General features: G+C 36.6%; 48 protein-coding genes (2 of these 48 running past the window's edge). 24 read left to right on the top strand and 24 right to left on the bottom strand.

Translation table 11 applies throughout. The annotated features are described in order from the left end of the window. The 6 genes from I586_RS01430 to I586_RS01455 all read left to right on the top strand — a co-directional run. On the top strand, positions 1-27 hold the final stretch of the coding sequence (locus I586_RS01430; protein ID WP_010764960.1) for a hypothetical protein. 456 nt of this gene lie to the left of the window's left edge; only the last 27 of its 483 coding nucleotides appear in the window; the start codon falls outside the window, past its left edge; the stop codon is at positions 25-27. Positions 28-196: 169 nt separating this feature from the next. Next, positions 197-475 carry a hypothetical protein gene (locus I586_RS01435; protein WP_010764959.1) on the top strand — a complete coding sequence of 93 codons (279 nt, stop codon included), beginning with the start codon at positions 197-199 and terminating at the stop codon, positions 473-475. 19 nt (positions 476-494) lie between these two features. Next, complete coding sequence (locus I586_RS01440; RefSeq protein ID WP_010764958.1) at positions 495-2558, top strand: cation:proton antiporter; 2064 nt, start codon at positions 495-497, stop codon at positions 2556-2558. A gap of 56 nt (positions 2559-2614) precedes the next feature. After that, positions 2615-4501 (top strand): ABC-F family ATP-binding cassette domain-containing protein, encoded by a 1887-nt coding sequence (locus I586_RS01445; protein WP_010764957.1) that lies wholly within the window; start codon positions 2615-2617, stop codon positions 4499-4501. A gap of 12 nt (positions 4502-4513) precedes the next feature. Then, positions 4514-5461, top strand: a complete 948-nt coding sequence (locus I586_RS01450; RefSeq protein ID WP_010764956.1) for a thymidylate synthase — start codon at positions 4514-4516, stop codon at positions 5459-5461. Positions 5462-5478: 17 nt separating this feature from the next. Continuing rightward, positions 5479-5979: a dihydrofolate reductase gene (locus tag I586_RS01455; RefSeq protein WP_010764955.1), complete on the top strand. Its 501-nt coding sequence runs from the start codon at positions 5479-5481 to the stop codon at positions 5977-5979. 63 nt (positions 5980-6042) lie between these two features. Here I586_RS01455 and lexA read toward each other — a convergent pair whose 3' ends face one another. Further along, entirely contained in the window at positions 6043-6663 is a 621-nt protein-coding gene (gene lexA / locus I586_RS01460; RefSeq protein ID WP_034701359.1) for a transcriptional repressor LexA, read from the bottom strand. A gap of 236 nt (positions 6664-6899) precedes the next feature. Between lexA and I586_RS01465 the strand changes: the two genes are divergently transcribed. The 3 genes from I586_RS01465 (at position 6900) to I586_RS01475 (ending at position 10447) form a co-directional block, all read left to right on the top strand. After that, complete coding sequence (locus I586_RS01465; protein ID WP_010764953.1) at positions 6900-7142, top strand: DUF896 family protein; 243 nt, start codon at positions 6900-6902, stop codon at positions 7140-7142. Between the two features lie 98 nt (positions 7143-7240). Beyond that, complete coding sequence (tkt, locus tag I586_RS01470; protein WP_010764952.1) at positions 7241-9235, top strand: transketolase; 1995 nt, start codon at positions 7241-7243, stop codon at positions 9233-9235. Between the two features lie 354 nt (positions 9236-9589). Next, positions 9590-10447 (top strand): glucosaminidase domain-containing protein, encoded by an 858-nt coding sequence (locus I586_RS01475; RefSeq protein ID WP_010764951.1) that lies wholly within the window; start codon positions 9590-9592, stop codon positions 10445-10447. A gap of 45 nt (positions 10448-10492) precedes the next feature. On the opposite strand, the gene I586_RS01480 is transcribed toward I586_RS01475, so the two are convergent. Beyond that, positions 10493-11488, bottom strand: a complete 996-nt coding sequence (locus I586_RS01480; RefSeq protein WP_010764950.1) for a 4-hydroxy-3-methylbut-2-enyl diphosphate reductase — start codon at positions 11486-11488, stop codon at positions 10493-10495. A gap of 201 nt (positions 11489-11689) precedes the next feature. On the opposite strand from I586_RS01480, the gene cysK reads away from it, so the two are divergent. The 13 genes from cysK (at position 11690) to I586_RS01540 (ending at position 29774) form a co-directional block, all read left to right on the top strand. Then, on the top strand, positions 11690-12619 hold the full coding sequence (gene cysK, locus I586_RS01485) for a cysteine synthase A (protein WP_010764949.1): 930 nt from the start codon (positions 11690-11692) through the stop codon (positions 12617-12619). 199 nt (positions 12620-12818) lie between these two features. Then, positions 12819-13256: a peroxide-responsive transcriptional repressor PerR gene (gene perR, locus I586_RS01490; RefSeq protein WP_010764948.1), complete on the top strand. Its 438-nt coding sequence runs from the start codon at positions 12819-12821 to the stop codon at positions 13254-13256. 13 nt (positions 13257-13269) lie between these two features. Beyond that, positions 13270-13650: a RidA family protein gene (locus I586_RS01495; RefSeq protein ID WP_034701661.1), complete on the top strand. Its 381-nt coding sequence runs from the start codon at positions 13270-13272 to the stop codon at positions 13648-13650. A gap of 254 nt (positions 13651-13904) precedes the next feature. Beyond that, positions 13905-15254 (top strand): NADH oxidase, encoded by a 1350-nt coding sequence (locus tag I586_RS01500; protein ID WP_010764946.1) that lies wholly within the window; start codon positions 13905-13907, stop codon positions 15252-15254. A gap of 298 nt (positions 15255-15552) precedes the next feature. Continuing rightward, positions 15553-15696 (top strand): hypothetical protein, encoded by a 144-nt coding sequence (locus I586_RS17235; protein WP_010764945.1) that lies wholly within the window; start codon positions 15553-15555, stop codon positions 15694-15696. Next, the gene (locus tag I586_RS01505; RefSeq protein ID WP_341830609.1) at positions 15693-16541 is read left to right on the top strand and encodes an adhesive domain-containing protein; all 849 of its coding nucleotides are present in this window, start codon (positions 15693-15695) and stop codon (positions 16539-16541) included. The genes I586_RS17235 and I586_RS01505 overlap by 4 nt, the downstream gene beginning before the upstream one ends. Before the next feature lie 409 nt (positions 16542-16950). Next, positions 16951-23088: an Ig-like domain-containing protein gene (locus I586_RS01510; RefSeq protein WP_010764943.1), complete on the top strand. Its 6138-nt coding sequence runs from the start codon at positions 16951-16953 to the stop codon at positions 23086-23088. A 163-nt stretch (positions 23089-23251) separates the two neighbouring features. Then, positions 23252-24175, top strand: a complete 924-nt coding sequence (gene metA / locus I586_RS01515) for a homoserine O-acetyltransferase MetA (protein WP_010764942.1) — start codon at positions 23252-23254, stop codon at positions 24173-24175. Between the two features lie 299 nt (positions 24176-24474). Next, positions 24475-25830 carry a hypothetical protein gene (locus I586_RS01520; protein ID WP_010764941.1) on the top strand — a complete coding sequence of 452 codons (1356 nt, stop codon included), beginning with the start codon at positions 24475-24477 and terminating at the stop codon, positions 25828-25830. 23 nt (positions 25831-25853) lie between these two features. Then, entirely contained in the window at positions 25854-27077 is a 1224-nt protein-coding gene (locus tag I586_RS01525) for an amidohydrolase family protein (protein WP_010764940.1), read from the top strand. Between the two features lie 293 nt (positions 27078-27370). Continuing rightward, positions 27371-28714, top strand: a complete 1344-nt coding sequence (locus I586_RS01530; protein ID WP_010764939.1) for an FAD-dependent oxidoreductase — start codon at positions 27371-27373, stop codon at positions 28712-28714. A 102-nt stretch (positions 28715-28816) separates the two neighbouring features. Beyond that, complete coding sequence (locus tag I586_RS01535) at positions 28817-29293, top strand: GNAT family N-acetyltransferase (protein ID WP_010764938.1); 477 nt, start codon at positions 28817-28819, stop codon at positions 29291-29293. 55 nt (positions 29294-29348) lie between these two features. Further along, the gene (locus I586_RS01540) at positions 29349-29774 is read left to right on the top strand and encodes a nucleoside deaminase (protein WP_010764937.1); all 426 of its coding nucleotides are present in this window, start codon (positions 29349-29351) and stop codon (positions 29772-29774) included. 502 nt (positions 29775-30276) lie between these two features. Here I586_RS01540 and cls read toward each other — a convergent pair. Continuing rightward, the gene (gene cls, locus I586_RS01545) at positions 30277-31737 is read right to left on the bottom strand and encodes a cardiolipin synthase (RefSeq protein ID WP_010764936.1); all 1461 of its coding nucleotides are present in this window, start codon (positions 31735-31737) and stop codon (positions 30277-30279) included. Between the two features lie 209 nt (positions 31738-31946). Here cls and I586_RS01550 point away from each other — a divergent pair, with 209 nt between their 5' ends. Then, positions 31947-32480 (top strand): DUF2179 domain-containing protein, encoded by a 534-nt coding sequence (locus I586_RS01550; protein WP_010764935.1) that lies wholly within the window; start codon positions 31947-31949, stop codon positions 32478-32480. Between the two features lie 88 nt (positions 32481-32568). Here the strand turns inward: I586_RS01550 and I586_RS01555 are convergent, their stop codons facing one another. The 7 genes from I586_RS01555 to I586_RS01585 all read right to left on the bottom strand — a co-directional run bounded on the left by I586_RS01555 (position 32569) and on the right by I586_RS01585 (position 43110). Next, a complete protein-coding gene (locus I586_RS01555) occupies positions 32569-33495 on the bottom strand; it encodes a DUF1803 domain-containing protein (RefSeq protein ID WP_010764934.1) in 927 nt (308 codons plus the stop codon). A gap of 118 nt (positions 33496-33613) precedes the next feature. Beyond that, positions 33614-34540 (bottom strand): manganese-dependent inorganic pyrophosphatase, encoded by a 927-nt coding sequence (locus tag I586_RS01560; RefSeq protein WP_010764933.1) that lies wholly within the window; start codon positions 34538-34540, stop codon positions 33614-33616. A 96-nt stretch (positions 34541-34636) separates the two neighbouring features. Then, on the bottom strand, positions 34637-35401 hold the full coding sequence (gene pflA / locus I586_RS01565; RefSeq protein WP_010764932.1) for a pyruvate formate-lyase-activating protein: 765 nt from the start codon (positions 35399-35401) through the stop codon (positions 34637-34639). Between the two features lie 74 nt (positions 35402-35475). Continuing rightward, positions 35476-37722 carry a formate C-acetyltransferase gene (pflB, locus tag I586_RS01570; RefSeq protein ID WP_010764931.1) on the bottom strand — a complete coding sequence of 749 codons (2247 nt, stop codon included), beginning with the start codon at positions 37720-37722 and terminating at the stop codon, positions 35476-35478. A gap of 289 nt (positions 37723-38011) precedes the next feature. Next, complete coding sequence (gene parC / locus I586_RS01575; RefSeq protein WP_010764930.1) at positions 38012-40480, bottom strand: DNA topoisomerase IV subunit A; 2469 nt, start codon at positions 40478-40480, stop codon at positions 38012-38014. A 12-nt stretch (positions 40481-40492) separates the two neighbouring features. Beyond that, positions 40493-42562, bottom strand: a complete 2070-nt coding sequence (gene parE, locus I586_RS01580) for a DNA topoisomerase IV subunit B (RefSeq protein WP_010764929.1) — start codon at positions 42560-42562, stop codon at positions 40493-40495. Positions 42563-42684: 122 nt separating this feature from the next. Continuing rightward, complete coding sequence (locus I586_RS01585) at positions 42685-43110, bottom strand: CoA-binding protein (protein ID WP_010764928.1); 426 nt, start codon at positions 43108-43110, stop codon at positions 42685-42687. 116 nt (positions 43111-43226) lie between these two features. Between I586_RS01585 and plsY the strand changes: the two genes are divergently transcribed. Next, on the top strand, positions 43227-43859 hold the full coding sequence (plsY, locus tag I586_RS01590) for a glycerol-3-phosphate 1-O-acyltransferase PlsY (protein ID WP_010764927.1): 633 nt from the start codon (positions 43227-43229) through the stop codon (positions 43857-43859). A gap of 46 nt (positions 43860-43905) precedes the next feature. Here plsY and I586_RS01595 read toward each other — a convergent pair whose 3' ends face one another. The 14 genes from I586_RS01595 to msrA all read right to left on the bottom strand — a co-directional run. Continuing rightward, positions 43906-44781, bottom strand: coding sequence for an aldose 1-epimerase family protein (locus tag I586_RS01595; RefSeq protein ID WP_010764926.1), 876 nt, complete (start codon positions 44779-44781; stop codon positions 43906-43908). A 14-nt stretch (positions 44782-44795) separates the two neighbouring features. Further along, the gene (gene codY, locus I586_RS01600; protein ID WP_010764925.1) at positions 44796-45587 is read right to left on the bottom strand and encodes a GTP-sensing pleiotropic transcriptional regulator CodY; all 792 of its coding nucleotides are present in this window, start codon (positions 45585-45587) and stop codon (positions 44796-44798) included. 34 nt (positions 45588-45621) lie between these two features. Further along, complete coding sequence (gene hslU / locus I586_RS01605) at positions 45622-47025, bottom strand: ATP-dependent protease ATPase subunit HslU (RefSeq protein ID WP_010764924.1); 1404 nt, start codon at positions 47023-47025, stop codon at positions 45622-45624. Positions 47026-47041: 16 nt separating this feature from the next. Continuing rightward, a complete protein-coding gene (hslV, locus tag I586_RS01610; RefSeq protein WP_010764923.1) occupies positions 47042-47590 on the bottom strand; it encodes an HslVU peptidase proteolytic subunit in 549 nt (182 codons plus the stop codon). Positions 47591-47755: 165 nt separating this feature from the next. After that, entirely contained in the window at positions 47756-48655 is a 900-nt protein-coding gene (gene xerC, locus I586_RS01615) for a tyrosine recombinase XerC (protein ID WP_010764922.1), read from the bottom strand. A 217-nt stretch (positions 48656-48872) separates the two neighbouring features. Next, a complete protein-coding gene (trmFO, locus tag I586_RS01620) occupies positions 48873-50198 on the bottom strand; it encodes an FADH(2)-oxidizing methylenetetrahydrofolate--tRNA-(uracil(54)-C(5))-methyltransferase TrmFO (protein WP_010764921.1) in 1326 nt (441 codons plus the stop codon). Between the two features lie 56 nt (positions 50199-50254). Next, the gene (gene topA, locus I586_RS01625) at positions 50255-52333 is read right to left on the bottom strand and encodes a type I DNA topoisomerase (protein ID WP_010764920.1); all 2079 of its coding nucleotides are present in this window, start codon (positions 52331-52333) and stop codon (positions 50255-50257) included. A 126-nt stretch (positions 52334-52459) separates the two neighbouring features. Further along, on the bottom strand, positions 52460-53335 hold the full coding sequence (gene dprA / locus I586_RS01630; protein ID WP_010764919.1) for a DNA-processing protein DprA: 876 nt from the start codon (positions 53333-53335) through the stop codon (positions 52460-52462). Between the two features lie 67 nt (positions 53336-53402). Then, complete coding sequence (locus I586_RS01635) at positions 53403-54170, bottom strand: ribonuclease HII (RefSeq protein WP_010764918.1); 768 nt, start codon at positions 54168-54170, stop codon at positions 53403-53405. Then, positions 54160-55023, bottom strand: a complete 864-nt coding sequence (ylqF, locus tag I586_RS01640; protein ID WP_010764917.1) for a ribosome biogenesis GTPase YlqF — start codon at positions 55021-55023, stop codon at positions 54160-54162. Before ylqF ends, I586_RS01635 begins: the two co-directional genes overlap by 11 nt. Positions 55024-55031: 8 nt before the next feature. Next, positions 55032-55586, bottom strand: coding sequence for a signal peptidase I (lepB, locus tag I586_RS01645; protein WP_010764916.1), 555 nt, complete (start codon positions 55584-55586; stop codon positions 55032-55034). A 160-nt stretch (positions 55587-55746) separates the two neighbouring features. After that, positions 55747-57186 carry a S41 family peptidase gene (locus I586_RS01650; RefSeq protein WP_010764915.1) on the bottom strand — a complete coding sequence of 480 codons (1440 nt, stop codon included), beginning with the start codon at positions 57184-57186 and terminating at the stop codon, positions 55747-55749. Positions 57187-57281: 95 nt separating this feature from the next. Further along, positions 57282-57500 carry a YozE family protein gene (locus I586_RS01655; RefSeq protein ID WP_010764914.1) on the bottom strand — a complete coding sequence of 73 codons (219 nt, stop codon included), beginning with the start codon at positions 57498-57500 and terminating at the stop codon, positions 57282-57284. A gap of 4 nt (positions 57501-57504) precedes the next feature. Beyond that, positions 57505-57671, bottom strand: partial view of a peptide-methionine (S)-S-oxide reductase MsrA gene (msrA, locus tag I586_RS01660; protein WP_010764913.1) — the 3' end only. 343 nt of this gene lie beyond the right edge of the window; 167 of the gene's 510 nt are visible here — the last part of the coding sequence; the start codon falls outside the window, past its right edge; its stop codon occupies positions 57505-57507.

The following is a 57671-nucleotide window of genomic DNA, read 5'->3' on the forward strand; positions in this document are numbered from 1 at the left end:
AGTATTTTAGTCGATGAAGACATGTAATTAAATAGAGGGAAAACGCTGAAGATAGCGTTCATTTTCACTTTTTTTACACGTTCATCATTTACGAAAACTCTTTCAAAAAGAATTTGAAAAAAAAAGTAAATTTTAGTAGGTATTTCTTTAACTGTTTGCTATAATGTGCAGAGAAATTCTGAAAGGAAGTATTGTTGTGAATAAAGAAATTGAACAACGAATTGCTGAACTACGTGAAAAATATAAAGAGTTGCCGCCAGAGAAAAAAGCAGAGTGGGAACACCATATAAAAAAGAGAAATTTTTTGAACTATAAAAAGATTGAATTGATTAAGTCCGAATTGTTGCGTCTAGAAGCTCGTCGAGCACAACTGGAACTTTGTGATCGAGAAAAAGAACTAGGGCTGATAGAGAAGAAAATTACCTGTAAGAAAGAAAAATTATTACGGTACTTAGGGAAACAACTCAATCAATAATTAATAAGGGGGACACAAGATGGAGTTTGTTTATTTAATTATTGTATTTGCTTTTGCGATAACATTTTCAAATGTCTTTAACCGAATCGTACCGATCATCCCTTTACCGATTGTCCAAATAATCGTGGGTGTGTTGATCGGTGTAACAGATATCGGTCGTGAAATAGTATTTGAACCTGAAATATTTCTTGTGATGATCATCGCGCCGTTGCTTTTTCGTGAAGGCGAACGAAACGATATTTCAGCTACTATGAAAAATTTTAGTGTGATTCTGTTTTTAGCTTTTATTGGTGTTTTGATAACACTCGTAAGTGTTGGTTGGGCTTTACATATGGTTATTCCTGCTTTGCCGATTGCAGCTTGTTTTGCATTAGGTGCAGCACTTGGGCCTACAGATGCAGTTGCTGTAGGTTCTTTATCTGGTAAAATTCAGATTCCGCCCAAAGCAATGCATATTTTAGAAGGCGAAGGCTTGATCAATGATGCGTCCGGCGTTACAGCTTTTCAATTTGCACTGGCAGCGCTGTTAACAGGTAGCTTTTCAGCAGCGGATGCTGGTATCACTTTAATTGTTTCTAGTATCGGAGGCGCTGTTGTAGGTGCCGTACTTGTTATGATCAAACGTCAAGTTGTCATGATTTTAGAAAAAGCATCTGCAAGAGACGTAACTGGGTATTTATTACTAGAGTTATTATTACCATTTTTGGCTTATATGGTCGCTGAACTTTTCCATGTATCTGGAATCATTGCTGCAGTTGTAGCAGGAGTAATGCAAGCCGCAAGTTTTAAGAAAGTTTCATTATTTGAAGCTGAACTTTCAAGCGTTTCAGAGAGTACTTGGGGAACGATTACGTTTACTTTGAACGCCTTAGTATTCCTTTTCTTAGGAATCGAATTATCTCAAGTTTTTTCACCCATTTGGAATAGTGAAACGTATTCCAATAGTTTTTTGATGGTCGTTATTTTAATTTTAAGTGTGACACTATTTGTTGCTAGATTTTTCTCAATCGTGTTGATTTACAGCGTGAAAAATGGCTTAAAAAATGTTTGGCAATCTATGAATGAAATGCTCATCCTGACATTTGGTGGAGTTAAAGGAACTGTCAGTTTGGCTACGATTTTTATTTTACCACTAACACTAAATGGACAAGATTTTCCAGAGCGCTCACTCCTTTTATTTATAACCGCTTGTGTGATTTTGGTCACTTTAGTCGGCGGCATCCTAGTATTACCCTTTTTAACTGAATCCGATGAAGTAGAAAACACTAATTTCCAAGGGATTGTTTTACTACAAGATGTGATTGAACGTCTGAAAAAAATAAACCAAAATGATCCGCAAGTCGAAATGAACGTGGTTATTGAAAATTACCAAGATCGCGTGAAAGAATTGTACACAGAACAATTACCTTCAGAACAAAGACAAGAAGTGCAAGAATTAAGAGCGTTGATTGTTTCGATCGAACGTGATGGATTAGAAGAAAGTTTCCGTCAAAAAGAGATCGGTATCGAAGGCTACAGACTTTACGAACGGTTGATTTCTAGAATGGAACGCTCCATCGCTAGACAATTGTTATCTATTATTGGTTTTTGGTTATTATTTGTGCGTCAAATCATCGCATTCTTTGTTCATCCTAAGATGTTGTTTGCTAAAAAGGACGAAGATAATCGACGTGAATACCAAAAAGAAGAACTAGAAAATGTTCGACAAGTGTTTTTACAAAACACAGAAGTCATTTTGAAAAGTTTAGATAATTTAAAAGGTGTCTATGACGACGAAATTATTCAGTTCTTTATTCAAGGACGCCTTCAACTTGCACATAGACTAGAAGATGGGACATTTATTGATTCATTTATTGTTCGTTCTCAGTCAAATTATGTAAAAGAGCTGTTGATTGGTTATCAAGAAGAGCGAAAAGTCATTGATGAATATGAGCTTTCCGAAAAAATCTCATCGTTTGATGCCAATGAATACAGAAAAAACGTTAATTTATTAGAATCATATTCTATCAATGATATTTCAAGTACTATTCCACTAGGTAAATTGACAAGAGAATTAAAAAAAGAAGCAGAGGAAGAAAACTAGCTTCTTTTTTTTACATTTTTTTGTTACAATAGGCAGGATGAAAAGGGTGTGAGCAGATGAATGAATTAAAAGTAAACGAATTAACTAAAACTTATGGAGAGAAAACGTTATTTGACCATATTTCTTTCCATATCCATGATAAAGAACGAATTGGATTGATCGGCACAAACGGAACTGGAAAAACTAGCTTACTTAATATCCTAGCAGGAAAAGACAGTGGTGATGGTGACATCGGTGCAATCCAGCAGCCCAATGATTATCAAATTGGCTACCTTTCTCAAGATCAAGAATTTGATCCTGAATTGACTGTTGTAGAAGCTGTTTTTCAAGGAGAAACACCAATTATCCAGGCAGTAAGAAACTATGAACTTGCCCTTTTAGCTTTGGCCGAGGACGGACTAAGTGAAACTGCCCAAAAGCAGTACGCACAAGCCGAAGAAAGAATGAATAAAGAAGATGCTTGGACTGCTGACACAGATGCCAAAATTATTTTGCAAAAACTTGGTATTGAAACATTGCATAAAAAAATAGGAGAACTCTCAGGTGGACAAAAGAAGCGTGTCAGTTTGGCGCAAGTATTGATAGAATCACCTGATTTACTACTGTTAGATGAACCGACTAACCATTTAGATTATGAAGCAATCAGCTGGCTTGAAAGTTTTCTAAATGGATACCGTGGCGCAATTTTGATGGTAACCCACGATCGTTACTTTTTAGACCGAGTAACCAATCGGATCTTTGAATTGTCTTTTGGAAAATTATACGAATATAAAGGAAATTACGAAGCGTATATCATTGCCAAAGCAGAACGTGAGCGTGTTGGAGTTGAGCAAGAGGAAAAAAGAAAACAATTATATAAGCAAGAACTAGAATGGATGCGAGCAGGGGTTAAAGCGCGGGGAACAAAACAACAAGCTCGCCAAGATCGTTTTCATGACCTCAAAGAAAACCTTCATCAAGTAAATCAAAAAGGGCAATTAGAAATTGATGTCGCAACACAAAGATTAGGTAAAAAGGTTTTAGAAGTCAAAGATGGACGATACGAGATTGAACACAAGTCTATTTTGAAAGACTTTGATTTACTTATTCAAGCGAAAGATAGAATCGGTATAACGGGAAAAAATGGAGCGGGTAAATCAACTTTATTAAATATACTAGCTGGTCGTTTGCCGCTAGATAGTGGTATATATTCTATTGGAGAAACAGTAAATTTAGCTTATTATACGCAACAAAACGAAGCAATGGATCCAAATCAACGGATGATTTCATACTTACAAGAAGCAGCAGAACAAGTTCAACGTACGGATGGAACGGCTATCGGTGTTGCTGAATTATTAGAAAGATTCCTATTTCCACGTTTTATGCATGGAACTATTATCGGAAAACTTTCTGGTGGTGAAAAACGTCGTTTATATTTGTTAAAACTATTAATTGGTCAACCAAATGTGTTATTATTGGACGAACCAACCAATGATTTGGATATTGATACGTTAACGATTTTAGAAGACTATATCCAAACGTTTAAAGGGGCCGTGATTGCTGTTTCCCATGACCGTTATTTCCTTGATAAAACGATGGAGAAATTACTTGTATTTCAAGGTGACGGACAAATTATGACCTATTATGGTTCAATGAGTGATTATTTGATTGCAAACAAAGAGCAAGCAAAAAAAGCAAGTAAAACGGAACCTAAAACAACGAAAGAACCTGAGAAAAAAGAAAAAACAAAACTGACGTATATGGAACAAAAAGAGTGGGATACAATCGAAACTGACATCTCACAACTTGAAGAACGTGTAGCGCAACTTACTGAAGAAATGAATCATCAAGGTGATGATTTTACAAAATTACAACAACTCCAAACTGACCTCTCAACAGTTGAGCAAGAACTTGAAGAAAAGATGGAACGTTGGGAATACTTGAGTGAATTTGCAGAAAATTAGGGGGCAAAAACTATGGAAGAAGCATATTTAGCATTAGGCCGTAAAATTTTAGAAGATGGGCACTTAAAAGAGGACCGTACAGGAACAGGCACACGAAGTATTTTTGGATATCAAATGCGCTTTGATTTGTCTGAAGGGTTTCCATTATTAACCACTAAGAGAGTCCCATTTGGCTTGATCAAAAGCGAACTTTTATGGTTTTTAAAAGGGGATACGAATATTCGTTTTCTCTTACAACATAATAATCATATTTGGGATGAGTGGGCTTTTGAGCGTTATATCAAAAGTGACGATTACCAAGGACCAGATATGACCGATTTTGGTCATCGTGTTTTGACAGATGAAACGTTTAAAGAGAGTTATGAAAATGAACATAAAAAATTCTGTGACTTGATTTTATCTGATGAAAAATTTGCCGCAAAACACGGAGAATTAGGCAATATCTATGGTGCTCAGTGGCGCCACTGGGAAACAAAAGATAACGGTTTTATTGATCAACTTAAAAATGTTATTGATATGATCAAAAAAACACCTGATTCAAGACGGCTTATCGTATCCGCTTGGAATCCAGAAGATGTTCCTTCTATGGCTTTACCTCCTTGTCATACCATGTTTCAATTCTATGTAAATGATGGGAAATTAAGTTGTCAGTTATACCAACGTAGCGGAGATGTTTTCCTAGGTGTTCCTTTTAATATTGCGAGTTATGCTTTATTGACACATTTAATTGCACAAGAAACAGGCTTAGAAGTAGGTGATTTCGTTCATACAATAGGCGATGCTCATCTTTATACGAATCATATCGATCAAATGAACGAACAACTTACTAGAGAAATTCGCTCGTTCCCTACAATAAAATTGAACCAGGAAAAGAATTCTGTATTTGATTTTGAAATGGAAGACATTGTTATCGAGGGATATGATCCACATCCTACAATCAAGGCACCAATTGCCGTTTAATTTGAAAGGAGTTCTCAATGCTAGCAGCCATATGGGCACAAGATGAAGAGGGAACGATTGGCAAAGAAAATCGTTTGCCTTGGCATTTGCCAAATGATTTAAAGTTTTTTAAACAAATGACTGAAGACAATACTATAGTAATGGGTAGAAAAACTTTTGAAGGAATGGGAAGCCGTCCTTTACCGAATCGTCAAACGATTGTTCTAACTAGAGATAGAGAGTATCAAGCAAAAGGGGTTATTGTACTTCATACCATTGAAGAAGTACTCGATTACGCAAAATCATTTTCAGGTATCACTTTTATTTCAGGTGGTTCAGCAGTTTATGAGGATTTTTTACCCTATTGTGACGTATTATATCGTACAGTTATTCACCATTCATTTGAAGGAGATACAAAATTTCCTTTTGTTGACTGGGATGACTGGGCATTGATCAATTTAAGTATGGGTGCACAAGATGAAGCGAATCATTATGCGTATCAATTTGAAACGTATCAACGAAAAGTTAATACGGACTAAAGAAATGTTTAAACATTTAGAGACAAAAAAACATACTACGTTTGCTAGTATGTTTTTTTGTCTCTAAATATGATTGCGGTATAATCCAACAACACGACCTAAAATACTTACGTTACTTAAAATGATCGGATCGAGTGCGTCATTTTCAGGTTGTAAACGAATATGGTCTGTTTCTTTGAAGAAACGTTTGCATGTGGCTTCGTCTTCATCTGTCATAGCAATAACGATATCGCCATTGGATGCAGCATTTTGTTTACGAACAATAACTTGATCGCCATCTAAAATCCCTGCATTGATCATACTTTCTCCTCTGATTGTTAACATGAATAAAGCATTTTCTTCAGTTTTTAAATCAGGAGGTAAGGGGAAAAAATCAGAAGCTTCTTCTACAGCTAAAATAGGTTCCCCAGCAGTAACAACACCTAACATTGGAATAACGGATGGTTTTACACCGATTTTATCTAATCCTTCTGCCGTTAATTCAATTGCTCTTGGTTTTGTAGGATCACGCAAAATCAATCCCTTTTTTTCTAAACGTGCTAAATGTCCATGAACAGTAGAAGTTGAAGAGAGATCCACTGCTTTACCGATTTCTCTTACGGTCGGTGGATAACCTTTAAGTTCAACTTGTTCATATATATATTTTAATACTTCTATTTGTCTGGTATCTGTACGTTTCACCACAGTCCGCACCTTCTTTCAATTTATATTTTTAGTGTACCATAGTTTAATACAGGAATCAAACAAGCGTTCGTGTTTTTTAAAAAAGTAGGTGTACAGCCGTTATTCTCAAGAAATACTTTCAGTTTATTATTGAATACTTAACAAAGACCTAGTTGTTTCCTAATTTCTCAAGAATATAGTTGTTTTTTTGATGCTATTCTTATAAGATAGACATGGAAAGTAAAGGAGGTAAAAAAATGTTATCATCAGAAAAAATGAATCGAATCAACGAACTAGCTAAAATGGCTAAAGAAAATGGGTTAACGGACAAAGAAAAAGAAGAACAAAAAGTGCTTCGTCAAGAATATCTGGCTGCTTTCCGAGGTGGAATGCGTCATCATATCGAAGGAATGAAAGTAGTAGATCCTAAGGGGAATGATGTAACACCAGAGAAACTAAAAGAAATTCAAAAAGCTAAAGGCTTGCACAATAGAAAATAATTTTAGTTTTTTTTACTAAAAGTAATTGCTTTCATAAACAAAATACGATAAAATATAGTTAATAAAGGTAAAAAAAACCTAAATAGGAGATGATTTTTTTGTTCGACAACACTGATCAGTTAGGCGTTAACACGATTCGTACATTAAGTATCGAAGCAGTACAAAAAGCAAATTCAGGCCATCCTGGATTACCAATGGGTGCTGCACCAATGGCTTATGCACTATGGACAAAACACTTGAAAGTAAATCCAACAACATCAACAAATTGGGTAGATAGAGACCGTTTTATTCTTTCAGCTGGTCACGGTTCGGCAATGCTTTACAGCTTACTTCATTTGGCTGGTTATGGTGTAACAATGGATGATTTAAAAAACTTCCGTCAATGGAACAGTAAGACACCTGGACATCCGGAAGTGCACCATACAGATGGTGTTGAAGCGACTACTGGGCCTTTAGGTCAAGGTATTGCAATGGCTGTTGGAATGGCGATGGCTGAAGCACACACTGCTGCAACATATAATCGTGATAGCTTCCCAGTGATCGATCACTATACGTACGCATTATGTGGTGATGGCGACTTAATGGAAGGTGTGTCACAAGAAGCGAGTTCTATGGCTGGACACATGAAATTAGGTAAGCTGATCGTGTTATACGATTCAAATGATATCTCATTAGATGGACCAACTTCAAAAGCATTTACAGAAAATGTTGGTGCACGTTATGAAGCCTACGGTTGGCAACATATCTTAGTGAAAGACGGCAATGATCTAGAAGAAATTTCTAAGGCAATCGAAGCAGCAAAAGCTGAATCAGATAAACCGACTTTAATTGAAGTTAAAACAGTTATTGGTTATGGCGCTCCAAAAGAAGGAACATCTTCTGTTCATGGTGCACCAATCGGAGCAGATGGCATTACTGCAGCGAAAGCTGTTTACGGTTGGGAATATCCTGACTTTACTGTACCAGAAGAAGTTGCAGCACGCTTTAAAGAAACAATGGTAGAACAAGGAGAAAAAGCAGAAGATAACTGGAACAATATGTTCGCAAATTATACAAAAGAGCATCCAGAATTAGCGAAGCAATTTAAACAAGCTTTTGCTGATGAACTTCCAGAAAACTGGGATAAAGAATTACCAACTTACGAAGTCGGCTCAAGTGCAGCTAGCCGTGTTACAAGTAAAGAAACGATTCAAGCAATTTCTAAAACTGTACCTGGTTTTTGGGGTGGTTCTGCCGATTTATCTGCCTCAAATAATACAATGGTTGCAGCAGAGAAAGATTTCGAACCTGGACAATATGAAGGACGCAATATTTGGTTTGGTGTTCGTGAATTCGCTATGGCTGCGGCTATGAATGGAATTCAATTACATGGAGGAAGCCGAGTTTACGGTGGAACATTCTTCGTATTTACCGACTATTTACGTCCAGCTGTTCGTTTAGCGGCACTTCAGAACACTCCTGTTACGTATGTGTTAACACATGATTCAGTAGCTGTAGGGGAAGATGGACCAACTCACGAACCAGTTGAACAATTAGCAAGCTTACGCTGTATGCCAGGCGTTCAAGTAATTCGTCCAGCTGATGGAAATGAAACTGTTGCAGCATGGAAAATTGCTATGACAACAAAAGACGCTCCAACAGTCTTAGTTTTAAGCCGTCAAAATTTACCTGTTATTGAAGGTACTAAAGAAAATGCAGGCGAACTTGTACAAAATGGCGCGTATGTAATTTCAAAACAAAAAGGTGAGAAGCCAGAAGGTATTTTGATTGCAACAGGTTCAGAAGTGAACTTAGCGATTGAAGCACAAAAATCTTTAGCAGAACAAGGTAAGGATGTCGCAGTTGTTTCAATGCCAAGTTTTGATTTATTTGAAAAACAAACAGCAGAATATAAAGAGTCTGTTTTGCCGAAAGATGTAACGAAGAGAGTGGCAATCGAAGCAGCTTCACCATTTGGTTGGGAGCGTTATGTTGGTTCTGCTGGCTCAACGGTAACTATCAATCACTTTGGCGCTTCTGCTCCAGGCGATTTAGTTCTAAAAGAATTTGGTTTTACAGTTGAAAACGTTGTTTCAACATTCAACAATTTATAAGATTTTATTGAAAAACAGAGATCACTGATTGTGAATCTCTGTTTTTTTGTTACAAATCAACGCTGTAATTATTTTGTAATAAAAAAAATATAATTTAAATAGGTCGTAATGTTGATTTTATTATTAAAATCTATTTCATAACTAGGGAATAAGCGGATTTATACAAAATCTGAGAATTGGATCACGTACACGATGTAAAGTGTGCAAAACAAATGTGTAGCAAAAAAATAAAACAAAAATTTCAAGCGGATTACACCCACTTTAAAACTTTAGATTTCAGGAGTAAATAATTGTTTATAAAAATTTCTCCGAGTAGAATGATGATATGATGTTCTATTGAGGAGGAACAAATGAATGGACGAGATCAGAACAAGAAGTAGTAGACACCAACTAAAAGCACAAAGAAATAGTCATAAAAGAATAGCATCTGTGATTGGAACGTCATTAGTATTTCTTCCTGTCGCAGGAAATTTAGTCCCTCTAAGTGTTCAAGCAACAGAATATGAAACACAAGGAGAAGTATCTCAACAAGCATTTATTGATTCGATTGGCTATTCGGCATCTTCAGTGGCTGACGCAAATGATTTATACGCATCTGTTATGATTGCTCAAGCATTATTGGAAAGTAGTTATGGTACTTCAGGATTAGCAGCAGCGCCAAATTACAATTTATTTGGCGTAAAAGGCAGTTATGCTGGACAAACAGTTTATATGCCAACTGCTGAATATTTGAATGGGGAATGGGTCACTGTAACCGAACCTTTTAGAAGTTACCCCTCTTATACGGAGTCCTTTCAAGACCATGCCAATGTCATTAAAACAACCTTAGCTTCTAGTGGAAACTATCATTACTCTGGTGTATGGAAAAGCAACACAACAAGTTATATGGATGCCACAGCAGCTCTAGCTGGACGATATGCTACTGATCCGAATTATGCAAGTAAATTGAATTGGTTGATTTCTGCATACGGTTTAACAGCATACGATAGTGGAAATAGCGGATTCGTTGCAACTAGCGACAATCAAGTAGCCGATCAAACAGTAGTTGGCCAAAGCAGTGCTACAACAACGGCACAAACATACACAGTATCTTCTGGTGATACGCTTTGGGGAATTGCAGAGCGATTCGGTATCTCAGTTGATCAGCTTATGGCTTCTAACGGAATTACAGCTGAATTGATAACAGTCGGGCAAGTATTACAAGTTGCATAATAAAAAGCTATCAACAAGATAACCACTTGTTGATAGCTTTATTTTTTAGCGTTTTCCTAATCGTAATTCTTCTAACCGATGTTGGCGATTTTTAGTTAAATCTTTGATTCTCGGTTTAGGTAAAATTGCCTCTGATGATATTGTTGATTTCATCTTATGAGTCAACGGATCTGCAGGATCAAATTGCGTCAAATAACGGATGACTTCACGAACAATTTGAGTTGGAGTAGATGCACCAGCAGTTACAGCTACTTGTTTGACATCCATCAACCACTCAGGATCGATTTGTGAAACGTCAGAGATTCTATAAGCTAAAACACCTGCCTGTTCAATAGAGACTTGAGCCAAGCGATTACTATTATTACTTTTAGGATCCCCTACAACAATCGTTAATTCACAATCTTTAGCTTGATTTACAACCGCTTCTTGACGGACTTGGGTCGCTTTGCAAATATCTTTGTGGATTAGCACATTGGGGTATTTTTGTTGAATTAACGTCATCAAATCACTTACATCCCATTTGCTCATCGTTGTCTGGTTCGTGACAAAAATCTTGACTCCATTTAACTGTAGTTTTGCTATATCTTGATGATTAGAAACTAAATGAACATGATTGGGGGCAATTCCTAATGCACTTTCGGGTTCAGGATGATTTTTTTTACCTATGTAGATAATGTCATATCCTAGAGATACTTTTTCTTCAATCAATTCATGAGTAATCATCACATCCGGACATGTCGCATCAATCACTGTCAGCCCTTTTTCTAGTGCTAATTGTTTCACTTTCGGTGAAGTTCCATGTGCTGTAAAAATAACAGTGCCTCGATCTACTTGATCTAGGATAGCTTCACGATTTTCTCCTTCTAATGTGTGAATACCGATACTTTCAAACGCATCTGTCACATGTTTATTGTGTACGATCATTCCTAATATATAGATTGGTCGCGGTAAATCCTCATCTAAAGAAGCATTTCGAGCAATGACCATTGCATCTACAACACCATAACAATAACCTCGAGGACTAATATTTATAATTTTCATACAGGTCGTAACTCCTATTTCACAAATTTTATCACCAACTCTACTATACAACATTACATCATTTTTGTTAAATTTGTTTAAGGAGCAAATAGGAATTGAGAAACGCTAGCAAAATAATAGCCAGCTGAGAGGATATGAGCTATTATAAAAACAAGAAAAAGTTTTTTTGCTTATACTAATACTAAACTGGGGGAATGAATCATGACTCAAATTTTTAATTCAGTTACCGAATTGATAGGTAAAACACCAATCGTAAAATTAGGACCTATTGTCCCTGATGGAGCGGCTGATGTTTTTGTGAAACTCGAATTTTTCAATCCAGGCGGAAGTGTAAAGGATCGTATTGCTTTAAGTATGATCGAAACGGCTGAAAAAAGTGGACTGCTTAAAGCGGGAGATACGATTATAGAGCCCACAAGTGGAAATACTGGCATTGGTTTGGCAATGGTTGGCGCTACAAAAGGGTATCGGGTTATGATTGTTATGCCAGACACAATGAGTATTGAGCGCAGAAAATTAATGCAAGCGTACGGGGCTGAGCTCTTATTGACTCCTGGTGCTGAGGGCATGAAAGGGGCAATTGCTAAAGCAACAGAACTGTCCGAAAAATCAGGCTATTTTATGCCCTTACAATTTGATAACCCAGCCAATCCATTAGCACATGAAAAAACAACTGGAAAAGAAATTCAAGATATTTTCGGTCCAACTGGTTTAGATGCGTTTGTTGCCGGTGTTGGAACAGGTGGTACAATAACTGGGGTTGGGAAAGAATTGAAACGAGTTTATCCTACTATTTCAATTGTTGCCGTTGAGCCAGCAGAATCACAAGTTTTAGAAGGTGGTGCTTCAGGACCACATAAGATTCAAGGAATTGGTGCCGGGTTCATTCCAAAAGTTTTAGATACAGATATTTACAATAAAGTTATCGCAGTTCCTAGTAAAAAAGCGATGGAAACGGCCCGTGATTTAGCGACTAAAGAAGGGTTGCTCGTTGGAATTTCAGCTGGTGCGGCAGTCGATGCTGCAATTCAAATAGCCAAAGAATTAGGAGCTGGGAAAAAAGTTTTAACAATTATACCTGACAACGGTGAACGTTATCTTTCAACTGCTTTATACGATTTTCCTGAATAATTTAGCACAATAAAAAAAGCTTGGAACCAAGCTTTTTTTATTGTGAGGATATATAGTTGCACAAAAAGTATACAATAGATTTATAAAGTACAAAAATCAAGGGTAAATTGCTTATTTCCTGTACTATTTGCGTAATTATTCTTGTCAAGATAGTTTAGAAATAGTATCATTTAAGAAATAAGACTAGGAGGGGAACCAAATGGATAACGTATTGGTAAAAAATGCACTTGAAGAATTAAAAGTAGCCAATATTCGTATTACTCCTCAAAGATATGCAATTTTAGAATATCTAATTGAGAATCATAGCCATCCGACCGCAGATGAAATTTATCGTTCACTAGAAGATCGGTTTCCAAACATGAGTGTAGCAACGGTTTATAATAATTTACGTTTATTTACAGATATCGGTTTTGTCCAAGAAATGAACTATGGAGATGCGTCTAGCCGTTTTGACTTTAGCTCTAAAAAGCATTACCATGCGATCTGTCAAAACTGTGGTAAGATTGTCGATTTCCACTATCCTGGATTGGAAGATGTTGAAATGGCAGCAAGTAAATTAACAGGTTTTGAAATTAATGAACATAGATTAGAATTATACGGTCTATGTCCAGATTGTCAAAAAGCTAAAAAAGAATGAAATGGGTGAAAAGATGAAATCAATACACACAGATCAAGCACCTAAAGCAATCGGTCCATATGTACAAGGGAATATTGTAAATGGTTTGTTATTTGCTTCAGGTCAAGTTCCATTAAGTCCTGAAACAGGAGAAGTTGTAGGCACTACGATACAAGAACAAACAGAACAAGTTTTAAAAAATATTACAGCGATTCTAGCAGAAGTTGGAAGTGACTTTGATCATATCGTTAAAACAACATGCTTTTTAAAGGATATGAATGATTTCGCATCGTTCAACGAAATATACGCAGGAGCTTTTTCGAATCAATTACCGGCTCGTTCAGCTGTAGAAGTAGCTCGTTTACCTAAAGATGTTCTTATTGAAATAGAAATTATTGCAATGGTAAATGAATAGAGTTTTATTTTCACAAGATGAGAAACAACAGTTTCTCATCTTTTTTTACTTTAAAATCAGTGTTTATAGATGAGAATATTGATATTTTAATGTATTTACGGTTAAAATACATGAAGTTTGTGAAAAAATAACTTTGCTATTCACAAGCAAAGAACTCGAATCTGAGGTCTCACTTTGTTATATTTTTAGTATACCAATAGAGTTTTATCAAATTCATTGGTGAAAAATTTAACTTGAAAGAAGGGATTTACAAAATGAAAGTCGTAGTCGTAGGATGTACGCATGCAGGAACAGCTGCAGTCAAAAGTATTTTAACAAATCACCCAAACGCGGAGGTAATCGTTTATGAACGAAATGATAATGTATCATTTTTATCATGCGGTATCGCTCTATATGTTGGAGGAGTAGTGAAGGAGGCTGACAGTTTATTCTATTCAAGTCCTGAAGAACTAGCGTCACTAGGTGCTACAGTTAAAATGGAACATGAAGTCGAAACTATTGATGTTGATCATAAAACAGTCACTGCTAAAAATTTGAATACTGGTAAAGTTGAAACAACTGATTATGATAAATTAGTAATGACAACTGGTTCATGGCCAATCGTTCCACCAATCAAAGGAATAGATGCCGATAATATTTTATTATGTAAAAACTTCAACCAAGCGAACGTGATTATTGAACGTGCTAAAGACGCAAAAAAAGTCGTCGTAGTTGGTGGTGGTTATATTGGTATCGAACTTGTTGAGGCGTTTGTAGAGTCTGGAAAAGAAGTTACCTTGATTGATGGTTTAGATCGTATTTTAAATAAATATTTAGATAAACCATTTACAGATGTTCTAGAAAAAGAACTTGTAGATCGTGGTGTTACTCTAGCTTTGGGTGAGAACGTTCAAGAATTTCAAGCTGACGCATCTGGTCATGTGAATAAAGTAATTACACCTAGCCAAGAATTTGACGCTGACATGGTTATTATGTGTGTTGGTTTTAGCCCGAATACTACATTACTTAAAGACAAGGTTGATATGCTACCAAATGGCGCTATTGTAGTCGATAAGTACATGAGAGCAAGCAATCCTGACATTTTAGCTGCTGGTGATAGTGCAGTAGTACACTATAATCCAAGCAATACAACTAATTATATTCCATTGGCAACAAATGCTGTTCGTCAAGGTATGTTAGTTGGATACAACTTGACAGAAGAAAAATTGGCGTATCGTGGCACACAAGGAACTTCTGGCCTATATTTATTTGGTTGGAAAATTGGTTCAACAGGCGTTACATTGGAAAGTGCAAAAATGAACAACTTAGAAGTTGAAGCAACTCAATTTGAAGATAACTATCGTCCAGAGTTTATGCCGACAACAGAAAATGTTATGATGGAACTAGTTTATGAAAAAGGTACCAACCGTATCGTTGGTGGTCAATTGATGTCTAAATATGATATCACTCAATCAGCAAATACATTATCATTGGCTGTTCAAAATAAAATGACAGTTGAAGACCTTGCCATTTCTGATTTCTTCTTCCAACCACATTTCGATCGTCCATGGAACTATTTGAACTTGTTAGCTCAAGCAGCTTTGAAAGATATAGCAAATAAATAAAACAAAAAAAGAGGAGAATAAGTCTCCTCTTTTTTTGTTTTTTTAATGTTTTCCTAGGAGTCGATTTCCCCTGTTGGTCATTTAACAATCAACATTTATTGTTTATTTTAAAAAAACAAGCGAAAACAAATTGTTATGTTTATCTTTTTTGTGCTAAATATTTATTTTTTATGAATAGATAATTTATTATGGAGATACATTCATTATTTGTTGACGTTTTCATAAACTGGAAAGAAGGAGGGATTTTTGTTAGAAAACAAATAATGAAAAAATCAATTAATATGAGGAGTGTACGAAGATGAAACAGAGTCGTATTGTTAGAAAAACAAAAAAACGCTGCATTGATGGGAATGGTTGGCATACTAAGATTAGCGGAGGCAACTGTAAATATCGATATATTATTAGAAATGTCTTAGTAGTAATTCCAGTGGTACCTCACTGAAGAATCCTTGGCTAGCGGATGGGCAAACTAGAGTAGTAAATTTCACGATTACAGGCAGCAAATTGCTTAATGTTAGTACAGATAGAACAGGATCAAAACAAGTATATCTGGGTGTTCCTAGTGAAATGCTTGGCAATGTGACGTCAGATGGACAAACTGAAGTAGATTCAAATGTCACTCTTGATTTAGATAATATTTCGTTTTTAAATACTGTTTTTACCACTGCACAAGCTTTAAATGGTCAAGTTCTAAATATTTTAAGTGGGACTTTAGGGAATCTGACAGGTGTATATTTCAATGTTCAGGATTTTAATGAAAAATTAGAAGTTTTGGAGAATGTGGAGCATATTGGAAATGTCAACATAGATGCTGATTCTGAACTAGCTAGTTCGGGTAAATACATTTCGTCTGACATAGAGGATAGCTTAGGGATAACACTTGCTGCAAATGTTCGAAAAATACTCATCGATTTAAAGACAGCAACAACCAATTTGAAAGCAACAGGTAGCGGAATAACTTCAAACTATGTTGCAGGTCTTATAAACACAACGTTAATCCCTGTAAAAGCTGCTTTAGTAAATGCCATAGACCTTGCACTTCCTTTATTAGATAACGGGGGACAAGCAGTAGATGAACTTGTTGATGCTTCTATTTCGGGAGATACAAACGTGGTAGTTCCAGTAAAAATCACTACCCCATTAGCTTCGCCAACTTTAAATAATCTTCTTGATAGTGATACAACGGACTTGAAGTTTCCGGGAGTAGTAATTCAAACTGATACCAATCTTGATAAACTTGTCACGTTCAGAGAAGACTATTATTCTCACATTTACTATAAAAAATAAGAAAAAGTTGAAAATAATCTTATAGTCTAAAGCTGTTTTTTTCTAACGAAGAAAGAAACAGCTTTTTATAACCCGATAAATATTATGTTATTAATAAATATTTTTTAAGTAAAATTATTTTAATTAAAAAACGATTAGTATATACAAGCTTTTAAACGGCTTTTTATAAGGCTTTTAATCATTGATAGCATTCTTTTGAGAATTTTATTTTTTTAATAATTAAAAAAAATTAAGATTTCCGATACATATCATTTCCAAAAATATTATAAAGGTTATAAAATCCGAAGGTAGAAGCTTAAATAAATTTTAAGGTTGCTCAGATTCATGAAAGGAGAGTGTTAAAAATAATTTAGCAAGCTTCTAGTTGTGTGTTAATTGGTATTACTTTAAACGAATGAGGAGGATAATCATGAAAAATGATCAGCAAAAAAAGAAGAACACTAATAAATCAAAAAAACAAGCTAAGTATCGTGCGTTATCATTAGTGTTAACAAGTAGTTTGGTCATCGCACCTTTAACTGTTCCGCTGTCATTTTACTTACCGGGAGGGATTACAGCATCTGCAGCAGTTTTAGATGCGGAAATTTTATCAAATATCAGTAGCTCAAATAGTAGCGGAACAACAACAGGAGCTCGATGGGCAGCCGACGGTGCAACTAAAAATGTCGATTTCTCAATAACTGGTGGTGAATTAGCTGGTGCTTCTGCTATAACAAGCGGGAAAAAACAAGCAGTTCTTGCAATTCCAAATCAATTGAATGGTCGAGTAGCAGTAAATGGCCCTGCGCAAATTGACACAAACATTACTTTGACACTTGCTGACGTTCCTTTCTTATCTGGAACTTTGACGGCCGTTGATAACTTGTCTAACGCTTTAACAGACATAGTCCAAAATACAATTGGAAATGCCACAGGGGTTAATTTGAACCTGACAAATGTTAATCAAAAGATAGCCGCTTTAAAAAATATAGAAAACTTCGGTAGTGCATCGTTTACTTCAACACCAACTCTTGCAGGAAACGGTTCCTACATCAGTGCGAATATTGATGATGGGTTAGGTCTTGTATTAGCACAAGATGTTCGAACAATTCTGCAAGATTTAAAAACCGCTATCGATCAATTGAATGCAACGGGTTCCAATATTATTCTCGTACCCGTAGTTAATACAGCCTTAGCTGCAGCAAAAGTGCCAATCGATGCAGCACTTAATTTAGCAATTCCACTTGTGGGAGTTGGCGGAGCGGGAATCAATCAATTAGCTGATGCATCATTGTTAGGATCTACCACAGTAAATATCCCAACAACAGTTGTTAGTCCGACTAGTCTATCGCAAAATTTAGATGCAAGATTTGTTGGTACCGTTGTAAAAACGGATGTGATCGATGTCAGCTTGATTAGTACTGCAAACGGAGTATCAGATATTTATTATGCTGGAACAGCGGCTGTAGTCGCACCTCCTGTAGTGACAAATACAACAGGGACTTCAGCAACAGGCTATACAGTTACAGGGACTGCGACTGCTGGCGATACCGTCACAATTAAAAATGCTGGTGGTACAACAATTGCATCCGGTCCTGCAACGGGTGGGAATTTCACAATCACGATTCCTCAAGGCGCAGCTGTTGAGAATGAGCAATTACAGGCCATTGCATCAAATAATGGCGTAGATAGTACGCCAACATCCTTCGCAACGCCTGCTGATCCAGCAAGTGCAGTCACACCTCCAGTTGTTACAAATACAACAGGAACTTCAGCAACAGGCTATACAGTTACAGGAACTGCGACTGCAGGGGATACTGTCACGATTAAAAATGCTGGCGGTACAACGATTGCATCCGGTCCTGCAACAGGCGGAAATTTTTCAATCACGATTCCTCAAGGAGCAGCAACTGCTAGCGAAGCATTGACAGCAATCGCTTCTAAAAATGGCGTAGATAGTACGCCAACGTCCTTTACAACGCCTGCAGATCCAGTAAATGTAGTCGCACCTCCTGTAGTGACAAACACAACAGGGACTTCAGCAACAGGCTATACAGTTACAGGAACTGCGACTGCTGGTGATACTGTCACGATTAAAAATGCTGGTGGTACAACAATTGCATCTGGTCCTGCAACGGGTGGAAACTTTACAATCACGATTCCTCAAGGCGCAGCGGTTGGAGATGAGGAATTACAAGCTATTGCATCAAACGGATCAGACACTAGTCTTCCAACTACATTTACAACGCCAGCTGATCCTGTCGTTATCACTTCACCAACTATTTCTGGTGTAACAGGTGATTCGGCAACTGGTTACACCGTAACAGGGACAGCAACTCCAGGGGATAGTATCATAATTAAAAATGCTGGTGGTGCTGTAATCGGGTCAGGAGTAGCAAATGGCTCTGGTGATTTCACTGTAATACTTTTACCAGGTATAGCGACGCCAAATGAAACATTAAACGCAATTGCCTCAGACGGTAACGGAAACGAAAGTGATCCAACTTCTTTTACAACGCCAGCTGATGCAGTAATTGTTCCAGCTCCAACAGTTTCTAATGTAACAGGAAACTCTGCAACTGGTTACGCTGTAACAGGGACAGCAACTCCAGGAGATAATGTAGTAGTTAAAAACGCAAGCGGAATCATCATCGCTGCCGGAATCGCTGACCCACTTGGTAATTTTACTGCGGTTATCCCAATAGGCTTAGCCTCTCCAAGTGAAGAGTTGAATGCAATTGCCGTGAGTGGTCTTAACCAAAGTAGTGCAACACCATTCGAAACACCTGCTGATGCAGTGGTCGTTCCAGCTCCAGTCGTAACAGGGGTTACGGGTAATTCTTCGGCTGGCTATACAGTAACAGGGACTGCTACACCAGGAGATACTGTGACAGTCAAAAATTCAGGAGGGACAGTACTTGCTTCTGGAACTGCAGATCCGCTGGGACAATTCTCCATCAATTTACCTATCGGGTCAGCAACACCACTTGAATCTCTAAACGCTATCGCATTTGATGGCCTTGGGAACCAAAGTAGTGCAACACCATTTATTACACCACCTGATTTGGTAATCGTTGCACCTCCGACTGTAGAGGGTGTGACTGGTAGTTCAGCTAGCGGATACACAGTTACAGGTAAAGCTACTCCAGGAAATCTGATTTCTATCAAAAACACTGGAGGAACTGTCATCGCTACTGCTCAAGCGGATTTACTAGGGAATTATACAGCTGTCATTCCAACCGGACAAGCGACACCAAATGAACAATTAAAAGCAATTGCTTCTGACATTTTAGGAAACCAAAGTATCGCGACTAATTTTAATACACCAGCTGATCCTGTTTTAGTTGGTTCACCGGTCATCACAAATGTGACAGGTACTTCCACAACAGGGTACTCTGTAACGGGAACCGCAACACCCGGGGATACTGTGTTAGTCAAAAATACTGGTGGAACAATTATCGGCACTGGAACAACTGATTCTAGCGGTAATTTTACCGTTGTTATTCCAGTTGGCTCAGCGATGCCTAGCCAACAATTATCAGCTATCGCCGATGATGGAAATGGACATCAAAGTTTAGCAACGCCGTTTATGACACCAAGTGATCCAGTCGTCGTTGGATCACCTATTGTAACTGGAGTAACTGGGTCATCCAGCACAGGTTATACTGTGACAGGCACCGCAACACCTGGAGATACAATCACGATTACAAACACAGGTGGAACAATTATCGGTACTGGAGTAGCTGATTCTAACGGTGACTTCACAGTAACTGTTCCAGCAGGTTCAGCAGCACCTAATCAACAATTGACTGCTACAGCTCAAGATGCAAATGGGAATACAAGCCCTGGGACAAACTTTACGACACCCGCTGATCCAGTAATAGTACCAGCGCCTGTTGTAACAGAAGTAACAGGTAGTTCTGCAACTGGATACACAGTGAAAGGTTCAGCAGTTGCTGGAAATACAGTTTTAATCAAAAATACTGGAGGAACAATTATTGCCTCTGGAATTGCTGATTCAAACGGAAACTTCACAGCTACAATTCCAGTAGGTTTAGCAACTCCTAGCCAACAACTGACTGCTACAGCACAAGATCCAGATGGTAACACAAGTCCTGGAACAAGTTTTATCACACCAGCTGATCCAGTTATTGTAACTGCACCAACTGTAACAGGAGTAACTGGAAGTTCAGCTTCTGGTTATGTAGTGACTGGTAGCGCTACTGCTGGCGATTCTATTTTGATCAAGAATACTGGCGGAACAGTTATTGGCACTGCAACAGCTGATCCGAATGGAAGCTTTACAGTTACTATCCCAATAGGTTTAGCTTCTCCTAATGAACAATTGAACGCAATCGCCGATGATGGAGATGGACATCAAAGTAGTGCAACACCATTTACAACGCCAGCTGATTCAGTTGTTGTTAACGCACCTGTTGTGACAGGCGTAACTGGCTCTTCAAACACTGGTTATACAGTAACAGGGACTGCTACGCCTGGTGACACTGTTTCAATCAAAAATACTGGTGGAACAGTTGTTGGTTCAGCAGTTGCAGATCAAAATGGAGATTTCACTGTGATTATTCCTGTTGGTTCAGCAACACCTAACCAACAATTAACTGCAACAGCACAAGATCCAAATGGGAATACAAGTCCAGGAACAAGCTTTGTTACACCAGCTGACCCAGTTGTTGTAACTGCGCCAACCGTATCAAGTGTAACAGGAACAGCAGCTACAGGTTATACCGTAAACGGAACAGCTGATGCTGGAAATACTGTAATAATCAAAAACACTGGTGGAACAATCATTGGCACAGCAACTGCTGACCAAAATGGTAACTTTACTGTATTGATTCCAATCAATCTAGCATCCTCAAACGAGTTATTAGTAGCCGTAGCTGAAGATGGAAACGGACACCAAAGTAGCGCAACACCGTTTACAACACCAGCTGATCCAGTCAGTGTAACAGCACCAACCGTTACGAATGTAACAGGGTCTTCTTCAACTGGCTATACAGTAACTGGTACGGCAGATGCAGGTGATACTGTAGCTATTACAAATACGGGCGGCAATGATCTTGGCTCTGCCACAGTTGATCCATCTGGCAAATTTTCTATAGTCATTCAAGCTGGCTTGGTAACACCAAGCGAACAATTGAAAGCTACCGCTTCTGATGCAGCTGGAAACCAAAGTAGTGCGACACCATTTACAACACCAGCCGATCCAGTCGTTATTCCAGCACCTATTGTTACAAGCGTGACTGGAAATTCTAGTACAGGCTATACTGTAAAAGGGACTGCCAAAGCTGGCGATACACTTTTGATCAAAAAATTAACTGGAACAGAAATTGGTGCAACAACAGTTGATGAAAATGGAAACTACACAGTCATTCTTCCGGCTGGAGCAGCGCTTGCTCGTGAACAATTGCGCGCGATAGACTCTGACGGAGCTGGCCATCAAAGTCCTGCTACATCATTTATCACACCAGCTGATCCAGTAGTTGTAGCATCTCCAATTATTACAAGTGTGACTGGAAATTCTAGTACAGGCTATACTGTAAAAGGAACTGCCACACCTGCAAATTCAATTTCGCTTCGAACTCTTTCTGGAGCTGAAGTTGGCACAGGAAGTGTTGATCCAAATGGAGATTTCACGATTGAATTAGAAGGTCAAGAGGTAAATCCGTTACAACAATTACACGCAATCGCAATCGATGATGAACTTAACATGAGTTTACCAACACTCTTTACAATTCCAGCTAACCCTTCATCATCTATTGAAGCGCCGACGATTGAAAATGTGACAGGAACATCTAAAGCAGGCTACATTGTGACAGGTAAAACAACAGCAGGCCATAAAGTGAAAATCCGCAATGCAGCTGGCCGTGTTATTGGTTCTGGTATCGCTGATTCAAATGGGCAGTACTCACTAATTGATAGTCAATCAGCTCTAGCACCTGATAGAGACTTTTCAATTGCATTGCCAACGGGTTCAGCAACTGAGAAAGAAGCCTTAACAGCAACAGCTGAAAACAATATAGGGGACGTCAGTACAGCAACACCGTTTATGACGCCAGCAGATCCTACTGTTTATGTCGCAACACCAATAGTTGATAGTGTAACAGGAAATTCAATGACTGGTTATACGATTAAAGGAATTGCAACTCCTGGAAATGACGTGGAAATTCAAAACGAGAATGGCGAGATGTTAGCTGGTGCTAAAGCAAGTGATAATGGGTTGTTCGTAATAACTATCCCAATTGGTTTTGCTGAACCGCAACAGTTAGTTTCAGCAATTGCTAAAGATGAACAAGGCAACAAGAGCGAACCAGCTAAATTCAAACTTCCAGCTGATCCAGATGCAGGAAACGGCAACAATAATGGAGCTGGGAATGGCAGTAACTTGGGAAATAATGGAAGCTCAGGATTCAACAACCTGAATAGTTCTCAAAAAAATCTTCCTAATAACGGTGAAGTTTTCAGTAATTGGGGCATCCTAGGGGCATTATTGCTCGGTGTTTTCAGTTTCTTTACTTTCAAACGCACCCACAAAAAAGAAGATGAATAAAAAAGTGAAATAACGAATGAACTTTCTATAAGGGCGAGGTATGAGATGGGGCAATGGTTCCATCTCATACTTTTTTAGTGGATGGTTTCTTATAAAGAATCTTTCTTTATGGACTATTTTGTCGTAAAATGAAAGTAGACAAAAAGAAAGAGAGGGTATACGCATGCCGATTCGAGTTCCCAAAGAACTACCCGCTATAAAAGTACTAGAAAAAGAGAAAATTTTTGTAATGGATGAAGATCGCGCCATGCATCAAGATATTCGCCCACTACAAATTTTGATCTTAAACTTAATGCCGAAAAAAGCTGAGACGGAAGTCCAGCTATTGAGATTGCTTAGTAATACACCACTTCAAATCAATGTGGAATTTTTGTATATGTGTAGTCATGATGCTAAAAATACATCAAGTGAGCATCTAGAACGATTTTATCATCAATTCAAGGCCATAAAAGAACAATTTTATGATGGATTGATCATAACAGGTGCACCAATCGAACAATTACCTTTTGAAGAGGTTGATTATTGGGAGGAACTACAAGAAATCTTTCAATGGAGCAACACACATGTATTTTCCACTTTTCACATTTGTTGGGGAGCACAAGCAGGGCTTTATTATCATCATAACATCAATAAATATCGCTTACAGCAAAAATTAACAGGTATATATACGCATAAGGTATTAACACCTACATGGAGTATATTAAAAGGATTTGACGATATATTTGATGCACCACATTCACGCTATACAGGCGTTAAGCGTAGTGATATAGCGCTCGCGAAAGATTTAGAAGTTTTAGCGGAATCTGACGAGGCTGGACTTTTTTTGGTTGGAAATAAAAACAACCGAGCTTTTTATGCAATGGGACACCTAGAATATGATCGGGAAACATTAGAACAAGAATTTAAACGGGATCAGCTCAAGGGGATTCAGCCAAATCTTCCTGAAAATTATTTTCCGCACAATGATACGAGCGAACGTCCACAGCTAAGATGGCATATGGCAGCATCATTGTTATTTTCTAATTGGTTGAACTATGCAGTTTATCAAAACACACCGTATGACTTAACAAAATTACTAGAAGACTAAAACGATTAAATGAGAACAGACTAAAGTAAAATGAGCGATTTATTTTATTTTAGTCCTTTTTTGTAAATGCATTTTATAAAGAGATGCAAACGCTAACGTATTATTATCTGTCCAAAAAGCATTCTTGTTCCTTTTTTAGAAAAATAAACGTATTATTAGAAGAAGAAAGGAGGGGTATCACAATTGAAATCATTTATAAAAAGTTGATCACACAATTTATTTATCGATGAAACAGTTATTTATTAGCCAATTTTAAAGAAGTAAACATGCTTTAATTATCATTAGTTGGAGGAATAATTATGAAAATACCTAAACGATTTTTGAGTGGACTCTTACTCTCAATGCTATTTATCTTTTCGTTTGTACCTGCATTTGCACAAGAAATCGATGCAATCACTGCACCCTCGGGCATAAAAGCTGTAATTGTTATTATCCCGTTAATTTTAGTATTGGTTTTATTATTTATGAAAGTTGATATGATCATTGCTGGTTTTGTTGGTGGGGTGTTGGCAATGATTATTGGTGGTATAGGATTAGAACAAGCAAACCAACAATTATTAGAAACTATCCCAACAATGCTCGGTATCACCGTACCAATCATCAATTCAGCTATAGCTATGGCTGTATTTAAATCCGGAGGCTATTCTGCTGCCTTGACGCTCGCTAAACGAGGGACAAAAGGAAAAGTTGAATATGTTTCAGCCTTTATTGTAATTTTACTAGCAGCAGCAACGTATATGTCTGGAATTGGTGGTGGTAGCGCAATGGTTATTGCACCGCTAGCCTTTGTAGCAGTTGGCGTAGTCCCAGAATTGATTGCTGCAATGTCACTTGCAGCCGCCGTTTCCTTTACAACATCACCTGCTTCATTAGAATCAAGTATCGTATCTAAATTAGGCGATTTCAGTGTATCAAAATATGTTTCAGATATGCGTCCGATTTGGTTGCTATTTTGTGCGTTAGCCATTATTTTAGCATTTTGGGGAACAAAACGAAGAAATTTAGGGTTTAAAGAAAATAGTGAAGATGAATACGCTCAAATGAGTAATAAAGCGTTATTTAAGTTAACTTTACCAGCTATTTTCCTTTTATTTTCAGTGATTTTTGGACCAGTAGTCAATGATCTAGTTGGCTTTGCATTATTGACACCTTTAGTCTATATGATTTTGACCTTAGCCTTGATTTATATCTGTTCAGACTTTACATTAAATCAATCAGTAGAGGCTATGGTAGATGGATCAACTTATATTTTAACAAGATTATTCCAAGTTGGGATTTTTCTTGCTTTTATTAATATTATTGCCCAAACAGGAACATTTGCGGTAATTGCAGGAATTGCGAGCTCAGCACCAGCCATGATCATGGTGCCTGTTGCTGTCCTAACAGGAATCTTAATCGGTATACCAGCTGGGGCCTACGTTGGTTCAGTTTTAACCTTAGTGCTTCCTGTCGCAGTGTCGTTAGGCTTTTCTTCGATTGAGCTTGGACTAGTAGCTGTAGGTGTAGGCTTAGGAAGTCAAATGAGTTTTGTTAACATTACGATGCAAGCATTATCTTCTGGTTTCCAAATTCCTATTTTAGATGTCGTCAAAGGGAATGTAAAATGGATCAGCATAGCCTCTGTATTGTTAATTGCTATTGGATTCTTTATTTAAAGTAAAAGAAAGGGTGTTAAGAATTGGATATTTTAATTAGACAAGCAAGATTGAGCGACGGAGAAAACTTACAGGATATTGGAATTAAAGATGGGAAAATCGTTGCTATTTCAGAAAACTTGACAGAAAATGCAGTAAACGTAATTGAAGCCAACGGACGAGTTTTGATCCCAGGTCTTGTAGAAAGTCACATTCATTTAGATAAAGCATTGATCGCAGACCGCAAACCAAATAAATCTGGCACACTGCAAGAAGCAATCAGTGTTACAGCAGAATTAAAACCAACTTTTACAGAAGCCGATATTTATGAACGAGCAAAGAAAGCCTTAGAAATGATTATTAGCCATGGTGTTACAGCAGTTAGAACACACGCTGAATTTGATCCAGCTCAAGGTTTTTCAGGATTTAAAACAATTATGAAATTAAAAGAAGAATATAAAGATCTGATTGATATGCAAATTGTTGCTTTCCCGCAAGAAGGTATTTTTAAAGCGCCTGGCACCGAAAAAATGATGTACGAAGCAATGGAGATGGGAGCTGATGTTGTTGGAGGTATCCCATATAACGATGCTCCAGCAAATGAACATATTGATTTAGTATTTGAAATTGCGAAAAAATATAACAAAGACATCGATCTTCATCAAGATTTCAGCGATGAAGCAACAGATACTTCAATTGAATATTTATGCCAAAAAACAATACTAGAAAATTATCAGGGTAGGGTTTCAGTTGGTCATTTAACTGCACTTCATGCATTAGAACCTGAACGATTGAAAGGAATATTGTCTCTAATGTCAGAGGCTAAAATCAGTGTTATGGCATTGCCTGCAACCGATTTGCACTTAGGGGCTCGAAATGATACGTACAATGTGAGAAGAGCCGTGACTCCAATCAGAAAGTTGCGAGATGCGGGTGTTAACGTCTGTTTAGCGACGAACAATATTCGAAATGCCTTTACACCTTATGGAAATGGTGATTTGATGCAGATTGCGATGTTAGCTATTCCAGTAGGACATTTAGGAGGGGCGGATGACTTACCAACTGTTTTACCAATGATAACTGAAAATCCAGCAAAAGCTTTAGGTCTTGAAAACTATGGAATTGAAATTGGAAATAAAGCTGATCTAGTATTATTGGATACAAAAGTTAAAGCAGATGCGATCATTGATATCCCTGAAAGAAATTATGTTATAAAGAATGGAAAAATTACTGTCGAAGTAAAAAAAGAAGTAACTATTTTTAAATAATCTCTAAAACAGCATTGATTAACTCGTAATTACAGTTATCACATGCTGTTTTTCTCTTTTCGCCAAAAAGTTTCATATAATATTTTTATGTAAACTAGTTAGCAAAAGAGAAATGAGAATAATGATCCACTAGGTAAATAGAGGAACATTATGTCATGATTATAACTAGTCTAAATTCCTTTTAATTCTCAATTAGATTATATAAATGAGAATTAAAAGGAAAAATACTTGTTATTACATACAATTGTATGATACTCTTTATTATATAATAAATAATATTGGAGGTACAAGAAATGAAAGTTATTGTTCTAGGTTCATCGCACGGAGGTTACGAAGCTGTAGAAGAGTTACTAACTCTACATCCAGAAGCAGAAATCCAATGGTACGAAAAAGGCGATTTTATTTCTTTTCTATCCTGTGGTATGCAACTTTATTTAGAAGGGAAAGTAAAAGACGTTAACTCCGTTCGTTATATGACTGGTGAAGAAATGACGGGTAGAGGTGTAAATGTCTTTTCCAATACTGAAATCACTGCAATCAATCCTGAAAAACATCAAGTTGTTGTAAAAGACTTGATCTCTGGTGAAGATCGTGTAGAAGATTACGACAAATTAATTATCAGCCCGGGGGCAGTGCCATTTGAATTAAACGTTCCTGGAAAAGATTTAGAAAATATTTATTTAATGCGCGGCAGAAAATGGGCAATAAAATTAAAACAAAAAACAGTAGATCCTGAAGTGAACAATGTAGTGGTTATTGGTAGCGGGTATATCGGAATCGAAGCAGCTGAATCATTTGCAAAAGCAGGTAAAAATGTCACTGTTATTGATATTTTAGATCGGCCATTAGGTGTTTATCTAGACAAAGAATTTACAGATGTTTTAACAGAAGAAATGGAAGCAAATCATATCCATGTTGTAACCAACGAAACAGTTCAAAGTTACAAAGGGGAAGGGCATGTACAAAAAGTTGTAACTGATAAAGCAGAATATGATGCTGACCTTGTGGTTGTTGCAGTTGGTGTTCGTCCTAACACTGGTTGGCTAAAAGATACATTAGCACTACACCAAAATGGATTAATCAAAACGGATGAATACATGCAAACAAGTGTACCTGATGTATTTGCGGTAGGTGATGCCACTCTGATCAAATATAACCCTGGTGAAACGGAGGTCAATATTGCTTTAGCAACAAATGCAAGAAAGCAAGGGCGCTTCGCCGTGAAAAATTTGCTTGCGCCAGTTAAACCATTCCCTGGTGTTCAAGGTTCATCTGGTTTAGCCGTTTTCGATTACAAATTTGCGTCAACAGGAATCAATGAAGAAATGGCTAAAAAATTAAATATAAAAACAAAATCCGCATTAGTTGTCGAAGATTATTTGATGGATTTCAATCCTGACAAACAAAAAGCCTGGTTTAAATTAGTATACGATCCTGAAACAACACAAATTTTAGGCGCACAACTGATGTCAAAAGCTGATTTAACAGCGAATATCAATGCAATCTCACTCGCTATCAAAGCTAAAATGACAATCGAAGATTTAGCATATGCTGATTTTTTCTTCCAACCATCATTTGATAAGCCTTGGAATATCATTAATACAGCTGCATTAACTGCGCTAAAAAATGAGCAATAAGAATTAATTAAAAGACTACACTAAATTAACTTCAGTGTAGTCTTTTTTTCTAATAATAAAAATGCTATGATTGAAATAAATGAATATATTGGTGGGAAAAAAATGACAATTATATTAGAAAAAATGACTTCAACTGATTATGAAAATTATCTATCTTTCGCAATTAAAGATTATGCTCAAGACAAAATTACTGCTGGTACATGGAATAAGGAAGAAGCAATCGAATTAGCTGCAAAAAGTTTTAAAGATCTTTTACCTGAAGGCAAAGATACCAATAACGACTATTTATATTCTATTAAAGAGGATAAATTGGATAAAAAAGTTGGTTTTTTGTGGGTTCACCTAAATAAAACTCCCTATGAGTCAAAATTCTTCATTTATGATTTTGTGATTTTTGAAGAATTCAGAAACTTAGGATTTGGGAAAGAATCTATTTCTTGCCTTACAGAAAAAGCAAAGGAAATGAATGTGACACAGATTGATCTGCATGTATTTGCTCATAACAAAGGTGCGATACATTTATATGAGCAAACAGGTTTTGTGGCAACCGATATCAGCATGTCCAAACAAGTAAGATAATAGTCTTTTATAGAAAGAAGAGAAGAACTTGTTACAACATCCGAGCACAAAAATCATGACTGAACTCATTCAAAAACAATGGAAAGAACATTCTATTTGTGCAGCAATCGTTAATGAAAAAATGGAGATTATATCTACAGGCAAAACTACAATTGCACAAACGAATGATCCAACGGCACACGCTGAAGTCAATGCAATTCGATCTGCCTGTAAGCTTTTGAAAACAGCTACTTTACCCACAGGATATTGGTTATATTCAACTTTTGAACCTTGTCCATTATGTTCTTCAGCAATCATTTGGAGTGGTATTGATGGTGTTGTTTATGCTAATGATCCAAGATTTAGAGGTTCACTTCCAAACTGGTCGTTTATCAAATGCAAGACGATATTAGAACAAGGTTATGATATTCATCCTGTAGCATTGATTGAACATTTTATGCTAGACGATATTAAAAACTATTTCACTAGACACGAAATTTAAAAAGACTTTAGAATCTTCGCGCCAAATCATCTTCATAAGGCAAAAGACTATTCGTAATCAGTTAGTACAGCGAGCATGAAATATGGGTCAAGTCCAAATGGTGAGAAATCTAATCGACGTTAGTACTTAAAGACAAAAAAGACGAACAGCGAACTATCAAAATAAAGCACAGAACTTAAAGACTTTTTCTGAAACAAGTACAAATGTCCATTTCTGAAAAAGTCTTTAAGTTTATGGGATATCCATAGGTACACTAGTGGAAATGTATCGGCATAGACTTGTAGTTTTTATTCCAGTTCGTTAAAAATCTTTTATAAACAAACGTAGTATAAGATAGAATGACAGTTCAAATGCAAGAATGATGCGAATAACATACTATGCTTAGATTTTAATCTACTTTGTATAATGTATATTATGTTAACTAGAATGTAAAACTAAAAAACGAAATCAGTATCACTACCTCATTCGTCGTTTAGTTCTATTCTTTATTGTCTTTCAATGTCTACAGTATTGGTGATAATAAACGTGAAAAGTTTTGTTTGAATCGTAACCAATGTGATTGATTGCGAATGATTTCGTCAGTTAACAGAATACTGTTTGCTATATCAGATTCAAAAATTTGAGTGAGTTCACAAGAAACTTTAGTGTCATAAATAAACGTACTTACTTCAAAATTTAATGCATAACTTCTAATATCTTGATTTGTTGTCCCAACCATACAAATTTCATTATCAATAATCATTGTTTTAGCGTGTACAAATCCATTTTGATACATGTAGATTTTAACGCCTCTTTTATGCAAGTAATTCGCATAATATTGAGTAGCACGATAGATAAACGGATGATCAGGCATACAAGGAATCATGATTCGTACATCGATACCAGAACGAACCGCAATTAAAATTGCGTTGATCATACTGTCATCAGGAATCAAGTACGGTGTTTGGATCCAGACTGATTTTTCTGCAGATAAAATCATTTTGATAAACCCGCTTTTTAAAATTTCTTCTTCTGAGTCTGGACCATCCGATACAACTTGTAACGCTAAATTATCAAGCTCCGTATCTTCAGCAATTTGAAAATAAGAATCTAAATACTCCATTGTATGTGAATCATGTTGCACAGACGCGTTCCAATCCATAATAAAAATCTCTTGCAATGAAAAAACTGAAGTCCCAACTAAACGGATATGAGTATCTCTCCAATAGCCAAACTTTTTACTTTCTCCTAAATATTGATCCCCTACATTAAAGCCACCGGTCCACCCTATTTTCCCATCGATAACAACTATTTTACGGTGTAAGTGATAATTTAAGCGAGTTTTGCTGATCATATTTTTAGAGGTAATAAAAGGCGCGACTTTCCCACCTAATGAAACAAATTCTGCAAAAAACTTTTTATTCGCCCCAGGTGATCCCCAAGGGTCATAAATCAAATGAACAGCCACTCCTTCTTTCACTTTTTCACCTAGTAAAGTTAAAAACTGGTTGCCGATACGATCATTAAAAAAAGAGTAATATTCAACATGAACGGTTTCTTTTGCCTGACGAATATCTTCAAATAACGCATCGAATTTCTCTCTTCCGTCAGTATAAATCTTTAAACTATTCCGTTTGCTCAATGGTGACGAATCCATATTTCTGAAATATTTATTTAATACTCGTGCGTCTGTCAATAAATTGATATCTAATTTTTCATTTGACTTTAGATTATCTTCATCGACCATTTTTTTGATTTCAGCAATTTTTTCTTGATCATGAGAGGTCAAGTTGAAAACTTTTTGACCATTGATCCCTCTTCCGCAGAAAAGATAGATCATAAATCCGATTCCTGGTAAAAATAATAATGTCATAATCCAAGCCAAAACGCTTGAGATACTTCTTGGTTTTCTAAAAACGGTAATAAGTGCTGCTGTTGTATTTAATAACACTAACAGAACAATTATGATGATAAAAATTCTCATCTGATTTCATTTCTCCCTTAAAATACGTAGTATATTGATTATAGCAAAAAGCTTAAAATCATCCAACAAATAATGTTGTTAAAAAATAAATTAATGCAATAAAATACTTAGATATGAATTTTATATTTTTTCGATCTAAGTGTTTTAATTATTAGATTGTTGTACTATAATATGCTGATATCTTTAATTGAAAAGAGGACTTATTAAACATGGACATCAAAATGCTTGTTACGATCTTTGTGGTCAATTTTTCTTATATCACATTGAATACGATTCGTTTTATGCTTACAATGAAAGGGTATCGCTTGATTGCTCCTTTGGTCAGCATGGCAGAGATCACAATTTATGTACTAGGACTCAGTATGGTCCTGAATCGCTTAGACGATCCTTTGAATTTAATTGTCTATGCTCTTGGTTATGCTGTAGGAATCAGCGTAGGAATCAAAATTGAAGATTACTTAGCATTAGGCTATATTATGGTAACGGCTATCCTCCCCTCTTCTACTGAGCAACTGAACCTGCCAGAAATATTAAGAGACCATGGTTATGGAGTTACACAAAGCTTTGGTATCGGGCGAGAAGGCGAACGCATGATTTTAGAAATCCTATCTCCACGAAAAAATGAACGTAGTCTATACAAATTGATTAATGAAAAAGAACCTAGAGCATTTATTATTTCTTATGAACCCAAATTTATCTCTGGAGGATTTTGGACAAAGAAAGTCCGCAAAAGAAATCATTGAGCAACAGAGGTTGAAGCAAAAGCATATTTTTAAACGTATTGCTCCAACCTCTGTTGCTTTTATAAATTTCTTTGTTTACATAATATAATTATAGTAACCCGTATTTGAAGTAGTGAAAAGTTTCTTGATCCAAAAGAAACTTTTCGATTAATTGTTGGAATAGCTGCATTTTGAAGAACACTCGTTGATTTTCATCAGAATGGGCTGCCCACAATACGGATAACTCTGTTTTAAGCCTATTAATATCAACGGAAGTAACATTCTCTTCAATAAAGCGAGTCTCAAAGATTAACTGATCCTCGTCATTTCTTATCAAATCTTTGGTTTCAATCAGTGCATCTTGAAAGATATTCTTTTTGCTCACCCTAGTTTTATTACGTTTGACAGAGCGAATCACTTTTTGAATTTGTGCGATAAAATAATCGATATCTACATCTCCAAGAATCGTTTGTAATCTTTCAAATTGTTGAGGTAATACTTGTCTTTGTGAAAGTAAGTGAAAGTAATTTGCTAAATCTAACGGAACCTGATCCTCTCGATAAACTGACACAAACCGTATATACTCATTTCCTTCTTCTACCCTACGAAAAAAGGGAGGATTTTTTGATTCATTTTTAACACCGAAAAAATAGCTCCCTTGTTCTTCTTCGAAAAAAACAGACCACAACCATTCTCCAAATAGAAACTGATCTGTCACAACCTCATCTTGTCTAATACTTGTTAATAGGTCCGTTAGTACATCAGGAATTGTATAAATCGTTTCGTTTGAATAAATTGGAAACGCTAAAGAGTATCTTCTATTTTCTCTTTTTACAAGATTATAGTTGATTAGCTTATCTAAATATAATTCTAAATTGTTATCTGTTGATATATCAGCTTTAATTTGACGTAAAATAATTTCTTGTCCTTCACGTTCAGTAAAATACGTCACAATTTTATTAAACAATGGATCAGATATTAGTTTATTTAAGGATTCTTCTCTACCACGAGCAAAATAATAGCTTACATTTTTCACAATCGCTCACTCTTTCTAGTCGTCAAGATTTGATCTCTATAGTAATAAAAACTACAGATGGAGTCAATAACATGGCCACCTGTAGTTTTTTTTAATTGATAGATCAGATGTGTGCTGTTTAGCTAAATGCTTCAGTTAATTGTGGAACAACTTGTTTTTTACGAGAAACTACGCCGTTTAAGAACGCTCGGTTGTTGTTAAGTTTAACACCAAAAGCGGACTCAACTTTATCTAAGGCTTCTCCAATTACAAGTAATTCAGAGTCGCTATCTAAAATATTGGTTACGATTAAAACAAATAAATCATAGCCTTTTGTCGCATTCTCATTCTTCATAGACGCTTCTAATTCTGCTTGACGATTCAATACTTCATTTAGGTCAACTGTATTGACTTGTGCGATTCGGACGTTCATAGCTCCCATTGGGAAGCTTTTAGCATCTAAATCTAATAATGTTTCAGCAGATTTATCACTTAAATTAGTACCAGCTTTTAATAGATCTAAGCCATAACCATCCAAATTGATTTCAGCAATATCAGCTAATTCATTTGCAGCAGCAATATCTTCTGGTGTGCATGTTGGTGATTTGAATAGTAATGTATCTGAAATGATTGCTGATACCATCATACCCGCAATTTGTTTAGGAATCGTAATATTATTTTCTTTGAACATCTTTAAAACAATTGTACTCGTACATCCTACTGGTTCAGCACGATAATACAATGGATCAGCTGTTTCAAAATTCGCAATACGATGGTGATCGACCACTGCGAGAATAGATAACTCTGCAATATCCGAAATACTTTGTTGAAATTCATTGTGATCCACAAGCATTACTTGGTTTGTCTCACCCGTAGCACTTTCAACGATTCTTGGTGCATCTACGTTAAAATAGTCTAACGCATACTGAGTCTCTTCACTTGGTGTACCTAATGCTACCGCTTCAGTGTCTTGCCCTAGCTCTTTTTGTAAATACGCAAAGCTGATTGCAGCTCCGATTGCATCTGTATCAGGATTTTGGTGTCCAAAAACAAGAATTTTTGACATAAAAATAATTCACTCCTTCTTTTTTCTTCATTACTAATAATAACAAAAAATAGAAAAGAAACAACAATAATTGTCGCTCTTTTCCATTTTTATAAACTATCTTGTTGCGTATTTTTGATAGTCATTGACATGAAGCAATTTTTTAGCGTTTGCTACGCGGTCTTCTTTAGGTGGTTCAATTCCGTTTAATGGATATTCTAACCCTAATTCATCCCATTTGTATTTACCCATCGTATGATACGGTAATACTTCTACTTTATCGACATTATTCAATGTTTTAATAAAGCTATCTAAACGAATCAAGTACTCATCGTAATCACTACGTTCTGGTACTAAAACATGGCGAATCCAAACTGGTTTTTCGATTTCAGAAAGATATTGAGCCATTTCTAAAATATTCTCATTTCCTAATGAAGTCAGTAATTTGTGCTGTTCGTTATCGATATGTTTAATGTCGAATAACAATAAATCCGTATAGTTCATTAATTCTTCAAATTGGCTAAAAAAAGGTTCTTCTCTTGTGAATGGTTTGCCACAAGTATCGATTGTTGTATGTATTCCTTTTTCTTTTGCTTTTTTAAATAAGTCAGTTAAGAATTCCAGTTGAAGTAAAGGCTCGCCTCCACTGACCGTGATCCCGCCTTTTTCGCCCCAATAAGAACGATATTTGATTGCTTCATCCAAAACTTCATCTGTCGTCACTTCACGTCCGCCTGAACCGATTTTCCAAGTATCAGGATTATGACAAAACTGGCAACGCATACGGCAACCTTGAGTAAATACGATAAAACGAACACCAGGGCCATCAACGGTCCCAAAATTTTCTGTAGAGTGGATTCTACCAATAACAGGGCTTGTCATTGCTTGTTCCTCATTTCTATCTGCTTTTTTAAAAAAAGGGATGACACGAGGTCACCCCTTCAATTGTTTAAATATTACAGTCTATCATGTGAAGTTCTAGAGATAACGTCTGCTTGTTGCTCAGGAGTTAAGTCACGGAATTTCACGGCATATCCAGATACACGAATTGTTAAGTTAGGGTATTTTTCTGGATGTGCTTGTGCATCTAATAATAATTCGTTTGTGAACACGTTAACGTTTAAGTGGTAACCACCTTTATCAAAGTAGCCGTCCATTACGTTACGTAAGTTATCGATTCTTGTATCATCATCTTTACCTAAACCATTAGGATTGATTGTTTGTGTATTAGAGATTCCGTCTAATGCACTTGTATATTCTAATCTAGCAGTTGAGTTAAGAGATGCTAAAAGACCATTTTTCTCACCTAAGAATTTACCATCTTGGTAACTTGGGTTAGCACCTGGTGCTAATGGTTTACCTGCACGACGTCCGTCTGGTGTATTACCAGTCGCTTTACCGTAAACAACATTTGAAGTGATTGTTAATAATGATGTTGTAGGTTTCGCATTACGGTACGTATGTTGACGTCTGATTTGAGTCATGAAGTACTCAAGGATCCAGTTAGCCATTGCATCTGCTTCTTCATTATCGTTACCATAAGTTGGGAACTCATTTTGAGGAACGTAGTCAATTGCTAAACCATCTTCGTCACGGATAACTTGTACATTACCATGTTTGATCGCCATTACTGAGTCAGCAGCATGTGAAATCCCTGCAATACCAGTTGCGAATGTGCGTTGTAAGTTACTTTCCATGAAGGCTAATTGTGCTGCTTCATAAGAATATTTATCATGCATGTAGTGGATAACATTTAATGTATTTACATACAATTCAGCTAACCAATCCATGATATCTTTATAACGATCGATAAATTCATTGTAGTCTAAAGTGTCGCCAGTCATTGGGCGGAATTTAGGTGCTACTTGCATTTTAGTTTTTTCATCTACACCGCCGTTGATTGCATAAAGAACAGCTTTAGCTAAGTTCGCACGAGCGCCGAAGAATTGCATGTCTTTACCCATAACTGTTGCAGATACACAACATGCGATTGCACAGTCATCTGATCCCCAGTTAGCGCGTAATAAATCATCATTTTCAAATTGGATAGATGAACTTTGTTTTGCAATTTTAGAAGCAAATGTTCTGAATCCAACTGGTAAATGTGAAGAATATAACACAGTCAAGTTAGGCTCTGGAGATGGTCCCATGTTTGTTAATGTGTGTAAGATACGGAAATCACTCTTAGTCACTAATGAACGTCCATCTAAGCCCATACCAGCGATTGATAATGTAGCCCAAATTGGGTAACCAGAGAATAATTGGTTGTATTCAGGTGTACGAGCAAATTTAACCATACGTAATTTCATGATCAAGTGATCAATCATTTCTTGTGCGTCAAATTCAGTAATCACACCCGCTTCTAAATCACGTTGGATATAGATGTCTAAGAATGCAGAGATACGTCCGATAGACATAGCCGCACCATTTTGAGATTTGATAGCACCTAAGTAACCAAAGTATAACCATTGGATTGCTTCTTTAGCATTTGCAGCTGGTTTAGAAATATCAAATCCATAAGTAGAAGCCATTTCTTTAAGATCAGCCATTGCTCTGATTTGTTCAGAAATTTCTTCTCTCAAGCGAATAACATCATCTGTCATTACTTTGTTACCAGTGTTGCTTAAATCTTTTTTCTTCTCAGCAATCAAGAAGTCCATCCCGTATAAAGCAATACGACGATAATCACCGATGATACGGCCACGGCCATATGCATCTGGAAGACCTGTAATGATTTTATTTTTACGAGCAGATCTCATTTCTGGTGTATAAGCATCGAAAACACCTTGGTTGTGTGTTTTTCTCCACTCTGTGAAAATTTTAGACATTTCTGCGTCTACTTCATATCCATTTGAAGTTAAAGAGTTATTTGCCATGTTGATTCCGCCAAATGGCATAAATGCTTGTTTCAAAGGTACGTCTGTTTGTAAACCAACAATTGTTTCTTCTTCTTTGATCAAGTATCCAGGTTCGTGAGAAGTAACAGTTGCAGGAATGTTTGTGTCCATATCATAAACACCATTTTTTTCATGTTGTACTTCGAATAATTCTTGTAATTTTGTCCATAATTTGTCAGTACTTGGCGCGATTGGCTCTAGGAAAGAATCATCACCTGTGTATTCAGTGTAGTTTCTTTGAATAAAGTCACGTGTATCTACTGATGTTTGCCATTTGTCGCCTTTAAAGCCTTTCCATTGCTCCATTTTGGGGCCTCCTTAGTATGCTGAAATTTATATGTAACAGCTTTATGTGATTAGTATAACACATCGTGGTTTTTATGCAAGCCTTTCCTTACTACATTTTGAACGAATTGCTTATTTTTTTGACGAAATACGAAAATAACACTGTTATATCAACGTTCTATCTTTGTGATTAACTTAACTAAGTTATTGTGAAGGAACTTTAAAAGTAAGAAATCTGTTATAAAAAAAAGAATAACTGTACTAGAACAGTTACTCTTTTTCGTTAATTCTATAGAACAGATTCATTCTTTTATTTAGACTCTTCTGTCTTAGGCTCTAATTCTGCCGTGTGCATTTCGTGTACTTCTAAAATTTCACCATCTTGTTTTTCATCAAGCATGAATGATCCGTTTGATGTTCGGTCATTGATTGGATATTTTTCTGAATTGATTGTATATTGTTTGCCATTATGAGTCGTTACTAATAGCTCTAATTGACTACTTTCTGACATAAAGTTTACGCGGTGAGGATTTTTTTTCAGTTCTCTAAGAACCATTAATCCACGTTTGGCTCTTCCTAGTTGAGGCAGTTCCTGTGCAAGCATCCGCTTAATACTTCCACGCTGTGTTAACAGTACGATCGGTGTATCACCATCTTCATGGACGAGTAAACCATTGACAACATAATCTTGCTCTTTTAGGTTCATCGCTTTAACGCCAGCTGCCTTAGCACCCACAACTGGTACTTCATCCAATGGATAACGTAATCCAAAGCCTCGATGACTAACTAAAAAGACATCTAAAATCTTTTGTTCGTTCGTCAAATAGACATTTACGATTTCATCTGTTTCAGATTTTAATTTCATACAATTGGTTGGGCGAGTCTTATATGTTCTCCATGGTTCAAAATCGGACATTTTACTTTGTTTGATCATGCCTTCTTTTGTCATGAACACAAACGTCTTCGTTGGCGAAAGTTCTTTATACGTATAAACAGCAATAATCGACTCATCAACGGATAGATTTAAAATAGCTTGTGAAATATGTTCACCGATTTCTTTCCATCTCAGATCTGGTAATTCATGAACTGGTCGATAGATTACATTTGCCTTATTTGTTATCAATAAAATGTGATCTAATGTGTTGACCTCACCCGTATAAAGCAAGAAGTCTCCATCTTTCATACCAACCTCTTCAGGTTTCGATGCACTATATGAGCGTAAACTACTACGTTTGATATAACCCTCATGAGTGACAGTCACGACTACATCTTCCTGAGCAATCAATACTTTCGTATCGATTTTAATTTCTTGAATTTCATTTTCAATTTGCGTTAAACGAGGATTACCATATTGTTTTTTGACCTCGCGTAGTTCTTTTTTCATTACGTTAAATAATTCTTTTTCATCACTTAAAATTTTCGTAAGTTCTGTAACAAGCTCATTTAACTCTTCTGCTTCTTTTTCAAGCTGCGTGATATCCGTATTCGTTAGACGATACAACTGCAATGTTACGATTGCTTCGGCTTGCTCTTCTGTAAAGGCATATGCTTTGACTAAGTTCATCTTGGCATCTTTTTTGTCTTTACTACCACGGATCGTCTCGATGACTTTATCTAAAATAGATAAGGCTTTGATTAAACCTGCAACAATGTGCTGACGTCTTTTTGCTTTATTCAATTCAAATTGACTACGATTCGTAATAACTTGTTTACGATGCGCAATATAACTGTCTAAAATACGTTTTAGACCAACTTGTTGCGGAGTCATATTATCGATTGCCACCATATTAAAGTTATAATTGATCTGCAATTCAGTATTTTTAAAAAGATAATTCAAAATGCCTTCAGCATTTGTATCTTTTTTTAGCTCAATGGCAATTTGCAAGCCCGTTCTATCACTTTCATCACGAACTTCAGCAATCCCATCAATTTTCTTATTTAAACGAACTTCGTCCATTTTTTTGACTAAGGTTGCTTTGTTGACCTCGTATGGAATTTCAGTGACAATAATTTGTTGTTTTCCGCCTTTTAGCGGTTCAATTCTCGTTTTTGAGCGAAGAATCACTTTTCCTCGGCCTGTTTCGTAAGCCTTTTTGATTTCTTCTTTTCCTTGTAAAATCCCGCCTGTTGGAAAATCAGGACCTGGAATAAATTCCATTAGCTTATCTAATGTTGCATTTGGGTGGTCAATCAAATGAATCGTACCATCAATGATTTCTGCTAAATTATGTGTAGGAATTTCTGTGGCATAACCAGCGGAAATCCCTGTCGAGCCGTTGACCAGTAAGTTAGGATATTTAGCTGGCAATACCGTTGGTTCTTTTTCAGTATCATCAAAGTTCCAGACAAAATCTACGGTTTCTTTTTCGATGTCTTTTAAAAGCTCACCACTTAATTCAGACAAACGTGCTTCTGTATAACGCATCGCAGCTGGTGGATCACCATCCATACTTCCGTTATTCCCATGCATTTCGATCAATACTTGACGGAGCTTCCAATCTTGACTTAGACGAACCATCGCTTCATAGATACTACTGTCTCCATGGGGATGGTAATTCCCCATGATATTTCCGACAGATTTTGCGGACTTTCTAAAGCTTTTTTCAAATGTATTCCCATCTTTGTTCATGGAAAATAAAATTCTACGTTGTACAGGTTTTAGCCCATCTCGAATATCAGGTAGGGCACGTTCTTGAATAATATATTTGGAATATCTTCCAAAACGATCGCCCATTACTTCTTCAAGCGTTAATTCTTGAATATCTTGGCGTTTTTCCAAATTTGTCACTCCCTACTCTAAATCGAATAAACTGATTTCTTCTGCCTCTGCATTTTTCCGTTCAGTTTCTTCTTTTTTTTCTTCGTCTAATACTTCATTTGATATTGATAGAGAAATTTCTGTTTCGCCATCTTTTCTATCGAGGATACTGCCATCTTCTTCCAACGTGAATTGAACGTGGCGTTCGATCCATTTTCTTCTTGGTTCTACTTTATCGCCCATAAGAGTCGTTACACGGCGTTCTGCTTGAGCTGCATCATCTATTCTAACTCGGATCAATGTACGTGTCTCAGGGTCCATAGTGGTCTCCCATAGCTGATCTGCGTTCATCTCACCTAATCCTTTGTAACGTTGAAGCATATAACCTTTTCCTACCTGCTCTGTCACATTTGACAATTCTTCATCCGTCCAGGCATATTCTGTCACAGCTTTTTTACCAAGCCCTTTTGAGACTTTGTATAGAGGCGGCAAGGCAATATAGATTTTACCGGCTTCAATCAACGGCTTCATATAGCGGTAAAAGAAGGTCAATAGTAAAACTTGGATGTGCGCACCGTCGGTATCCGCATCGGTCATGATAATTACCTTATCGTAATTACAATCTTCGATCGAAAATTCGGGTCCAACACCTGCACCGATCGTATAAATCATTGTATTGATCTCTTCATTTTTTAAAATATCTTGCATTTTAGCTTTTTCAGTATTTAAGACTTTTCCTCGTAATGGTAAAATTGCTTGGAATTTTCTGTCACGGCCTTGTTTAGCAGAACCACCGGCAGAATCTCCTTCGACTAAATAGAGTTCATTTCTTTTAGGATTGCGTGATTGTGCCGGTGTTAGCTTTCCAGATAAAAGTGATTCCCCTTTTTTTCGTTTTTTCCCATTACGACTTTCTTCACGCGCTTTGCGAGCTGCTTCTCGGGCTTCACGCGCTTTGATTGCTTTGCGAATCAATTGTTGGCTCATTTCGCTATTTTCTTGTAGATAGAACCCCATTTGTTCGCCAACGACATTATCCACGGCATTACGAGCCATTGGTGTTCCAAGCTTTTCTTTCGTTTGCCCTTCAAATTGCAATAAGTTCTCCGGTACACGAATTGATAATACTGCAGCTAATCCTTCACGGAAGTCACTACCCTCGAGATTTTTATCTTTTTCTTTTAGTAAACCAACTTTTCGCGCATATTCATTATAGGCCTTTGTCATTGAAGACTTCATCCCAACTTCATGAGTACCGCCATCCTTAGTACGAACATTGTTTACGAAAGAAAGAACATTTTCTGAATAACCGTCATTATATTGATAAGAAAGTTCTACTTCAATTGCATCTTTTTCACCTGAAAAATAAACGACGGGCGTTAATGTATCTTTTTCTTCATTAAGATATGCAACGAATTCTTTGATTCCTTCCTCGTAATGAAAAATTTCTTCTTTAGGTTCTTCTCCTCTGAAGTCTGAAAGAGAAATTTTAACTCCTTTTAATAGAAAAGCAGATTCTCTTAATCGTTCTGCTAATGTATCGTATGAAAAATGTATAGTAGAAAAAATGGTATCATCTGGCAAGAAAATTACGGATGTCCCATTCTTTTTATTCGTTTTTCCAACTTTTTTTAACGTACCAACTGGTTTACCACCATTTTCAAAACGCTCCATGTATTCAACACCATCACGAACGATTCGAACTTCTAACCAGCTAGACAGTGCATTAACGACACTGGCACCCACACCGTGCAGCCCACCAGAGGTTTTATAGCCGCCTTGTCCAAATTTTCCACCCGCATGTAAAACTGTGAAAATTACTTCTACAGTTGGAATGCCAGATGCATGCATCCCAACAGGCATCCCACGACCTGAGTCGGTAATCTTAATACTATTATCTTTTTGAATCGTTACACTGATTTCATTTCCGTAACCAGACAATGCTTCATCTACAGCATTATCAACGATTTCATAAACTAAATGATGTAATCCACGGCTATCTGTGGAGCCGATGTACATTCCTGGTCTTTTTCTTACAGCTTCCAATCCTTCTAAGACCTGGATGGAGGCGTCATTGTATTCATTGTTTACTTTTTTCGCCAAAGAAAAAACTCCTTATACTTGAATTATAGGGCTTAAAGCCACATCATTACAATAATACTCTAAAAGCTCTCAAAAAAAAAGAGCTTTCCTATTCGGTAACTCTTTCTTAAAATTATTTGCATCTATTTTGGCATGTTTGCTAATTCAATTTTAATGCAACGATTCATTATAATAGCATTTCTTCCTGCTTTTTTCAACAGTTCAGCTGCTGCTTCACTCTCTAAGCCTAGTTGTGCCCAAAAGACCTTTGCATCTGTTTCTATGAAATCTTGAGCCACTTCATGTAAAAATTCACTACGTCGGAAAATATCAACGATATCGATTGATCCAGGTATATCTTGAAGTTTTTCATAAACTGTTTCGCCTAGAATTTTTTGTCCAACTAAAAGAGGGTTAACTGGGATAATCTCATAGCCGTATTCTTGTAGCAGTTGTGCGATTTGGTAGCTTGTTCGTTCTTCTTTAGCGCTTAATCCAACAATTGCTATTCGTTTGGCTTCTTTTAAGTAGCTAAAAATTTGTTCTTGTGATGGGTTTTCTATAGGCATTTTAATCATCCTTTCTAATTTCTCTTACTTTCATTATACAACGAATATTTAATTATTGTTAGCTGTTTCTATTCATGATAAAATAAATGCTAGTTTGAACGGAAAGAGGTTGCGCAATGAAATTCTTCGTGCTATTGATTATCGCCTATCTATTAGGTTCCATCCCTTCTGGTGTTTGGGTTGGAAAACTATTCTTTAAAAAAGATCTTCGTCAATTTGGGAGTGGCAACACAGGAACAACGAATACATTTAGAGTATTGGGGAAAAAAGCTGGTATTGCTGTTTTATTTATGGATATCTTAAAGGGAACATTAGCAACTAGTTTACCTCTTCTATTTTCTTTAAATGTCAATCCGTTAGTGTTTGGTGTTGCAGCTGTTTTAGGCCATACGTTTCCAGTTTTTGCAAATTTTAAAGGAGGAAAAGCTGTTGCAACAAGTGCAGGTATGATTTTAGCTTACAATCCAGCATTTTTTGTTTATTCTGCCTTAATTTTTATTATTATGTTATACATTACCAGCATGGTGAGTTTGACTAGCATGATCAGTGCGGTATTGATTACCTTATCAACTGTTGTTCTACCCTATGCGATTCCAGCGATTCTACCTAAGTTTGACTGGTTATTGACTTTGATTGCCTTAGCCTTGACGATATTTATTTTCATCCGTCATAAAGACAATATAAAACGAATCAAAGATGGCACTGAAAGTCACGTCCCTTTCGGATTAGGGGCAAAAAAAGACAAGTAAAAACTAGGACTTGAGGTTAAACACTTCTTGTCCTAGTTTTTTTGTGCTATTTTGTTGTAAGTGTATAGTGTGTTTTAAAAATATCTGATACAGCTAATTTGTTGATCCCTTTTTTGTCAACAAGATTACCTGTTGCATTTACTTCGTCTGCAATACCACACCACGGTTCGATACAGACGAATGGCGCTTCTTGTGTGTAAGGAGACCAAATGCCAACGTAAGGCATATCAGTATAGCTTAAACTAATGCTGTGTGGATTCTCGTCTGTCTCAATCGTGATAGTATTAAGCCCTTTTGTTTCAAAAATGATGGCATCTTCTTTGAACAATTCTCTGCGAATATCAAGACTGGTATTCGTTTGACCTAATGTTTTGTGCTCAAAGTCTGAAAAAGGTCCTGCTAAAGGAATTTGCGTACGTGATTTTTTAGGTGAAAAACTTAAATAATAATCATCAAACGTTAAATCTTCTACTAAAGGAACATTGAAAGCAGGATGGCCACCAATTGAAAAATACATGTCGTCATTTCCTGTATTCTCGACTTGATAGTTCACCACTAAGTTCTCATTTTCTAATTCGTAAGAAAGGATCAATTCAAAATCAAAAGGATAAACCTTTTTGGTTTCTTTACTACTTTTTAATGATAATGAAACCAATTCTGCTCCATGCTCAACCACTTCAAAAAGACTGTCTCTCGCAAAGCCATGCTGACTCATAGGATACGTTTGATTGTCATATGTGTATTGATCCTCTTTTAAACGACCAACAACTGGAAACAACACGGGAGCATGACGGCCCCAAAATGCTGGATCTCCTTGCCAGATGTATTCAATATTATTTTTCTTCGATTTTAAACTGATTAATTCTGCACCATCTTCTGCGATAGTTGCAACCAAAAACTCATTTTCAATTTGTACAGTCATGCTCACACTGCCTCCTACTTGTTATCTTTTTCCAATTCTTTAATAAATTGTTTATTTAAAACTTTCAGATATGTCCCCTTCATTCCTAGCGATCTTGATTCAATGATTCCAGCAGACTCTAACTTTCGTAAAGCATTCACGATTACAGAACGCGTGATGCCAATTTCATCGGCAATGCTTGAAGCAGTTAATCGACCTTCTTCGCCATCTAAAGCTTTGAAAATCGCTTGGACAGCTTTTAGTTCACTGTAAGATAAGGTATTGATTGCCATCTGTACGGCAGTCGCACTGCGAACATTTGCTTCAATATTTCTTGATTGTTGATAAAGGATTTGCATACCGACTACTGTTGCACTGTATTCAGCTAAAACCAAATCTTCATCATCGAATGATTGTTCTACTCTAGCTAAAATAATTGTGCCTAAACGTTCACCCGCACCAAACATTGGTACAATCGTTGTTAAGCCAACTGGATATTTCTCGCGTAACTCAACAGGAAATGCTGTTAAATCACTTGTAATTGAAATATTTGCTTCCGTTTTAACTAAATTATCAGCCGCATCTGTATAACTTTGCGGAAAACGTTTTTCCTCAAACATGTGCTTAACTCGAGCATTATTGACATCTAGTTTTTCGTTATACCCTAACAAAACGCCCTCATTACTTATGATGTAGGCATTGCTGTCTAAGATATCCCCTAAAATCATCGCCATTTTATCATAAGGTAAATCTGCTTTTTGATCAAAGGTATTTTTCTGTTGCAAAAGCTTATTGATTCGACGGGTTTTTTCTAATAAAGTCGTCATTTTTACTCCTCCTATTTTAAAAAGCTAAATAATATTAAAGAATGTAACGGCTTAAATCTTCATTTTGAACAATACTGTTTAGTTTTTCGTTAACATAAGCTTCTGTTATCGTAATTTCACCCATTTGCATATCTGGCGCTTCAAATAATAGATCTTCTAACAAACGTTCCAATATTGTATGCAAACGACGAGCTCCGATATTGTCTGTGTCACGATTGACGTCAAAGGCAATATTGGCAATTCTTTCAATTGCTTCTTTTGTAAAGATTACTGTGACATTTTCAGTACCGATCAAGGCAATGTATTGTTTGATCAACGCATTGTTTGGTTCGGTTAAAATTCGTACAAAATCATCCGCTGATAAGTCGTCCAGTTCGACACGAATTGGGAATCGTCCTTGTAATTCAGGAATCAAATCACTAGGTTTAGATAAATGGAAAGCTCCTGAAGCGATAAATAAAATGTGGTCCGTTTGGATTGGCCCGTATTTAGTATTGACTTGTGAGCCTTCAACGATTGGTAAAATATCACGTTGTACACCTTCTCGTGACACTTCACCTGAGTTTTGTTGACTTTTTGAGGTTATTTTATCAAACTCATCAATGAAAATGATGCCGCTACTTTCAGCTAATCGAATTGCTTCACTATGAATATCTGCATCTTTGACGATTTTTGCAGATTCTTCTTTTACAAGCAGTTCTTGCGCTTCTTTTACTGTAACAGTTCGTTCCACTTTTTTCTTAGGTGATAACGCACCTAGTGTTTCGTTCAAATCGATTCCCATTTGTTCCATGCCGGCGTTCATCGCTGGCATTGTTTTTTTAGGCTCATCAATTTCAATTGTAACCTCACGATTATCTAACAACCCTTTTTCTAGTTGCTCAAGAATCGTTTTGCGATTTACTTTGATTTCATCTGTTACTTCTTCATGAGATTCTTGTGGTTGTTGTGCGCTGTTGAACATTTGCATCATTTGTTCAAATTGATTGTTTGATGTTTGCTTTTGCTCTTTTTTAATCCCTGGAACTAAAACTTTTACTAAGCGGTTATTCGCTTTTTTCAATGCTTGAGAATAAACACGACTGTATTGTTGTTTTTCAACGATTTGAATTGCGTTTTCAACTAAGTCACGAACCATTGATTCGACATCTCGTCCAACATAGCCGACTTCTGTAAACTTAGTTGCCTCTACTTTGATAAAGGGCGCATTGACAACTTTTGCTAAACGTCGAGCGATTTCTGTTTTTCCCACACCTGTTGGGCCGATCATTAGCATATTTTTAGGCGTGACATCTTGCTGCATTTTTTCTTCAAGTTGTAGTCGACGGTATCTGTTTCGCAATGCAACTGCAACTGATTTTTTAGCCGTTTCCTGGCCAATGATATATTCATCTAGTTCTTTTACGATTTCTCTTGGTGTTTTGTTTAATTCATTCATGGTCGTTGTCCCCCATTTATATTTCTTCTACAATAATATTATGATTCGTAAAGACACAAATATCTGCGGCAATATTCAGTGCATTTTTAGCAATTTCTTTGGCGGACATTTCTTTATCCCCATAATGTTTCATTGCACGAGCAGCAGATAACGCAAAGTTTCCTCCTGAACCAATCGCTAATATGCCATCATCTGGCGTAATTACTTCCCCTGTTCCAGAAACAAGCAACATTTCCTTTGCGTTCATTACGATCAACATTGCTTCTAATTTTTGCATGGATTGTTGTGTACGCCATTCTTGTGCTAACTCAACCGCTGCGCGCGTTAGATTACCGTTGTACTCATTTAATTTTCCTTCAAATTTCTCTTCTAACGTAAACGCATCTGCTACACTACCCGCAAACCCAACGACAACTTCGTCATTGTAGATTCTGCGTACCTTTTTGGCTGTTCCTTTCATAACAACAGATTCGCCCATTGTTACTTGCCCATCACCTGCCATTGCAAATTTTCCGTCTTTTTCAACAGCGCAGATTGTCGTTGAGTGAAATTGTGATTCAACCATTATTATTCCTCCTGATTTAAACGCATAACGGGGTCATCTATTAGCTAATAAAAATAGAAAACTATTTTGTAGCATTTATTTTCGTAAACAAGTCTTCTATTTTGGGATGATTTTCTCGAAATGCTAGATATTTTAAAAGTTATTAAACTGGATACGTTTCATTCCTTAGGCACGAGGATGAAATGTTCGATAGTTTTTCTGTAAGCTTTCTTTTGTTACATGGGCATAGATCTGAGTAGTAGATAAATCAGAATGCCCCAATAATTCTTGGACGGTCCGCATGTCGGCGCCATTATTTAACAAATGCGTTGCAAAAGTATGGCGTAACATATGGGGGTAAATATCACTATTTAAAGTACTTTTTTTGATTAGTTGATTCAACACGTACTCAATGCCAGTTGGTGTAATCTGTTGCCCATGATGATTGACAAAGACAAAGGCATGTTCTTGATGGTATTTTTCCATCAAAACAGCTCGTCCATTTTCCAAATACTCTTTAAGAGCATCCTCAGCAAAAGAACCAAAAGGAACGTAACGGTCTTTGTTTCCTTTCCCGTGTATCAATAATACATTTGCGGAAAAATCGATCGATTGTACTGTTAAGTTGGTACATTCACTGACCCGAATCCCTGTTCCGTATAGGATTTCTAGTAAAGCCTGATTTCTCAATTCCAAAGGTTTTGAACCTTTAGCGCTTTCAAATAAAGCATCCATTTCTTTTTCGTAGAAGAAACGAGGAAGTCGTAATTGTTTTTTCTTCATGTGTACATAGGAAAATGGATTTTCATTGATTACTTCATTTTTAAGTAAAAATTGATAAAACGATCGCAGACTTGCGATTTTTCTACTGATAGAATTGCGACTATATTTTTTATCATATAGAAAGCTCAGGTACGTTCGAATATCTAAATGGTCTACACTTAAATAATCTTCTTCACCAGACTCTTTTAGGAAATCGAAAAAGTTTAGCATATCTTCTTCATATGCAATCCTTGTTTTTTGTGAATAACCACGTTCAACAATCAAATAGTTTAAAAATAACTCTGACCAGTTTTTCTCCTCCATATACACTTCCTCCAATAAATTACACAGTAACTTTAGCATAACCATTTTGAAAAAACAAATGAATTGTCAGAATTTAATCAATATTTTCAAATTTAGTAACAATTTATTCACAATCGTCATTAAATGGTCCTATTTTATAAGAATAATTTAATTTATCGTTCACTTGTTAATGTAAAAAAAGACCAAGACAAATCATTTCCTTCGTCTTGGCCTTATATTAATTTGTTTGATTTACCAATTTCAATTCTTGCGTTACTTTTGCTAAGGTTGTCAATGCTCTATCGGCAATTGCTTCATAGCGTTCTTTTTTGTCACGAATTCTTTCTGGCATTTCAGGGAATAAACCAAAGTTAGCATTCATCGGTTGGAAATGTTTCCCCTCTGCATGAGTGATGTAGTAAGCCATACAACCTAAGGTAGTCTCTCTTGGGAAAACTACGGGTTCTTCTCCTTTGGCTAAACGAGCAGCGTTCATACCTGCTAATAAACCACTAGCCGCACTTTCTACATACCCTTCTACACCTGTCATTTGCCCCGCAAAGAATAGGTTTTCTCTTTTTTTAGATTGATATGTTGGTTTCAATAGCTCTGGTGAATTCATAAAACTATTACGGTGCATCACACCATAGCGAACAAACTCAGCATTTTCTAAACCTGGAATCATTTGAAACACTCGTTTTTGTTCGCCCCATTTTAAATGTGTTTGGAAGCCCACGAGATTGTATAATGACGCTGCGGCATTATCTTGACGTAATTGGATAACCGCATACGGACGTTTTCCAGTTTTAGGATCTTCTAATCCAACTGGTTTTAAAGGTCCAAATAACATCGTTTTAATTCCGCGTTTTGCCATTACTTCGATTGGCATACAACCTTCAAAGAATTTTTCTTTTTCAAATGTTTTCAACGGTACTACTTCTGCTGACACTAATGCTTCATAGAAGCGTTTGAATTCTTCTTCTGTCATTGGACAATTTAAGTAAGCTGCTTCACCCTTGTTATAGCGAGATTTCAAGTAGACTTTATCCATATCGATCGTTGCTTTATCAACGATCGGAGCTGCAGCATCATAGAAGTAAAAACCATCTGATCCGTTGAATTCTTTGATTTGCTCTGCTAATGATTCTGAAGTTAATGGTCCTGTCGCAATAATCACGATTCCTTCTGGTATTTCAGTGATTTCTTCATTTTTTACTGTAATTAACGGATGATTTTTTATTCTATCGGTAATGTCTTGTGAAAAAGTATCACGGTCAACTGCTAATGCGCCACCAGCTGGCACAGCTGTTTTGTCCGCACTAGTGATAATGATTGAATCCAAACGGCGCATCTCCTCTTTAAGGACACCGACTGCATTTGTTAAATTATTTCCACGAAGGGAATTTGAGCACACTAATTCAGCAAAATTTTCTGTTTGATGTGCAGGTGTGTTTTTTACTGGGCGCATTTCGTAAAGCGTTACTGGAACTCCCGCTTGTGCAACTTGCCAAGCAGCCTCACTGCCGGCTAGACCAGCGCCGATAACTGTTACAGAAGTAGTCATATATTTCCTCTTTTCTTCAAAAAACCAACGGTCATTTCCGCTGGTTTTCAAATTTCTTATTTTTGAACATTTTCCTCATAGTCGCCATTGATACAAACAACTTGTTTGCCACCCTTAACTTTCTTCTCAACAAGATATTGACCACATTTTGGACAAGGACGTCCAATTGGTTTATCCCAAGATGTAAAGTCACACTCTGGGTAACGGCTACAACCGTAGAATAAGCGATTCTTTTTCGATTTACGTTCGATAACTTGGCCTTCCTTACATACTGGACAAGTCACGCCGATTTCCTTAACAATCGCTTTTGTATTGCGACATTCTGGAAAATTGCTACAGGCAAAAAACTTACCATAACGCCCAAGTTTGATAACCATTGGATGACCACATAGGTCACAATCGAAACCAGCAGGCTCATCTTTGATCTGAATTTTTTCGATTTTTTCTTCGGCATTTGTCAGTTCTTTTTCAAATGGTCGGTAGAAACGATCGACAACCTCTACCCATTTCTCTTCGCCAATGCCAATCTTATCTAAGTCCCCTTCCATTGAAGCTGTAAAGTGAACATCTACAATTTGCGGGAAGAACTCTACGATCAATGAATTGACAATTTCACCTAATTCCGTAGGCTCAAAACGTTTATTTGTTAATTTAACATAATAACGTCGTTGGATTGTTTCAAGTGTCGGTGCATACGTTGATGGACGTCCAACGCCATTTTCTTCTAATGCCCGAATCAATGTTGCTTCACTAAATCTTGCTGGAGGTTGAGTGAAATGCTGCTTAGGTTCAATATCTACAGCATTGACTTTGTCGCCTTCAACTAAGTCAGGTAAGATATTTTCTTTGTCTTCCTTACCATCATCACGACCTTCAACATAGACTTGCATAAAACCTTTAAATTTTACTTTCGCTCCATTAGCAATGAAAATCACACCGTTTTGTTCTAAAGTGACTTTCATCGTATCCAATATAGCTGGCGTCATTTGACTGGCTACAAAGCGCGACCAAATCAACGTATACAGTTTTAACTGATCTTTATCTAAATATTGTTTAATCTCATTAGGAGCACGTAATACACTAGAAGGACGAATCGCTTCATGGGCATCTTGAGCACCTTGAGCATTTTTAACCTTACGTCCGCCATGTGCTGAAAATTCCGTACCATACGTTTTTTCAATATATTCTGCTGCTTCACCTTTTGCTGAGTCAGCAATCCTAGTAGAATCTGTACGCATGTAGGTAATCAAACCAACAGTTCCTTGTTTCCCTAACGCAATTCCTTCATACAACTGTTGAGCAACCATCATTGTTTTACGGGTTCTAAAATTCAATTTTCTAGCTGCTTCTTGTTGCAAGCTACTCGTTGTAAAAGGTAACGCAGGATTTCTCTTACGTTCTTTTTTCTCAACTTTTGTTACATCGTACTCGTTGCCTTTGATACGAGTCGTAACTTCTTTTACCGCTTCAGCATTCGGTAATTTTTTCTTCTTACCGTCTACTCCCCAAAAATTTGCTTTGAATTTTTTCTTCGCTTTCTGAAAGTTTCCATCAATACTCCAATATTCTTCTGGAATAAATTTACGAATTTCATTTTCGCGGTCAATGATGATTTTTAGGGCTACTGATTGTACACGTCCTGCACTCAAGCCTTTTTTAACTTTACGCCACAAGATCGGACTAAGTGAATATCCCACCAAACGATCTAAGATACGACGTGCTTGCTGTGCATCTACTAAATCTAAATTGATTGTGCGTGGTTCTTTGAAAGCAGCCTTAACTGCTTCCTTTGTGATTTCGTTAAATACAACACGGTTTTTATCGTTTAAATCTAAGCCAAGAAGGAAAGACAAATGCCAAGCAATGGCCTCCCCTTCTCGGTCCGGATCGGCTGCGAGATAAACTTTGTCAGCTTTTTTAGCAGCCGCTTTTAAACTTTTGATAACATCGCCTTTACCACGAATCGATATGTAGTGAGGCTCATAATTATTTTCAGTATCAACGCCCATTTTACTCTTAGGTAAATCGCGTATATGCCCAACACTGGCAACAACCTTATAGTTTTTTCCTAAATATTTTTCAATCGTCTTGGCTTTAGCAGGTGATTCTACAATAACTAGATATTTATACGCCATTCAACGTGTGGCTCCTTTCGGTTTTTGTGTTTCTTCTATTATATATATCAAAATGTAGAGAACTCACAAATCGTACTTCATCATATCTATTCATCACAGGTTTGTCAAGGATTGATATAATTAAATCTAAAAAAATTGTATTTCTTCAAGGATATCTTGCGGGCAAATCGTACACTTTGCTCCATCTTGAATCAGCCCGTGACACCCATCTGATTGAGAATCAAATAAGTTACCTGGTACTGCAAAAACTTCCCGACCATACTCTAATGCAGCTTGTGCCGTGATCAAAGAACCGCTTTGTTTACGCGCTTCGATCACACAAGTCCCTAAACTCATTCCAGCAATAATTCGGTTTCGCATAGGGAAGTGATATTTTCTAGGTCCTGTGCCATTTGGGTATTCACTAAGAACTAACTGCTGTTCCATCATCATGCGTTGAAAATGAGCGGTTTCTTTTGGATAGCAAATATCTAATCCCGTTCCAATCACACCGATCGTATTACCGCCATGCTGCATTGTGACTTGGTGACTTACACTATCAATCCCTTTTGCTAATCCGCTTACGATAGTCAACTCATTTTTGACCATTTCTGGAACTAATTGACGGACAACATTTATTCCGTAAACAGAGGCCGATCTCGCCCCGATAAAGGAGAGACAATTGTTTTTCAATAGCTGTATATTCCCTTTATAGAAAAGCAGCACAGGGCAATTATAAATCTGTTTTAAGTAATAAGGGTAGTTTGAGTCTAATATCGTAATAAACGTATGATTCTCTTGATACTCTTTTAGCTTTTCTGAATGAGCTGTCCAATAATCCCATGATTCAGAAAATAATTTTTGATAGGTGGTAATTCCAGCAATCTGAATAATTTCTTCTTTCGAAAAGTCAGTACTGTTCCCGTATTTCATAGAAAAATCTAAAACCTTTAACATACCTAGATTACCAATACCTTTACAGATTGCTAATTTAAAAAATAAATTTCGTTGTTCATTTTCCATAAAAAAACCTTCTTTCACAAATACTTGTTGTAATAAGTATTCGCAAAAAAAGATTTTTTTTATTTTTTTAATGCATATTTTTGATTGGAGCAAAAGTTTTTCTGTGAATTGTACAGATTCCTTGTTTTTCTAATCCTAGCAAATGCTCCTTTGTTCCGTATCCGGCATTTTTTTCAAATCCATAACCAGGATACATTTTTGCATAATCTTCCATTAAACGATCGCGGACAACTTTTGCCACAATACTTGCAGCAGCAATAGATATAGAGCGGGCATCACCTTTTATGAGACTTTCTTGCGGAATATCGACATCTAATTTCATGGCATCGATCAATAAATAATCTGGTGTGAAACAAAGGTCTTCTAAAGCAATTCCCATCGCCATTTTAGAAGCCTGATAAATATTGATTTCATCAATTTTATGATGATCTACCATACCGATTCCAATTGAAATCGCTTGATTTTGAATTTCGTCATAGAGTTCGTCTCTTTTTTTAGCAGATAACTTTTTAGAATCATTCACGCCGAGAAGTTGAAAGTCCTTTGGAAGGATGACTGCTGCTGCGACAACAGGTCCAGCTAAAGGGCCACGTCCCACTTCATCAATTCCTACAATTAAACGATGCCCCATACTGCGTGCATTATTCTCAAACTGTTTCATTTCTTCAAATAATGCTAGTTCTTTTTCATAGCGTTGAAGTCGTCTATCCCATTGTGCTAGGGCTTGTTGGACACCATTTCGTTCATCTGCTTGCCATAATTTGATACGTTCATCGTCTCTGTTATTGATAGTTGTCAATGTTGTTTTAATTTGCTGAATGGACTCAGTTTTCATCTTTTGTAGCTCCTAATTCTTCCCAACGATCTAAAGTATATGGCCCTAATTTACTACTTCGAATCTCTTGAATGATCATTTCACTTGCGCGATCATACTCTTCTTTAAAACCACGCTTTTGACTGATTAGCATCAAAAGTTCAGCTCCTGGTAAAAAGGTTTCCTCTTGTGTCAATTTATAACGCTCAATCAAACGCTCTGGATAAAAACGTGAAAAAAATGTTAAGCCATATATCGCCAGATCATCTAAATGAAGTAATTGGTCTTTAATTGCTCCAGTTAATGCCAGCTTCTTACCAATCTCTTGGTCTTCAAATTTTGGCCACAAGATACCTGGCGTATCGAGTAGTTCTAACTCAGTTCCTGAACGAAGCCATTGCTGTCCTTTAGTTACGCCCGGTTTGTTTCCTGTTTGCGCTATTTTTTTACCGACCAATCGATTCATTAATGTTGATTTGCCAACATTGGGAATACCGATACACATCGCTCGGATTGCGCGTGGTTTTAGCCCTTTCGAGCGTTCACGATCGAGTTTTTCTTTTAATGCTTTTTTTGCTTCAGGTACAATTTTATTGATACCTTTATTTTGTTGGGCATTAATGACAAGTGTATTATAGCCTTTTTCTTGAAAATATTGTTGCCATTTTTGATTTTGCTCTTTATCAGCCAAATCACCTTTATTGAGTAAAATCAATCGTGGTTTTTGTTGCACGATTTGATCCATCATCGGATTTCTTGACGAAAGGGGTAATCTTGCATCAATCAATTCGAACACAATATCAACATATTTAATTTTTTCAGATACTTCTCTTCGGGCTTTCGCCATATGTCCTGGGAACCATTGTATTGTCATTTTATCACCTATCTTGGTATGATTTTCATATGTGTTATTGGGTAGTACACAAACTGTGCTTTACCTAGAATATACTTACTTTCAACTGCGCCAAATGAACGGCTGTCCTTCGACATTCGTCGATTATCCCCTAAAACAAGGTAATTGTCTTTGGGTAAAACATCTTCCGTAGTAAGATCACTTAAATTGAAATTCGTCGTATACGGAGCTGTTTCATGGTCTTTTTTTATATTTTTTTCTAAGAAAGGTTCTTCAATCGGTTTATCATTTATAAAAAGCTGATCATTCTCGTAGCGAACATTATCTCCTGGTAGCCCGATTATGCGTTTAATATAGATTGCACCATTTGGCAATTTGAATACCACTACATCAAATCGCTTGATTGATGAAAATTTTTCCATAACAATCATGTCGCCTTGACTGAGTGTCTTTTCCATTGAATTTCCATCAACTGGAACAGGTATCAAAATGAATCCTCTTAATATAAATAACAAAACTAAGGAAGGAACGAGTAGTTTCATGAAAAAAATAAAATGCGCAATGTAGGATCTTTGTTTTTCCACTCTTTTTCTCTCCCTTTTTCTCGTTGATTCTATTATAAAGGAAAATCATCAGAAAAAGCGACTAATATAAAGGAAAAGTTGAAGCATTTGAAAGAAAAATTGAAATTGGTGTGAAAAGCCACTGTTTTTCAAACAATTTCCGTTTTTCACACCCGTTTCTTTAGTTATTCTCTTTTTGAATTTCTTTTACACCGACTTCATATGCTTGATCATTCGCGTTGATTTTTTTTCCTATTTCTAATTCGATTTGTGTTGCTGTTTCATTGTCGACTTCTCCAGTGACGGGAAGTTTGTTATCTGTTTGCACAGCACTAACAGCTACTTTAGTTTCTTCTGAAAAATCACTGCTTTCAGCATTAACTTTGTACCCAAGCGCCTTTAATAAGGCATTGATGTTTTTGACGACGGGAGAAGAATCACCCATTTTTACTGTTTTATCTCTTGAGATTGGTGACAAATAAGCATAGTCAGGATAATCAGCTTTGATCGTTGGTTCTAGTCCTTTTTCGTGAATCCACTCACCTTTTGGTGTTAACCATTTTAACACAGTTAGTTTGATTTCACTTTTGTCATTCAAATTCTTAATTGTTTGAACGGTTCCTTTGCCAAATGTTTTTGTTCCAATTACTTTTTTGTTGCCAGATTCTTTTAAAGCTGCTGCAAAGATTTCAGACGCACTAGCACTGCCTTCATCAACGAGAACAACAGTTGGCTCATTCACTTTGAATCCGCCATCTAACTTACTCGATGCAACATCTTCACTGCTATTGCCGTTTTTGTCTTCAAACTTAACGATAGGTTTACCATCTTTCAAAAACATGCTCGCCATTTGCTCAACTTGATCGAGTAGTCCACCCGGATTTTGACGTAAATCAATTACGAAAGATTTAGCGCCATCTTTTCTCAATGTTTTGATCGTTTCTTGAAGTTCTTTATACGTATTTTCACCAAATGAAGTAATTTTAATTGATCCGATTGAGCGATCCGCTTTATCTAGTTCGCCTTTAACTGTTTCTATTGGAATCGTATCACGGGTTAATTTTAATTCAAATGTTTCTTCACCACGGGCAATTGACAACCGAACTTCTGTCCCTTTTTTTCCGCGAATTTTACTAACAACTTGAGAAAGTGTCTTACCTTGTGTTTCTTCTCCATCCACTTTCAAAAACACATCATTGGCTTTCACTCCTGCTTTAGCTGCTGGCGATCCTTCGATCGGTGCCTGTGCCACAGTTGGAAGGTCATCTGTCATAGTCATTGTAGCACCGATTCCTTCAAAACTTCCTGCAAGACTTTGATCTAACTCATCTGCTTCTGGTTCATTCAAATAACTAGAATAAGGATCGTCTAACGCCTCTGTCATCCCTTTTAGTGCACCGTCGATCAATTTATTTTCGTCAACTTTTCCCACATAATTCGTAATAATTTCATTATATAGATTATCAACTTTTTTTAAGTCACTATTTTGAACTGTCGTGTTTGCAAGCTGTTTTTTGAACTGATAGTCAAAGAATATATATCCGCTACCACCAGCTAAAAAAGCAACACAAATAATTGAAATAATGTATTGATGATACGGCACTTGTTTTTTATTTTTCATAAGGTCATCTCTTTCTGTAAAATTATCATTGCATGTTTTCAAGTTTACCATGAAAAAAAAAGAAGGAAAAGCTTTCTTTGGCTTTCCCTCTTTTTTTATTTATTGTTTTCGACATATTTTTCCCATATCTCATCAAAAATGTGCATATTTGGGACATAATCGACATTCATTTCTAAATAACTCGATAATTCATGATAATCTTCTGATTGTTTCGGAAATTGAATATCTTTTGCGGCATCATTAGCAAACTGACTTTCTACTGTTTTTTTTGGCGCTCGCAATGTCATTAAATAGTGATAAAAACTTCTTCTCATATACTCACCAGTTTTCTTCTATAAAATTTGCTCGATTTAAATGCGCCTCTTCGTAGCGTTTAGGATCTTTTTGGTAAAAATCTTGATGATACTCTTCTGCTGGATAAAACGCTACAGCAGGTTCAATCGTTGTCACGATAGGTTCATTAAACCGTCCGCTTGTTTGCAATG

It is taken from the genome of Enterococcus moraviensis ATCC BAA-383, from assembly GCF_000407445.1.
Taxonomy (GTDB): Bacteria; Bacillota; Bacilli; order Lactobacillales; family Enterococcaceae; genus Enterococcus_L; species Enterococcus_L moraviensis.

What these genes read in the sequence shown, in the direction of transcription:
- I586_RS01440 (WP_010764958.1), top strand. Translation starts at nt 495, where the DNA reads ATGGAGTTTGTTTATTTAATTATTGTATTTGCTTTTGCGATAACATTT.
- I586_RS01445 (WP_010764957.1), top strand. Translation starts at nt 2,615, where the DNA reads ATGAATGAATTAAAAGTAAACGAATTAACTAAAACTTATGGAGAGAAA.
- I586_RS01450 (WP_010764956.1), top strand. Translation starts at nt 4,514, where the DNA reads ATGGAAGAAGCATATTTAGCATTAGGCCGTAAAATTTTAGAAGATGGG.
- I586_RS01455 (WP_010764955.1), top strand. Translation starts at nt 5,479, where the DNA reads ATGCTAGCAGCCATATGGGCACAAGATGAAGAGGGAACGATTGGCAAA.
- I586_RS01465 (WP_010764953.1), top strand. Translation starts at nt 6,900, where the DNA reads ATGTTATCATCAGAAAAAATGAATCGAATCAACGAACTAGCTAAAATG.
- I586_RS01475 (WP_010764951.1), top strand. Translation starts at nt 9,590, where the DNA reads ATGGACGAGATCAGAACAAGAAGTAGTAGACACCAACTAAAAGCACAA.
- I586_RS01480 (WP_010764950.1), bottom strand. Translation starts at nt 11,488, where the DNA reads ATGAAAATTATAAATATTAGTCCTCGAGGTTATTGTTATGGTGTTGTA.
- cysK (WP_010764949.1), top strand. Translation starts at nt 11,690, where the DNA reads ATGACTCAAATTTTTAATTCAGTTACCGAATTGATAGGTAAAACACCA.
- perR (WP_010764948.1), top strand. Translation starts at nt 12,819, where the DNA reads ATGGATAACGTATTGGTAAAAAATGCACTTGAAGAATTAAAAGTAGCC.
- I586_RS01495 (WP_034701661.1), top strand. Translation starts at nt 13,270, where the DNA reads ATGAAATCAATACACACAGATCAAGCACCTAAAGCAATCGGTCCATAT.
- I586_RS01500 (WP_010764946.1), top strand. Translation starts at nt 13,905, where the DNA reads ATGAAAGTCGTAGTCGTAGGATGTACGCATGCAGGAACAGCTGCAGTC.
- I586_RS17235 (WP_010764945.1), top strand. Translation starts at nt 15,553, where the DNA reads ATGAAACAGAGTCGTATTGTTAGAAAAACAAAAAAACGCTGCATTGAT.
- I586_RS01510 (WP_010764943.1), top strand. Translation starts at nt 16,951, where the DNA reads ATGAAAAATGATCAGCAAAAAAAGAAGAACACTAATAAATCAAAAAAA.
- metA (WP_010764942.1), top strand. Translation starts at nt 23,252, where the DNA reads ATGCCGATTCGAGTTCCCAAAGAACTACCCGCTATAAAAGTACTAGAA.
- I586_RS01520 (WP_010764941.1), top strand. Translation starts at nt 24,475, where the DNA reads ATGAAAATACCTAAACGATTTTTGAGTGGACTCTTACTCTCAATGCTA.
- I586_RS01530 (WP_010764939.1), top strand. Translation starts at nt 27,371, where the DNA reads ATGAAAGTTATTGTTCTAGGTTCATCGCACGGAGGTTACGAAGCTGTA.
- I586_RS01535 (WP_010764938.1), top strand. Translation starts at nt 28,817, where the DNA reads ATGACAATTATATTAGAAAAAATGACTTCAACTGATTATGAAAATTAT.
- I586_RS01540 (WP_010764937.1), top strand. Translation starts at nt 29,349, where the DNA reads ATGACTGAACTCATTCAAAAACAATGGAAAGAACATTCTATTTGTGCA.
- cls (WP_010764936.1), bottom strand. Translation starts at nt 31,737, where the DNA reads ATGAGAATTTTTATCATCATAATTGTTCTGTTAGTGTTATTAAATACA.
- I586_RS01550 (WP_010764935.1), top strand. Translation starts at nt 31,947, where the DNA reads ATGGACATCAAAATGCTTGTTACGATCTTTGTGGTCAATTTTTCTTAT.
- I586_RS01560 (WP_010764933.1), bottom strand. Translation starts at nt 34,540, where the DNA reads ATGTCAAAAATTCTTGTTTTTGGACACCAAAATCCTGATACAGATGCA.
- pflA (WP_010764932.1), bottom strand. Translation starts at nt 35,401, where the DNA reads ATGACAAGCCCTGTTATTGGTAGAATCCACTCTACAGAAAATTTTGGG.
- pflB (WP_010764931.1), bottom strand. Translation starts at nt 37,722, where the DNA reads ATGGAGCAATGGAAAGGCTTTAAAGGCGACAAATGGCAAACATCAGTA.
- I586_RS01585 (WP_010764928.1), bottom strand. Translation starts at nt 43,110, where the DNA reads ATGCCTATAGAAAACCCATCACAAGAACAAATTTTTAGCTACTTAAAA.
- plsY (WP_010764927.1), top strand. Translation starts at nt 43,227, where the DNA reads ATGAAATTCTTCGTGCTATTGATTATCGCCTATCTATTAGGTTCCATC.
- I586_RS01595 (WP_010764926.1), bottom strand. Translation starts at nt 44,781, where the DNA reads ATGACTGTACAAATTGAAAATGAGTTTTTGGTTGCAACTATCGCAGAA.
- codY (WP_010764925.1), bottom strand. Translation starts at nt 45,587, where the DNA reads ATGACGACTTTATTAGAAAAAACCCGTCGAATCAATAAGCTTTTGCAA.
- hslU (WP_010764924.1), bottom strand. Translation starts at nt 47,025, where the DNA reads ATGAATGAATTAAACAAAACACCAAGAGAAATCGTAAAAGAACTAGAT.
- hslV (WP_010764923.1), bottom strand. Translation starts at nt 47,590, where the DNA reads ATGGTTGAATCACAATTTCACTCAACGACAATCTGCGCTGTTGAAAAA.
- xerC (WP_010764922.1), bottom strand. Translation starts at nt 48,655, where the DNA reads ATGGAGGAGAAAAACTGGTCAGAGTTATTTTTAAACTATTTGATTGTT.
- trmFO (WP_010764921.1), bottom strand. Translation starts at nt 50,198, where the DNA reads ATGACTACTTCTGTAACAGTTATCGGCGCTGGTCTAGCCGGCAGTGAG.
- topA (WP_010764920.1), bottom strand. Translation starts at nt 52,333, where the DNA reads ATGGCGTATAAATATCTAGTTATTGTAGAATCACCTGCTAAAGCCAAG.
- dprA (WP_010764919.1), bottom strand. Translation starts at nt 53,335, where the DNA reads ATGGAAAATGAACAACGAAATTTATTTTTTAAATTAGCAATCTGTAAA.
- I586_RS01635 (WP_010764918.1), bottom strand. Translation starts at nt 54,170, where the DNA reads ATGAAAACTGAGTCCATTCAGCAAATTAAAACAACATTGACAACTATC.
- ylqF (WP_010764917.1), bottom strand. Translation starts at nt 55,023, where the DNA reads ATGACAATACAATGGTTCCCAGGACATATGGCGAAAGCCCGAAGAGAA.
- I586_RS01650 (WP_010764915.1), bottom strand. Translation starts at nt 57,186, where the DNA reads ATGAAAAATAAAAAACAAGTGCCGTATCATCAATACATTATTTCAATT.
- I586_RS01655 (WP_010764914.1), bottom strand. Translation starts at nt 57,500, where the DNA reads ATGAGAAGAAGTTTTTATCACTATTTAATGACATTGCGAGCGCCAAAA.